At 73.7% G+C, this 56,749-nt stretch carries 45 protein-coding genes (1 of these 45 only partly in view); 22 read left to right on the plus strand and 23 right to left on the minus strand.

What is annotated here, in order from left to right; genetic code table 11:
- A protein-coding gene (locus ACZ49B_RS10375) for a phospholipase D-like domain-containing protein (protein WP_468302949.1) crosses the window boundary here: on the minus strand, window positions 1–1,071 show its 5' portion. It extends 612 nt beyond the left edge of the window; the window shows 1,071 of its 1,683 coding nt (coding positions 1–1,071); the start codon lies at window positions 1,069–1,071; its stop codon lies off the left edge, out of view.
- Between the two features lie 361 nt (window positions 1,072–1,432).
- On the opposite strand from ACZ49B_RS10375, the gene ACZ49B_RS10380 reads away from it, so the two are divergent.
- On the plus strand, window positions 1,433–2,077 hold the full coding sequence (locus tag ACZ49B_RS10380) for an RDD family protein (protein WP_468302953.1): 645 nt from the start codon (window positions 1,433–1,435) through the stop codon (window positions 2,075–2,077).
- Window positions 2,078–2,303: 226 nt separating this feature from the next.
- Here the strand turns inward: ACZ49B_RS10380 and ACZ49B_RS10385 are convergent, their stop codons facing one another.
- The 5 genes from ACZ49B_RS10385 to ACZ49B_RS10405 form a co-directional block, all read right to left on the minus strand.
- Entirely contained in the window at window positions 2,304–4,988 is a 2,685-nt protein-coding gene (locus tag ACZ49B_RS10385; RefSeq protein WP_468302956.1) for a DUF7824 domain-containing protein, read from the minus strand.
- Between the two features lie 434 nt (window positions 4,989–5,422).
- The gene (locus ACZ49B_RS10390; protein ID WP_468302959.1) at window positions 5,423–6,514 is read right to left on the minus strand and encodes a hypothetical protein; all 1,092 of its coding nucleotides are present in this window, start codon (window positions 6,512–6,514) and stop codon (window positions 5,423–5,425) included.
- A gap of 53 nt (window positions 6,515–6,567) precedes the next feature.
- Window positions 6,568–7,644 (minus strand): hypothetical protein, encoded by a 1,077-nt coding sequence (locus ACZ49B_RS10395; protein ID WP_468302962.1) that lies wholly within the window; start codon window positions 7,642–7,644, stop codon window positions 6,568–6,570.
- 509 nt (window positions 7,645–8,153) lie between these two features.
- Window positions 8,154–9,107, minus strand: a complete 954-nt coding sequence (locus ACZ49B_RS10400; protein ID WP_468303390.1) for an MASE1 domain-containing protein — start codon at window positions 9,105–9,107, stop codon at window positions 8,154–8,156.
- A 45-nt stretch (window positions 9,108–9,152) separates the two neighbouring features.
- Window positions 9,153–9,986 carry a PP2C family protein-serine/threonine phosphatase gene (locus tag ACZ49B_RS10405; protein WP_468302966.1) on the minus strand — a complete coding sequence of 278 codons (834 nt, stop codon included), beginning with the start codon at window positions 9,984–9,986 and terminating at the stop codon, window positions 9,153–9,155.
- 230 nt (window positions 9,987–10,216) lie between these two features.
- On the opposite strand from ACZ49B_RS10405, the gene ACZ49B_RS10410 reads away from it, so the two are divergent.
- Together ACZ49B_RS10410 and ACZ49B_RS10415 are read left to right on the plus strand one after the other, a co-directional pair.
- Window positions 10,217–11,137, plus strand: a complete 921-nt coding sequence (locus ACZ49B_RS10410; RefSeq protein WP_468302969.1) for a MurR/RpiR family transcriptional regulator — start codon at window positions 10,217–10,219, stop codon at window positions 11,135–11,137.
- Window positions 11,138–11,452: 315 nt separating this feature from the next.
- Complete coding sequence (locus tag ACZ49B_RS10415) at window positions 11,453–11,824, plus strand: hypothetical protein (RefSeq protein WP_030295755.1); 372 nt, start codon at window positions 11,453–11,455, stop codon at window positions 11,822–11,824.
- A 16-nt stretch (window positions 11,825–11,840) separates the two neighbouring features.
- Here the strand turns inward: ACZ49B_RS10415 and ACZ49B_RS10420 are convergent, their stop codons facing one another.
- The 3 genes from ACZ49B_RS10420 to ACZ49B_RS10430 are packed head-to-tail and all read right to left on the minus strand — an operon-like array spanning window position 11,841 to window position 18,123.
- A complete protein-coding gene (locus ACZ49B_RS10420) occupies window positions 11,841–12,914 on the minus strand; it encodes a trypsin-like serine peptidase (protein WP_468302972.1) in 1,074 nt (357 codons plus the stop codon).
- 1 nt (window position 12,915) lies between these two features.
- On the minus strand, window positions 12,916–14,070 hold the full coding sequence (locus ACZ49B_RS10425) for a trypsin-like peptidase domain-containing protein (RefSeq protein ID WP_468302974.1): 1,155 nt from the start codon (window positions 14,068–14,070) through the stop codon (window positions 12,916–12,918).
- Window positions 14,071–14,076: 6 nt separating this feature from the next.
- A complete protein-coding gene (locus tag ACZ49B_RS10430) occupies window positions 14,077–18,123 on the minus strand; it encodes an AAA family ATPase (RefSeq protein ID WP_468302977.1) in 4,047 nt (1,348 codons plus the stop codon).
- A 296-nt stretch (window positions 18,124–18,419) separates the two neighbouring features.
- Here ACZ49B_RS10430 and ACZ49B_RS10435 point away from each other — a divergent pair, with 296 nt between their 5' ends.
- From ACZ49B_RS10435 to ACZ49B_RS10465, 7 genes are all read left to right on the plus strand, one after another.
- Window positions 18,420–19,220, plus strand: coding sequence for a caspase family protein (locus ACZ49B_RS10435; RefSeq protein ID WP_468302980.1), 801 nt, complete (start codon window positions 18,420–18,422; stop codon window positions 19,218–19,220).
- Window positions 19,221–19,261: 41 nt separating this feature from the next.
- On the plus strand, window positions 19,262–19,804 hold the full coding sequence (locus tag ACZ49B_RS10440; RefSeq protein ID WP_468302983.1) for a winged helix-turn-helix transcriptional regulator: 543 nt from the start codon (window positions 19,262–19,264) through the stop codon (window positions 19,802–19,804).
- Window positions 19,801–20,736 carry a 2-dehydropantoate 2-reductase gene (locus ACZ49B_RS10445; protein WP_468302985.1) on the plus strand — a complete coding sequence of 312 codons (936 nt, stop codon included), beginning with the start codon at window positions 19,801–19,803 and terminating at the stop codon, window positions 20,734–20,736. The genes ACZ49B_RS10440 and ACZ49B_RS10445 overlap by 4 nt, the downstream gene beginning before the upstream one ends.
- Before the next feature lie 457 nt (window positions 20,737–21,193).
- Window positions 21,194–21,385 carry a DUF5302 domain-containing protein gene (locus tag ACZ49B_RS10450; RefSeq protein ID WP_362629783.1) on the plus strand — a complete coding sequence of 64 codons (192 nt, stop codon included), beginning with the start codon at window positions 21,194–21,196 and terminating at the stop codon, window positions 21,383–21,385.
- Between the two features lie 182 nt (window positions 21,386–21,567).
- Complete coding sequence (locus ACZ49B_RS10455) at window positions 21,568–22,107, plus strand: ArsR/SmtB family transcription factor (protein WP_468302988.1); 540 nt, start codon at window positions 21,568–21,570, stop codon at window positions 22,105–22,107.
- Complete coding sequence (locus tag ACZ49B_RS10460) at window positions 22,104–23,390, plus strand: MFS transporter (RefSeq protein ID WP_468302991.1); 1,287 nt, start codon at window positions 22,104–22,106, stop codon at window positions 23,388–23,390. Before ACZ49B_RS10455 ends, ACZ49B_RS10460 begins: the two co-directional genes overlap by 4 nt.
- Window positions 23,391–23,621: 231 nt before the next feature.
- Window positions 23,622–24,539: a glycoside hydrolase family 19 protein gene (locus ACZ49B_RS10465; RefSeq protein ID WP_468302994.1), complete on the plus strand. Its 918-nt coding sequence runs from the start codon at window positions 23,622–23,624 to the stop codon at window positions 24,537–24,539.
- Window positions 24,540–24,566: 27 nt separating this feature from the next.
- On the opposite strand, the gene ACZ49B_RS10470 is transcribed toward ACZ49B_RS10465, so the two are convergent.
- From ACZ49B_RS10470 to ACZ49B_RS10485, 4 genes are all read right to left on the minus strand, one after another.
- The gene (locus ACZ49B_RS10470) at window positions 24,567–27,338 is read right to left on the minus strand and encodes an AAA family ATPase (protein ID WP_468302997.1); all 2,772 of its coding nucleotides are present in this window, start codon (window positions 27,336–27,338) and stop codon (window positions 24,567–24,569) included.
- 189 nt (window positions 27,339–27,527) lie between these two features.
- A complete protein-coding gene (locus ACZ49B_RS10475) occupies window positions 27,528–29,315 on the minus strand; it encodes a S8 family peptidase (protein ID WP_468303393.1) in 1,788 nt (595 codons plus the stop codon).
- Between the two features lie 749 nt (window positions 29,316–30,064).
- Window positions 30,065–30,421, minus strand: a complete 357-nt coding sequence (locus ACZ49B_RS10480) for a CU044_2847 family protein (RefSeq protein ID WP_468303000.1) — start codon at window positions 30,419–30,421, stop codon at window positions 30,065–30,067.
- Between the two features lie 196 nt (window positions 30,422–30,617).
- Complete coding sequence (locus tag ACZ49B_RS10485) at window positions 30,618–31,364, minus strand: DUF1838 family protein (RefSeq protein ID WP_468303003.1); 747 nt, start codon at window positions 31,362–31,364, stop codon at window positions 30,618–30,620.
- A 111-nt stretch (window positions 31,365–31,475) separates the two neighbouring features.
- Between ACZ49B_RS10485 and ACZ49B_RS10490 the strand changes: the two genes are divergently transcribed.
- The 7 genes from ACZ49B_RS10490 to ACZ49B_RS10520 all read left to right on the plus strand — a co-directional run bounded on the left by ACZ49B_RS10490 (window position 31,476) and on the right by ACZ49B_RS10520 (window position 40,267).
- Entirely contained in the window at window positions 31,476–32,468 is a 993-nt protein-coding gene (locus ACZ49B_RS10490; RefSeq protein ID WP_468303006.1) for a DUF1996 domain-containing protein, read from the plus strand.
- Window positions 32,469–32,581: 113 nt separating this feature from the next.
- A complete protein-coding gene (locus ACZ49B_RS10495; RefSeq protein WP_468303009.1) occupies window positions 32,582–33,178 on the plus strand; it encodes a sigma-70 family RNA polymerase sigma factor in 597 nt (198 codons plus the stop codon).
- Window positions 33,175–33,903 (plus strand): anti-sigma factor family protein, encoded by a 729-nt coding sequence (locus tag ACZ49B_RS10500; RefSeq protein ID WP_468303012.1) that lies wholly within the window; start codon window positions 33,175–33,177, stop codon window positions 33,901–33,903. The genes ACZ49B_RS10495 and ACZ49B_RS10500 overlap by 4 nt, the downstream gene beginning before the upstream one ends.
- 118 nt (window positions 33,904–34,021) lie before the next feature.
- On the plus strand, window positions 34,022–37,393 hold the full coding sequence (locus ACZ49B_RS10505) for a hypothetical protein (protein ID WP_468303016.1): 3,372 nt from the start codon (window positions 34,022–34,024) through the stop codon (window positions 37,391–37,393).
- Between the two features lie 130 nt (window positions 37,394–37,523).
- A complete protein-coding gene (locus tag ACZ49B_RS10510) occupies window positions 37,524–38,501 on the plus strand; it encodes an ATP-grasp domain-containing protein (protein ID WP_468303019.1) in 978 nt (325 codons plus the stop codon).
- A complete protein-coding gene (locus ACZ49B_RS10515) occupies window positions 38,498–39,301 on the plus strand; it encodes an ATP-grasp domain-containing protein (RefSeq protein ID WP_468303022.1) in 804 nt (267 codons plus the stop codon). The genes ACZ49B_RS10510 and ACZ49B_RS10515 overlap by 4 nt, the downstream gene beginning before the upstream one ends.
- Window positions 39,302–39,412: 111 nt before the next feature.
- Entirely contained in the window at window positions 39,413–40,267 is an 855-nt protein-coding gene (locus ACZ49B_RS10520; protein ID WP_468303025.1) for a DMT family transporter, read from the plus strand.
- Window positions 40,268–40,411: 144 nt separating this feature from the next.
- On the opposite strand, the gene ACZ49B_RS10525 is transcribed toward ACZ49B_RS10520, so the two are convergent.
- From ACZ49B_RS10525 to ACZ49B_RS10540, 4 genes are read right to left on the minus strand one after another with little or no spacing between them, the layout of a single operon-like run.
- Window positions 40,412–40,822, minus strand: coding sequence for a hypothetical protein (locus ACZ49B_RS10525; protein WP_468303028.1), 411 nt, complete (start codon window positions 40,820–40,822; stop codon window positions 40,412–40,414).
- 12 nt (window positions 40,823–40,834) lie between these two features.
- Complete coding sequence (locus tag ACZ49B_RS10530) at window positions 40,835–41,668, minus strand: PaaX family transcriptional regulator (RefSeq protein ID WP_468303031.1); 834 nt, start codon at window positions 41,666–41,668, stop codon at window positions 40,835–40,837.
- A gap of 60 nt (window positions 41,669–41,728) precedes the next feature.
- On the minus strand, window positions 41,729–42,517 hold the full coding sequence (locus ACZ49B_RS10535) for a maleate cis-trans isomerase family protein (RefSeq protein ID WP_468303034.1): 789 nt from the start codon (window positions 42,515–42,517) through the stop codon (window positions 41,729–41,731).
- A gap of 34 nt (window positions 42,518–42,551) precedes the next feature.
- Window positions 42,552–43,277, minus strand: a complete 726-nt coding sequence (locus ACZ49B_RS10540; RefSeq protein ID WP_468303037.1) for an ATP-binding protein — start codon at window positions 43,275–43,277, stop codon at window positions 42,552–42,554.
- Window positions 43,278–43,523: 246 nt separating this feature from the next.
- On the opposite strand from ACZ49B_RS10540, the gene ACZ49B_RS10545 reads away from it, so the two are divergent.
- Together ACZ49B_RS10545 and ACZ49B_RS10550 are read left to right on the plus strand one after the other, a co-directional pair.
- Window positions 43,524–44,486 (plus strand): alpha/beta hydrolase fold domain-containing protein, encoded by a 963-nt coding sequence (locus tag ACZ49B_RS10545; protein ID WP_468303039.1) that lies wholly within the window; start codon window positions 43,524–43,526, stop codon window positions 44,484–44,486.
- A gap of 147 nt (window positions 44,487–44,633) precedes the next feature.
- On the plus strand, window positions 44,634–45,338 hold the full coding sequence (locus ACZ49B_RS10550; RefSeq protein WP_468303042.1) for a phosphatase PAP2 family protein: 705 nt from the start codon (window positions 44,634–44,636) through the stop codon (window positions 45,336–45,338).
- 185 nt (window positions 45,339–45,523) lie between these two features.
- On the opposite strand, the gene ACZ49B_RS10555 is transcribed toward ACZ49B_RS10550, so the two are convergent.
- From ACZ49B_RS10555 to ACZ49B_RS10570, 4 genes are all read right to left on the minus strand, one after another.
- Window positions 45,524–46,003: a hypothetical protein gene (locus tag ACZ49B_RS10555; RefSeq protein WP_468303045.1), complete on the minus strand. Its 480-nt coding sequence runs from the start codon at window positions 46,001–46,003 to the stop codon at window positions 45,524–45,526.
- Window positions 46,004–46,196: 193 nt separating this feature from the next.
- Complete coding sequence (locus tag ACZ49B_RS10560; RefSeq protein ID WP_468303047.1) at window positions 46,197–47,222, minus strand: LacI family DNA-binding transcriptional regulator; 1,026 nt, start codon at window positions 47,220–47,222, stop codon at window positions 46,197–46,199.
- Between the two features lie 58 nt (window positions 47,223–47,280).
- On the minus strand, window positions 47,281–48,855 hold the full coding sequence (locus ACZ49B_RS10565) for a carboxylesterase/lipase family protein (protein WP_468303050.1): 1,575 nt from the start codon (window positions 48,853–48,855) through the stop codon (window positions 47,281–47,283).
- 126 nt (window positions 48,856–48,981) lie between these two features.
- Complete coding sequence (locus ACZ49B_RS10570) at window positions 48,982–49,713, minus strand: phosphatase PAP2 family protein (RefSeq protein ID WP_468303053.1); 732 nt, start codon at window positions 49,711–49,713, stop codon at window positions 48,982–48,984.
- Window positions 49,714–50,653: 940 nt separating this feature from the next.
- Between ACZ49B_RS10570 and ACZ49B_RS10575 the strand changes: the two genes are divergently transcribed.
- From ACZ49B_RS10575 to ACZ49B_RS10585, 3 genes are all read left to right on the plus strand, one after another.
- Complete coding sequence (locus ACZ49B_RS10575; RefSeq protein WP_468303056.1) at window positions 50,654–51,901, plus strand: MFS transporter; 1,248 nt, start codon at window positions 50,654–50,656, stop codon at window positions 51,899–51,901.
- Between the two features lie 160 nt (window positions 51,902–52,061).
- Window positions 52,062–53,000: a 5'/3'-nucleotidase SurE gene (gene surE / locus ACZ49B_RS10580; protein WP_468303059.1), complete on the plus strand. Its 939-nt coding sequence runs from the start codon at window positions 52,062–52,064 to the stop codon at window positions 52,998–53,000.
- Window positions 52,997–54,607, plus strand: a complete 1,611-nt coding sequence (locus tag ACZ49B_RS10585; protein WP_468303062.1) for a carboxylesterase/lipase family protein — start codon at window positions 52,997–52,999, stop codon at window positions 54,605–54,607. Before surE ends, ACZ49B_RS10585 begins: the two co-directional genes overlap by 4 nt.
- 73 nt (window positions 54,608–54,680) lie before the next feature.
- Here ACZ49B_RS10585 and ACZ49B_RS10590 read toward each other — a convergent pair whose 3' ends face one another.
- A complete protein-coding gene (locus tag ACZ49B_RS10590) occupies window positions 54,681–55,421 on the minus strand; it encodes a class I SAM-dependent methyltransferase (RefSeq protein ID WP_468303065.1) in 741 nt (246 codons plus the stop codon).
- Between the two features lie 145 nt (window positions 55,422–55,566).
- Window positions 55,567–56,637 (minus strand): DUF2330 domain-containing protein, encoded by a 1,071-nt coding sequence (locus ACZ49B_RS10595; RefSeq protein WP_468303067.1) that lies wholly within the window; start codon window positions 56,635–56,637, stop codon window positions 55,567–55,569.
- Window positions 56,638–56,749 lie beyond the last annotated feature (112 nt).

Below are 56,749 nucleotides of genomic sequence, written 5' to 3' on the forward strand. Positions count from 1 at the left end.
GGTGTTGTCGTGCAGGCCGACGGTGCACCGGGTGTCGGGGGCGCTCGGCAGCGTGGGCCGGAAGGCCGAGGACGGATCGTTGCGCTTGATTCCGACGCCGAGGCCGCCGACCGCGATGGCCGGTACGTCGCCCGGGCCCGTCGGGGGCGTGGCCGGGGGCGTGGCCGGGGGCGTGGCCGGACGGGGCGCCGGAGCGGTGTCCTCGGCCAGCTCGGGCATGCACCCGGCGCCGTTGGACGAGGCGAACCAGACGCTGGCGATGTTGCTCTTGTTCCGGCAGGTCCAGGACCACAGCTCGTCCAGGTAGCGGCCTGCGGACGCGGCGGCGGGCCCGCGCAGGGCGAGGTCGACGTCGGCGACCGGATGGGCGGTCTCCAGGTAGTCGCCCTTCCAGCTGTTGATGCCTCCGGTGATCACGGACCGGCCGTCGACCACGAGGAGCTTGGAGTGGTTCCACGAGAACGCCGTCTTCGAGGTCGTCATCGAGGCGATGTTCAGGTCGATGCCGCGGGCGTCCGCGCCGAGTCTGGCGACGAGCTCGTCACGGTACTTCGAGGGCACCACGTTGAGGTGGTAGAGCGGCGCGGCGCCGACCAGGACGCGCACCTTGAGCTTGTTCCCGCGCGCGGCCGAGGACTTGAGGCCCGCGACGATCGCGTCCTGGAAGGCGCCGTCGGGTAACGGTGCGAGAGTCGATATGTCGATGGTCTGCGTCGCCTGGGAGATGTTCTCCGTGATCTTCGAGAGGAGCCGCTCGGTTCCCGGCCGTGCGGCGCAGGTGTCGTCGCCCCAGCAGCCGGGGGTCTGCAGCAGCCAGTCGGCAGCGCCGGGAGTCGAGGCGTCGAGGGTGTTGCCGCCGGTGCGTTCCCACACCCGGCCTTCGAGGCCGGGGGAAACCTGGCGGAGCGTCTGCTCCACCGCGTCGAGGTGGGGCGCCGGGGTGGCGGCGGCGCCGGAGCCGGTCGCCGCGGCGGCCGAGGCCGGGACGGCGGTGAACAGGGCCAACAGGACTGCCGACACCGCTGCGCGGGTGGCGGGAGCGGACGGACGGGGGAGGGAATGGCGGTGCAATGTGACTTCCTTGCAGGAGGGATCGCCGTCGCCGCGTGGGGCGACCGGCCAGATCAACTCGCGGAAGTTACCACCGGGTCGGAAGGGCCCGGAATTCCCGCTCATCGGATTCGGCCACATCGCCACGGCAGGCCGCCGGGGCGCGCGGCAGGACGCGCAGCCGCCTCACGACCGGCTCGCAACCGTCTCGCAACCGACTCACAGCCGGGCCGAACTGGCCGGATTGGACAAGCGGTCGATGGAACGACCACGATGATGCGCACTAGATCGCGGCCGCTCAGGGGGGCAAAACCGCCCACATGGTGATGTTCCTCCGATCGTTGCGCTACGTCCCCGTTTCCGACACCGGAGAGTTTTCGCCATGAGCTTCGGCGACCCGAACAACCCGTACGGCCAGCAGCCCCCGCAGGGTCAGCCCGGCTACCCGCAGCAGGCCCCCCAGGGCGTGCCGCCGCAGTACGGCTACCCGCAGCAGCCTCCGCAGGGCGTCCCCCCGCAGTACGGCTACCCGCAGCAGCAGACCCCGCCGCCTTACGGCGCGTACCCGCCGCCCGGGATGCCGGGCATGCCGGGTTCCGGCATGCCGCCGCTCGCCCACTGGGGCCAGCGCTTCGGCGCGTACCTGCTCGACCTGCTGATCATCGCGGGTCCGATGTACGCGCTGGGGTTCATCGACCTCGCCAGCGCGGAAAACTCGGCCACGGCCGAACCCGGCATCTTCTTCACGATCGGCGTGCTGTACGCGATCGGCATGGCCGTCTTCCAGCTGTACAAGGAGGGCGCCACCGGCCAGACGATCGGCAAGAAGGTCCTCGGCATCAGCGTGCGCCGGGAGGCCGACGGCAACACGCTCGGCTTCGGCATGGCGTTCGTCCGCAAGCTGGCCCACGCCCTCGACAGCCTCGCCTGCTACGTCGGCTGGCTGTGGCCGCTGTGGGACGAGAAGAAGCAGACCTTCGCCGACAAGGTGTGCAACACCGTCGTCATCACGGTCCCCAAGGGCTGAGGCCGCCCCTCTCCCCTCCTCCCACCCGGCAGCGGAGCTCCTCCGCTGCCGGGTGGGCGCGTCCACGGCACCTGCGCCATGCCGAACTGATGGCCTGTCCAGCCGAGTTGACGCACCAGGCGGCCGTCCGCGACCTCGATGTCGTCGAGACGCGCCCTTCCGAGGCCGAGAAGGTCGAGAAGGTCGAGACCGCCGTGGCGGCGACCGGGGTGTTCCAGCCGACCCGCTACGAAGCCGCCGTCAGGGCCGCCCGCAGCCTCCGGGCCTGCGTGGCCAGTTGCGAGGAGCCGGTCCGCGCAGCCGCCTCGGCCAGCCCCGCCGGGGCGGGACCGTGCGCACCGCAGCGCTCCACACAGTCCGCGGCCACCGCCAGCAGCTCGCCCGTGCCCCGCGCGGCGGCCCCGCCCGCCAGCAGCGGCGGCAGCGCCTCCGCGAGCACCGTCCAGGTCGTGGCGTACGCGCCGGTGGCGGCGGCCGCGCGGGCCGCCTCCGCCAGCCGGCTGGGCTTCACCGTGCCCAGACCGAGCAGTTCGGCCAGATCCCGCCCGACCCTCGGGGCGTCCAGCTCGCCGCGGGCCGCGAGGAGCAGCAGCGCGTCCACCGCCGCGCGGCGGTCCTCGGCATGGCCCGCACCGAGACCGGTGGCCACCGCCAGGTGCAGGGCGGGGCCCGCCGGTCCGCCCAGCTCCGCCAGCCGAGGCAGCGGCGCTCCCGCACCGCGCTCCCTGGCCGTGGCGCCCGCGGTCACCTCGGGCAGCAGCCAGGCCGCCTGCGTCTCGCGGTCCTCGGGCAGGACGGCCTGCTGGACGAGGCCGCCCTCGCACGCGCGGGAGCAGCTGCGGACCGGCTCGGCCAGCGCCAGGGCCAGCCTGCGGAACGCCGCCGGGAACTCCTGCCGGACGACGCACCGTTCCCGGGTCTCGAGCACGATCTGCCGGGGCGCCGCCGGGGGCCGGTCCCACCAGAGGTGGCCGGCCTGCGGGTCCGGCGTCGTGGCCGGGACGGTCACGCGGCGCAGCACCGCGGGCGGTTCGCCCGCACCCGTGAGCCAGGCCGCCAGGCGCTCGCCCTCGGGGGTGCCGAGCGCGGCTGCCGCGGGCGCGGCCCCGGGCTCGCGTCGTACGCGCAGCAGCGCCTGGGCGAAGTCGGCCGGGGCGGGCTCCGCGCCGAGCCGCCGGTACGCGGTGAGCCGTACGACGAGCTCCTCGGGCTCCACGGACCCGGTCTCCCAGGTGGGGGTGGCGAGCAGGAACGGCAACGGGTCGGTGAGGACGCGGTACGCGGCCTCCGCCACCCGCGAGGCGGTGACGGCGCTCAGCGCCGCGTGGACGCAGTCCGGCCGGCAGCCGTCGCCGCGCAGGGCCCGCTCCGGTCGCAGGTCGTACGCACGGACCCGGCCGAGCACCGCGGCCGCCATCAGCTCCAGCCCGGACAGCCGCTCCGGATCCACCGGCCGGACGCCGTCGGGATGCCACCGGCGGCCGCCGAGGGCCGCGCGCAGGGCTTCGGCCAGGGCGGCACGGTCGTGGTGGGCGTGCCGGACGAGGCCGTCGAGCCCGGACTCGAACACGGCGGTGTTCTGCTCCCCGCACGTGACGGAGGCCGCCACCAGGTCGACGGTGCCGGCGAGCGTGAGGGGTTCGGAGGTGAGGCGGCGGCGTACCGGCGCCGGGGGCAGGATCTCCTCGTACGCCGGCTCCGCGCAGCTGCCGCCCGCGGACCCGAGCAGCTCCGCGGCGGCGCGCCGGTGGGCGGGGCTCAACGCATCGGCGTGGAGGGCGAGTTCCCGGCGCAGCTCCCGGTCGCCGGGCCGCAGGTGCCGGACGAGCAGCCCGAGGGCGCGCTCCTGCAGGGCGGTGTCCTCGTGCCCGAAGGCGCCGGTGACGGTGGGCAGCAGTGCGTGCCGGGAGGCCGGGTCGCGTCGTAAGGCCTGTCCCAGGAGCACCAGTTGGGCGCGTACGAGCTTCTTCTCCGGTCTGCGGAGCACGGCGCGTGACATCTGCGCGAGCTGCTGCGCCGGCAGCTCGCCCGCCTCGGACAGCCGGGCGAGCACCTGCTGGGCGTGTCCGGCGAGTGGCGACGGTCCGTCGGCGGCCATCGCGATCCAGTCGGCCGTCCGCTCCCGTTCCTCGGCCGGGGTGAGTTCGAGGCGTTCCAGCATGGCGAGGAAGAACTTCAGCTGGTTCTGCCGGCCGCCGCGCAGCAGGCGGGCGACGCAGCCGTCGACCAGGACGCGGCGCTCGACGATCCCCTCCTGCGCGAGCGCGGCCAGCTCGGACGGCCAGTGGTTCGGGGCCGTCGGATCGCTGCACCAGTGGAGCGCCTCGGGGGATTCGGCCGTCACGAAGAGCTGGGGCACCAGCTCGCGTGCGTACGGGTCCTGGCGCAGGACGATCGACAGGGGGCTGTGCGTGGAGCGGGCGCGGTCCATCGTGAAGATGGACCGGACCCAGCCGTGCACGAACGCGTCGGTGGTGGGGACGCGACAGTCGGCGATCTTGACCAGCTCCCGGATCAGCGGATAGTCCGCCTCGGCGGTCGCGGGGCGGTCGGCGAGGCGGTGGGCCAGGTCGCCGAGCCAGCCGGGGTCGCGGTCGGCGAGCAGGTCGAGCAGGTCGGGCAGCAGCCCGCCGGGTAACCCCTGCCCGTCGCGCAGATCGGACGCACCGATCCAGGAGGCCGCCGCGGCCGCGCCCGTGTGGCAGCCGACGCCCGCGACGAGCAGGCCGGAGCGGATGCGGTCGCGCTCCTGCCAGTGGTTCCAGTCCCAGCCGCGTATCTCGCGGCGCAGATCGGCGAGTCGGGCGAGCAGCTCCCGGCGCTCGGGGGGCGTGAGCGGCTCGAGGAGGCCGGGGATCAGGTCGGTGCGGCCTTCCCGGACCACCTCGAGTATCGGGTTCATCTGGCTCATCGGGCTCCTCCGGTGACGGGTCCTGGGGTGGCGGCTGCGCTGCCTCACGCTGCGCCGTGCGCGGCTCTGCGCCGTGCGGACGGCCGTGGCGTGTGGGCGTACTTGTGTGCCTGCTGGTGGGCGTGCGTGCTCGTGAGCGTGCACGGGCCTCGCCGGCCACGGTAATCCGGCCCGCCCGCGGCAGGTGCCCGCCCAGGCCCCCGGCTGGCCGATTCCCGGTGCCGGCGTCGGTGGCGTCCGGGGCCGTGGCGGCCACGCCGACGGCCCGGCGTCGGCTGGTACCTGCGGCACGTCGCCCACGTTCGCGCGCGCCGTCGCGGACGCGCTGCCGCCCGCGGAGGCACGGACCTGAGGCTTCCGGTCCGCCGGAATCGACAGGGAGCGGACCCTCCTGATCCAGGAGGGTCCGCTCCGGGGAAGCGAGGTGGGAAGGGCTACCGCTTGTGCCCGTGCTGCACGTCCAGGCACAGCGCCCAGACGTCGGAGTAACTGCCCGGGGAGGGCGAACCCCCGCTGTGGGTCGCTGCCGTCCAGTGCGTCGGGTCGGAGCTCCCGTCGCCGGCCGGGGTGCCGGCAGCGTCGCCGGGGAAGCTGCCGTTGAGGTGGGGGCCGCCCGAAGTCGCCTTGCTGAATTCGGTCGTGGTCACGTTGCCTCCGCTGATGGCGGCGCCCCCGCTGACCAGCTGCCCGTCCTCGCGGGAGCAGCCGGCCGTCGCCGTCTGTCCCGTGGAGGCCGTGTTCGGGCCGCTCACCTCACTGAAGCGGACCGTCGTCGAGACGTGCTTGAGGTCGATGTCGTCCCCGCTGCAGATCGCGTAGGCGTAGGTCATGTTGTCCGCGCCGCGTCCGCCGCCGATGCCGCCGACCGCCGTCCAGGAGTCGGGGTTGCGCTCACCGTCGCCCGCGGCGATCGAGCCGAAGTGGTGCCCGGCGTCGTTGAAGGTGGGGAAGCTCGCGATCGGCTTGAGGCTGCCGACGCCGGCCGGGGTGGTACGGGCTCCGCCGCCGATCAGGACCGTGTTGGCCGGGCAGGTCGCCGTGACGAGCTTGGACGAGAGCCCGCTGGTGGGCCCGGAGGCCTTGTTCATGACCACCTGGGTGTGCCTGATCAGGTTGCTGTGGAGGCAGATCACGTAGGGCGTGGTGGAGAATGCCTCGCTGCTGCGGCTCCCGCTTCCGCCGAACGCCATCCAGTGCGTGGCGTCGCCGCCGACGATCCCGGGCGCGTCTGTGTACTCGGTGGCGCCGTCGGCACTGGGCACCATGCCCATCACGTGGTTGCCGTTGGCCATCTCGTCGGTGCCGATGCCCTGGTCGACCCCGCCGCCGGAGACGAGGCCGTCGGAGCAGTCCGCGTGCGAGGAGACCCCGGTGAAGGGGGTCGCGGGGCCCATGGTGGCCCCGGGGGTGGCGACGGTGACGTCGACGGTCTTGGCGTACGCGGCTCCCGGCACCGCCACGGTCAGCAGGGCGGCCAGGGTCAGGGCCTTGCCCGTGGCGGAGGACCGCCGGAGTGTCGTGCTCATCGGATTCTCTCTCTCGTTCCCTCGTACGTGGACGGTTGTCCGCAACCGCTGCTTCAGACGCCGTCGTCGGCGCACAGCGCCCACGCGTCGGTGTGGGTGCCGGGCGAGGACTGTCCTCCGGTGTGGGCGGCGGCCGTCCAGGACGCCGCCGTGGTGGTCCCGTCGCCGACCGGGCTGCCGCCGGAGGTGCTGGGGAAGCTTCCGTTGAGGTGGTCACCGCCCGAAGCCGGACCGGTGAAGTCGGTGGTCGTCACGCTGCCTCCGCTGATCGCCGCGCCCCCGCTGACCAGAGTCCCGTCACCGCCGCCGCAGCTCACGGTCGCCGTCTGGCCGGTGCTGCCGGAGGTCGGGCCGCTCACCTCGGCGTAGCGGACCTTCACCGTGGCGCCGGTGACGTTGATGCCGCTTCCACTGCATATCGCGTAGGCGTAGGTGAAGTTGGCGCTGTCGGAGCCGCCGGACCAGCCGACGGCCGTCCAGGAGTCGGGGTCGGTCTCCCCGTCCGCCGCGGCCTTCGCGCCGAAGCTGTGGGCGGAGTTGTTGAAGGTGGGGAAGCTCGCGATCGGCTTGAAGTTGCCCGTGTTGCCCGGGGTGGTCCGGGCGCCTCCGCCGAGCAGGCGGGTGTTGGCCGGGCAGGTCGCCGTGACGAGGCCCGTCGTCGCCCCGGTGGTGGGCGCGTTGACCTTGTTCATGACGACCTGGGTGTGGTTGATCAGGCTGCTGGTGAGGCACATCGCGTAGGGGGTGCTGGAGAAGGAGGCGTTCACCTGGCCCCCGCTTCCGCCGATGCCGAGCCAGTGCGTCACGTCGGTGCCGACGACACCGGTGGTGCCGGTGTACTCGGTGGTGCCGTCGGAGCTGGGCGAAGTGCCGTTGACGTGGTTGCCGTTCACGCCCGCGCCGGTGCCGACGGCCTGGTTGATCCCGCCACCGGAGACGAGGCCGCCGGAACAGTCCGCGTGGGTCGACGTCTCGGAGTTGGAGGCGGCGGGTCCGCTGGTGGCACCCGGGGTCTTCACGGTCACGCTCACGGTGTTGGCGTGGGCGGTTCCCGGCACCGCCAGGGCCAGTACGGCACCCAGGAGCACCGTCCTGCCCGCGACTGAGCGGCGTATGCGTGCTGTGTTCATGTGGATCTCCCCATCTGGTGAGCGATGAGCGACAAGTGACGGGCGACAGGCGATGGGCGTCGAGAGCGGCAGGCGCAGTACGGAGCGGTGTCCGGGAGCGGAGCACGGGCGTCATCGGTGCGGAATTGCCACGGCATCACAACGGCTGCGTGCCTCGCGGATGTACGCCGCTCAAGGGGTCAGCCAGGGGTTCGGGCTTGCCATTCGCCACCCTGTCCCGAGTAGCGCATGCGGACTCTAACGGCCTCTCACCGCTGCATCTACCCAGGCATTTTGCAATTTCTGGCAGCAGATACGGAAACACCACGGGTCCGACACCGCCAGGGCCTGTCTTTTGGATCAGGCCGGATCAGGGAGCGGGGCTTGGTGCGTGCGATCGCAAGGCGGAGGAGGGTGTCCACGCGGTGGGGGCACCTCCCAGCGGTAGCCGGGGGACGTTGGCGAGTGACGACAACGCGGCGAGCGCGGTGCCAGGCCCCGCGAGCCCGGCATGATCCGAAAGACAGGCCCTAATCCCCCGGCCTGCGGGGGGTGAGCCGGTCGACGACCTCGGCCAAGTCCTCGCACACCCGCTCGATCTTCAGGCGGATGTTGTTCTGTTCGGTGACCATCGCGGACAGCAGCAGCGCGGTCAGGGCCGCCGAGCCGTTGAGCGCCTGGAGGTTGACCATGATCTCGAAGAGGGTGTGGCCGGCGAAGGGTCCGGCGTGGTCGGTCGCCGCCTCGATCACCACGACGGACATGACCAGGACGCAGGGCGCGCTGCCGGCCAGCTGGAAGCGTACGGCCGACCAGATCAGCAGCGGGAAGACGAGGAAGAGCAGCGACAGGGCGCTCCGGCCGGCCACGTACGAGACGACCCCGGCGGCGACGGTCAGTGCCACCGCCTCGGCGACGCGGTACGCATCAGCCGGCATCCGGACCGTGGGCAGGACGAGCAGCACCGGGGTCACCACGAGCACCCCCATCGCATCGCCGACCCACCACGCCGACCACACCGGCCAGAACCCGCTCGGCGCCAGGTCGCCGGTGGCCACCAGCACCCCGGTGCCGATGGACGCGCTGATCAGCATCGGCACGAGCCCGCCCAGGAAGACCAGGGCCAGGCCGTCCCGCAGCCGGTCCAGCTCGGTGCGGAAGCCCACGCGGCGCAACAGCAGGTACGCGCACACCGGCGCGAGGGTGTTGCCCAGGACGATCCCGAGGTCCGCGATCTGGAAACTGCTGAGGTGTTCGATGGCGAGGACCGTGCCGAGGGCGATCCCCGGCCAGATCCTCAGGCCGAACCACAGCAGGGCGGCGACCGCGATGCCCGTGGGCAGCCACAGGGGCGTGACCTCGGCACCGTCGACGACCACGCGCAGCAGGAGGCCGATCCGTCCTGTGGCGTAGTAGGCGGCGGCGACGCCGAGGATCCCGAGAAGGGTTCCTGCAGGACGTCGCCATTCCTCGGTGCGCACCACAGCATCAGACAACAGCCGCCGCCTCCGGGCGGAGCATGACACGCACTACCAGCGCGGGGGGCCTGCCGCGTCATGGCTGAGGACGAGTACCGCCGCGTCGTCGGCATGACCGGTGGAGTCGGCCACCTTCATGATCTCGGCGGCGATCTCGTCGGGATCGGCGCCGGCCGCCTCCCGGACCACCCGGGCCACGCGGGCCAGTCCGACGTCGATCGGGAACGACGGCCCTTCGACGACGCCGTCGGTGAGCAGGACGATGGAGCCCGCCTGGTCCAGCCGGCGCCGGGTCACGGCGTATCCCGCGCCGGGCTCCACCCCCAGCGGCAGGCCGCCCTCGTCGTCGGTGATGCCGTACCGGCCGTCGACCGTGGCCCATACGGAGGGCACGTGGCCGGCCCGGGCGCTCTCGAGCTCCCAGGTCTCGGGGTCGAAGCGGAGCAGGGTGCAGGTCGCGAAGAGTTCGCAGTCCAGCGACAGCAGTACGTCGTTGGCCCGGCTCAGCACCTCCCCCGGGTCCTCGACGACGGCGGACACCGCGCGCAGGCCGACGCGGACCTGCCCCATGAAGGCGGCGGCCTCGACGTCGTGGCCCTGTACGTCGCCGATGGAGAAGGCGAGGGCACCTTCGGGCAGCGGGAAGCCGTCGTACCAGTCGCCGCCGATGTCCAGGCCGTGCCGGGCGGGCACGTAGCGGGCCGCGCTGCGCAGGCCGGGGAGGGCGGGCAGCGAGGCCGGCAGCATCTCGCGCTGCAGGGCCTCGGCGAGTTCCACCCGGGCCTGCTGCATCTCCGCCCCGGCGCGCACCCTGTCGGTAAGCCGGCCCAGCGTGGTCAGCAGGTCGTCGGCGCTCACCGACTTCGGGGGACGGCGCCTGGTCATGGACCGCTCCCGGGTGCATCCATACGTGCCGTCCCTGCTCTCGGCTCTCGGCTCCCGCCACGTGCGGTGCGCACGCGGCGCCGAAGATCCGAGCACATCATATTTCCGGCCTCCGGGAGTCGCGACAGATACGGCCGCACCCCGGCAGCGGGCCCCGGCGGCTGAAGGTCGGCCGACCACAGGGCGTGAGCTATGTTTGAAGACGAGTGACATGAGAGGGAGGCCCATCGGTGTCATCGGGGCAGCAGGCACGCGCACAGGCGGCTGCGATCACGCCGAGTGGGCAGGCGCCGCCGGTCCATGAGCGCGCTCCCGGCGACCGGGTACGGGCCCTGTTCGACGGCCATCGCCTGTCCCCCGGGCAGCGGCGGATCGCCCAGTACCTGGTCGACCACCTGACCGAGGCGGCGTTCCTGTCGATCACCGAGCTCGCGGAGCGGGTGGGCGTCAGCCAGCCGTCGGTGACACGTTTCGCCACCTCCCTCGGGTTCAGCGGCTACCCGGCCCTGCGCGACGCCCTGCAGCCGATGGCGCTGAGCGCCGTCGCGGGCTCCCCGGAGACCCGCGAGCAGTTCCGCCGCAACGAGCTCCAGGCGGCCGTGGACGCCGAGATCCTGAACCTGGAGAACGTACGGCGACTGCTCGCCGACACCGACCAGGTGCTCGACATCGGCCGCGAGCTGGCCCGCTCGGTGCCGTTGACGGTGCTGGGCCTGCGGATCTCGGTCTCGCTCGCGGAGTACTTCGCCTACGCGGCACGGCGCATCCACCCCGATGTCCGGCTGGTGACACGTGGAGGCAGCGTCGCCTACGACGCCCTGCTCCAGTCCCGGGAGGCCGGCGGGACCTGGGCGCTGGCCTTCGCCATGCCCCGGCACGCCAAGGAGACCCTGGCGGCGCTGCGGGCCGCCCGCAGCACGGGGCTGAAGATCGCGCTGATCACCGACACCACCCTGGGCCCCCTGGTGGACGAGGCGGACGTGGCGCTGACCGCCGGGACCGGCGCGCGGCTGGTCTTCGATTCGTATGCGGCACCCGGGATGCTGTCCGCGGCCCTGCTGCAGGCGATGGCCGACGCGGATCCCGAGCGGACGCAGGCGCGCCTCGAAGGGTACGAGCAGGTCGCCGACCAGCACGGATTCTTCCTGTAAGGCCGATTTTCAACCGGTACGAGGCAGTCCACTTTCACGCCGTCCGCGCGTATGTAATTTTTCATTCTCTTGTTTACTCGACGGTATATATGTTTACTAAGCAGCGCGCCGGATCCACCAGACGCCAAGGAGGGCGACCCCACGCCCTCCCAGAACGGGCACCCGCGCGGGACGCTCCTCCTCACGTTCCGCCTCGGTGCCGGTTCCCGGCACTGGGATCCACCAGAGCGCTTGTGGCGGCCTCGGTCAACCCCTGGGCCGAGGCCGCCCACCGACATCTCGATCAGAGTTCGACACCATTCGGAAGCGACGAGAATGCGCCAGACGGCCTCCACCACGCTCAGCCCGGACTGGCCTTGTCAGGTCAAGGCCCCCGGCACCCACGACTGGGAACGCACGGCCATGCGCTGGCTGCGGGATCTGCTCCCGGCCCGCTACGGCAGCTACTCGACACTGACCCGCAGCCCCGTCCTCCTCACCCGGCACGCCCAGCTCCAGCTCCAGCACGAGATGCGCGCGGTCCGGGTCGCACTGGAGACCAGCCGCGCCGAACTGCCCTCGATGGGCGTGGCCGAGTCCGTCATCGAGAACTCGATCCGGATGTACGCCGTCGAGCTCCAGCAGCTGGGCCGGCTCTCCCGCGCGGTGCGCCTCGTCGGCGACGCGCTGCGCGTCACCCCGAGTTGACGTACCGCGTGACGCGTCAGACCCAGTTGACCTGCGCACGGCTCAGCAGCGGGTCGTCCACCAGCTCCCACAGCGGGACCGCGTAGTTCCCGAAGCCGTAGCGGCCTCCGTAGTGCAGGCCGAGGACGCGGTGGTCGGCCAGGTCGAAGACCGGCGAGCCGCTGTTGCCGCCCAGCGTGGAGCAGTCGTGCTTCACCGTGAGCTCGCCGGGACCCAGCCCCGTCGTCGTACCGGGCTGGAGGCGCTTCACGTTGTAGACGTCCATGAAGATGCGGCGCATGGCCTCGGGTTCGTTGCGGCGGCCGTCCTCCGCCGGGTAGCCGATCACGTACACCGGCCGGCCGGGCACGTCTGCGGGCGGATCGGCCGCCACCGCCACCGGGGTCGCCGGAGCCCCGCCCCGGGCGGGGTCGATGCGCAGCAGGGCCATGTCGACCTCGGGGTGGATGCCCACCACTTCGGTGACCGCGAACTCCAGCGAGCCGTCGCCGGGCACGGCGGCCAGCTCCTCCGCCAGGTCCAGCCGCGCACTCATGCCCGGCCGGAACGTCCAGCCGGCTCCGTCGCCCGTGGCGAACTCGACGGCCACATGACGGTTCGTCATCACGACGTCGGGGCCGACGAGGAACGCGGTGCCCAGCCAGTCCAGGCTGGTGTGTCCCGTGACCTCCACCCGGCCCACGCGGGCGATGGACTCCCGGATGGCGGCCCGATGGTCCTCGAGCACCACCCAGTCGCCCTGCTGGGAGGGGAAGTCCTGGCCCTGGATCAGCAGGGCCGGCCGGCCTTCGAGGAGGACGATCGCCTCGATGCCGAAGTACTCCTCGTCGTCGACCTCGTCCTCCCGCCTGTCGGCGAGTTTCTCCAGGCCCCTGGCGCCCGCGGTCAGCACCCTCGCCCGCTCCTGGCGGGCGAACTCGCCGATCTGCCCGGCCGGGGCCCGGTCCGCCGGGAGGCTCTCCGAGGACTCGGGGATCTCCGCGTCCGCGTCCGCCTTCAGTCCCTGGCGCACCCGTTCGGCGACCGCGCGCAGGTCCCGGAAGACCTGCTCGGGACCGGTCGCCACCGGTGAGCTGCCGTTGCCGCCCATCTCATGCCTCCTCAGGCCGGCCCTGCTGCGCCGGCGCCGACTGCGCCGCCGTGATCTCGGCGTGGACCTCGGGGCTGTGCTCCCGCAGGTGCCGCATGACGCTGCTCATCTGGGTGCCGACGTTGACGAACGCGGTGGTCTTGCCCTGGAAGTTGACGTCCTCGACGCGCCGCGTCCCGCGGTGGAGCGCGACCACCTGCCAGTCGTCGGTGAAGACGGGCGATCCGGAGGACCCGCCCCGGGTGTCGGTGAAGTAGCGCACGTCGTTCTCGTTCGCCTCGTAGACGAGGTTGTTGCGCAGGGCGACCCGCTTGGGCTGGCCGCCCGGGTGCTGGATGATGTTGACCGCGACCGGCTCCCCGTCGACCGTCAGCGGTTCGGTCGCCACCCGCAGAGCGGCCCGCGGCGGCTGGCCGGTCAGCCGCAGGATCGCGTAGTCGAGGGCCTCGTCCCAGGCGACCAGGCCGCTGGCGGCCACCTCCTCGGTCTCCGTGTCGTCCGCGCCGTAGTCGAAGCGCGAGCGGGAGTTCTGCGCCTGCAGCTGGAGGTCCGCCGGATCCACGATGCCGCGTTCGGTGGCACTGCGGGTCCGGGCACTCACCACGTGGTGGTTGGTGACGAGCAGGTCCGGGGCGATGAGCCAGCCCGTCCCCGAGTGCGGGAAACCGTTCGGCTTGAGCGGGGCGCCGGCCTGGTACGGCAGGACCTTGATCCGGGCGACCGCGCGGCCCGCCTCCTCGCCGCCGCGCAGGAACTCGAAGGGCACCGTGTCGTCCAGGTGGATGATCTCTTCCTTCGTCTCGCCCGCGGGCAGCCCGGCCGGTACGTCGGGCTCGCCGGCGGCGTCGCGCGCCACCTCGTCCAGGGCCCGCTGGAACACGGCGAGCGGGCCGGCCTCCACGGTCTGGGCGACGGCGTTGCGCAGCCAGATCTCCAGCGGCACCGAGCCGTCGACCAGCCGCTCCACGCGGTTCATCTCGTTCAGGTCCGAGTGCACCTGCATGCCGGGGGCTGCCATCAGCGGCAGCGTGCCCCGGTACTTGGGCATGATGCCGTCGAGGAGCAGCCGCCGTACCGACGGATCGGCCAGCCCGGCCTCCAGCGAGGCGTCGACCAGCCGGACGATTTCCTCGGAGGGGAGATACGCGTCGCTCATACGGGTTCAGGCCGCTCGCGGGCCGTTCCTTTCGGCTGTTTCGGCTGTGCGGACAGGCGCCGCCGGGCCGGGGGTACCCGCACCCATGGCGGCCGCCACACCGGAGACCAGGGCGCCGCTGTGGTCGTGCAGCACGAGGAGCCGCCGGGCGAGCGCGTCGAGGGTGCCCCGGTCGCGGGCGTCGCGGAGCACGTCGGCCACGGAGGGCGGTGGCGGGGGCGCGGGCAGCTGCTGCTGTGCGGGCCGGGCCGGCGGTACGGGGCCGGCGGCGTTCTCGAGGATCTTCGCCACGGCGAGCCCCAGCTCGGGCTGCTCCGCCAGCACGCGGACGATCGTGTCCGCGAGCGCGTCCAGGGCCTCGTCGTCGGTGTCCGGCAGTCCCACGACGTCCAGGGTGTGGCCGAGTGCGGCCGGATCATGCCGGGACACCTCGGCCGCCACGGCCCGGACCAGGACCGGCTGCTCGGCCAGCGCCTCGTCGGGCAGCTGCCGCAGCTGCCGGGCGAGGCGACGGTCGACGTCCGAGTCGCCTGCGCGCGGGGCGGCCAGCCGGGCCCGGGCCAGCGTGGCTCCCAGGGCATCGAAGTCGCGGCCGAGGCCGGTCGCGAGGTCCTCCGCCTCGGCGAGGTCGCGTTCGGCCTCCTGCACCTCGCCGTCCTCCTCCGCGAGCCGCGCGGAGAGCAGCAGCAGCTCCAACTGCGCATCGACGTCGCCCGCCCCCTCCGCGCGGGCGACGGCCTGCTGCGCCGTGTTCCTGGCCTCCGTACGCCGTCCGCTGCGGGCCAGGGTCTCGACGAGCAGCGGGTCGAGGGGGCTGCCCGGTGTCCAGGGTCGGCGTTCGGCGAGCCGGGCCGCGGCCTCGTCGGTGTAGCCCTGCGCGAGCAGGTCCTCGACGTCGCGTGCGGTGTTCCGCTCCCAGTCCTCCTGGTCGGCGTCGTGCAGTGCCTCGTCGGGGATGTGCCCGCCGAGGCGGCCGGTCAGGAAGGCGGCCGACCGGGACGCCATGTCCCGGTCCGCGCCGTCGAGGTGGCGCTCGACGCCGGGCTCCCAGCGCTGCTCCACGGAGCGGGGGTTCTCGTTCAGGCGCAGCCGGTGGTAGATCTCCTCGGCGCGGGCCTCCGGCCCCTCGCGGGCCGCGTAGTACTCCGCCGCGCGCTGCGCGACCGTACGCATCAGGTCGGTGCGTGCGGTGTCCGACAGGCGCAGCATGATGGCCCGCAGGTCGGATCGGTGTCGCAGGGCGCCCGGACCGGCCGGTTCCATCAGGTCGAGCCGGGCCAGCCGTCCGAAGAGGCGGCGCGCCTGCTCCGGGGAGTCCACGTGCAGTCCGCACGCCGGGGCGAGGACGTCCGCGATCAGCTCGGGGGTGATGGTGCGCAGCGCCAGTCCCGCCTGGGCGAGGGCGCGGGCCTCCGCATCGGCGATGTGCTTGAGGATGCGGTCGTACAGGATCCCCTGCACGAGCATCTGGTCGACCTTGCGGTAGAAGTACCGGCGCCGGGCGGGGAGGCTCTCGACCAGCTCGCCGAGCGAGCCGGCCTCCTGGCAGGCGAGCACGGCCGCGTGAGCGGCCAGCTTCAGGCTGAGCGGGTGGCCGCCGACCCGCTCGGCCAGGGCCCGGGCCACGCCCTCGTCCTCGATCCCGCTGGACATGAGGAGGTCCACGGCGGCGTCCGGTTCGAGGTCGCCGAGCGCGATCGTCTTCGGCTCCGCGACCTGCGCCGGGTGGTGGACGCCGGCCCGCCCGGCGACGATGAACCGCAGCCGCGGATACCCCTCGTGGAGGACCGACCAGATGGCCCACATGCGGCCGAGCACGGGGTTCGCGCGGTACTGGGCCTCCTCGAAGGAGTCGATCACGATCACCAGCGGCGGCGGGCCGCCCTCCGCACCTCCGCCCGCGCCCGCCACCGCCCGGACGAGGCATTCACCGACCCGGCGGACCAGGTCCGTCTCGCGGGCCCGCGCCCGGCTTTGGGACTGTTGGGCGGCTCCGCGCCCGGCTCCCGAGCGGGTGGTGGAGAGCCGGTACAGCTCGTCGACGATGTTCTGCTCCTCCCGCTGGATGCGGGCGGTCTCCTCGCACTCCCCGGCCAGTGCGTCGAACGCGGCACGGTGCCGGGGGTACTGGATGCCGAGCTGCCGGGCGATGTCGGCGACGAGGGTGATCGGCTCGTGGACCGAGAGCGTGGGCCGCTCGAAGTCGACGTAGGCGAAGGGGAAACCTGCGGGGAGGTCGAGCAGGAACCTGGCGAGCAGGGTGCTCTTCCCCGTGCCGCCCAGCCCGTGGATGAGCAAGGGGGGTGCCTTGACGGAGCCGCCGCCGAGGGGGCCCTCGGCGGCCGGGGGCAGCCCGGCGTACGCCCGCAGCTGTTCCAGCTCGGCGGCGCGCCCGCAGAACCTGCCCCTGACCAGGCGTTCGAGCGGCTGGCGCAGTCTGGCGCGCTCCAGCAGCTGCTGGACGTGCTCGGGGTCCGGTATCCCGGTCGTGTGCGGGATCTGGACGAGCCACAGCACCGCCTGGAGGATGTCGGCGAGCCCGTCGACATCCTGCTCCCCCAGGTCCGGCGGTGTGCCGGAGAGGTAGGCGAGCGCGAACCGCTCCGGGCCGGGGCCCTCGGGGACCTGGCCCAGGTTGGCCTCCAGGCCGAGGCGCGCTGCCTCCGGGCCGGCCAGGCTGCGCAGAACCTCGTCGCGGACCTCCTGCTTGAGGACCCACCTGATGCGGGGCTGCAATCCGATGGTCGCGCAGTCGTGGACGAGTTCCAGCGGCGCCCGACCGGTGCTCTCCCCCTCACCGGGCAGCCGCAGCTGCGTGGGATCGAACCCGGAGAGCAGGCTCGCGGCCTCCCGGTACGCCCTGCGGCTGTCCGGAACGGCGGGCTGGGGCGCGGCCTCCGCGGCGAGCAGCTCCCTGGGCAGCCGGGCCGCGAAGTCCTCGTCGTGCGGCAGCGATCGGTAGAGGCGTACGGTCCGTTCGGCCGCCGTGCAGATCTTGCGCATGTAGCTGTCGTCCCCAGGTCGCTGCGCCGCTTCGAGGATCGTCGTGACGGCCACTTCGGTCAGTGCCTCGATCCCGGCCGGGTCCCCCGATTCGGGCGTCTGGGCGAAGAAGGTCCGGAAGAAGGCGTGGAGATCGTCCGGGCCGGCGACCCGCGCCGTGTCCCGGCACACGTTGTTGCGGAGGTCGTGCGGCAGCTGGCGCATCGTCGGCCCGTAGCCCAGCAGGACGAGCCGGGGCACGGTCTCCTCCTGAACCGGGGTGTAGTCGTAGAGGGCCTGCGCCAGCTGGCCGATGCAGTCCCAGACGTCGGAATTGGCGTCGACCTTGTCGCACTCGTCCAGGACGAGCCAGAACCGCTCCTCCGCGGCCGTGGCCCGGCTGACGATCCGGTGGACGGCGTCATCGACCCACGGCAGTGGATCGTTCAACTGTGTCGCGTTCAACGGTGAGATGTCGATGTCCCGCTCTCCGATGAACTCCGCCAGCCGCCGGATCACCTGGGCGGCGGTCGAGGTGCGCTGCAGCGTCACCCGCACCGGGCGGAATCCGCAGTGCTGGCCGAGGTACCGGATCAGGTTGTACGTGTAGGAGCGCCCGCTGTCGGCCTCGCCGTCGACCACCAGCACGGTCATCTCGGGGTCGGCGAGGAATTGCCGCAGGCGCGCCCGCAGGTCGGCGCGGTCGATGAACACCTCGGCGCCGTTCTTGAGTACGCCGGCGAGGAAGTGGTCCGTGGCCGAGGAGTCCACCCTCGCGTCCTCGATCAGCCTGGCTCGGAACCTCTCGGCCTCCGTGCCGGCCGGCAGGGAACTCAGCTGGTCGAGACTGACCAGGACATCGAGCAGGCGCAGCTGCGCCGCGATGTCCTTGCGCGAGGCGCGCACCAGCGTGGCGGCGTTCTCCCCGCTCTTGTGGGTCAGCGCGAGGTCGCCGATGAACTCCGGGGGGAACGCGTACTGGGCGAGCCTGTCCTGCGGGTCCGGGGTGTCGAGGAAGTAGTCACGCACCCAGGTCGTGACGAGGCCCCATTCCGTTGTGGTGAGCGGCATACCGCACCTGCCTGGCCACCCTTGACGGGCAACAGACGGATTGATTGCTATCTGTCATGGTTTCATCCGGTCTGTTCGGTGGCAAGGCGGCCGGTCACGGAGTGGCCGCCGGTCGGTCGCGGGCATCGCGGCCTTCCGCCCGTTGCTCCGGCCGCCGCGTCCGTTGCTCCGGCCGCCGCGCCCGATCGGGCGTCGCTGCGCGCCGCGCGGTTCGGCGGGGCCCCTGCCGCGGAACCCTTGCCCGAGGTGTCGCCCCATCCGGCGCCACCGTGCCCACCGCATCCGAGGAGGACCTCATGCCCGCAGGCGTGTCCATCCACGTAGGACTCAACAACGTCGACCCCAGCAAGTACGGCGGCTGGGACGGACAGCTCATGGCGTGCGAGAACGACGCCCGCGACATGGCCGAAGTGGCCCGCGGCGCCGGGTTCGACGACACCGTGATCCTGACGAAGGACGCCACCGTCGACACCATCACGGCCGCGCTGCGCAAGGCGGCCGGGAAGCTCGGGGGCGGGGACATCCTGCTCCTCACCTACTCGGGCCACGGCGGCCAGATGCCGGACAGCGAGGGCGACGAGCCGGACGAGCTCGACGAGACACTCGTGTTCTTCGACCGCCAGTTCCTCGACGACGAGCTGCACCGGGAGTTCCAGCGGTTCGACAAGGACGTCCGGATCATCACCTTCCTCGACTGCTGCCACAGCGGGACCGCCACCGAACTGATCGACGCCCCCGCCCAGGGGGACGCGGTACGCCTCATGCCCGTGCTGAAGCAGCAGCAGATCTTCGAGCGGGACAAGGCGTTCTTCCAGGAGCTCCAGCGCGAGCTGAGGAGTACGAACGGCAACGGCGGGGAACCCGGCGTCGTGCTCATCTCCGCCTGCCAGGACGATCAGGTCGCCCTGGACGGCAGCGTCAACGGCAAGTTCACCGAGACCCTGCTCAAGGTCTGGAACGGCGGGGAGTTCAGCGGCGACTACGAGGCCTTCCACCGCGACATCAAGAAGCGCATGCCCCGCACGCAGATCCCGAACTTCTTCACGACGGGCAGCCCCGACACGCAGTTCCTCGGCCAGAAGCCCTTCACGATCTGAGCGTCAGTTCGGTCACCGAACTGATTTGCTACGGTGGGCTCATGACGCTCCCTCGCGACTACCGCGGCCAGTCGTGCTCGCTCTCCCGCGCCATGGAGGTCGTCGGCGAGCGCTGGACCCTGCTGATCGTGCGGGACGCCTTCTTCGGAGTCCGGCGGTTCGGGGACTTCGCCGCCCACCTGGGCATCCCGCGCGCGGTCCTCACCGACCGGCTCGCCGGTCTCACTGCGGCCGGGGTGCTGGCCCGCGTACCCGGGGACGGCCGGCGCGAGGTGTACGCCCTCACGGACAAGGGGGTCCGCCTCTGGCCGGCCGTCCGCGCGCTGTCCCTCTGGGGCGAGGAGCACCGGCCCGCGCCCGGCGGGCCGCGCCGGGTCTTCCTGCACGCCGTCGACGACGCCGCGGTCGCCGTCGACGGGCGCTGCACCGACTGCCGTGCACCCGTCGGGGTCGAAGAACTCCTGGTGGCACCCGGGCCCGGGCTGCCGCCGCCGTCCGTCGACGACGATCCCGTCACCGCGGCCCTGCACCGACCGCACCGGCTCCTGCAGCCGCTGCCCCTCACGAAAGGCTCTCCCGCATGAGAATCCTGACAGTCGGAGCCGGCGCCGCAGGCGGCTGGTTCGGCGCCCGCCTCGCCCACGCCGGGCAGGACGTCACCTTCCTGGTCCGCCCGGAGCGGGCCGCGACCCTGCGCGAGCGGGGGCTGCGGGTGACGGGCCTCGGCGAAGACCTCGCCCTCACCCCGCAGTTGGTGACCGCCGACGCACTGTCGCACCCGTACGACCTCGTCCTGCTGTCGGTGAAATCCACGGCGCTCGACCGCGCCGCGAAGGACCTGGCCCCGGCGGTCGGCCCGCGGACCGCGATCGTGCCACTGCTCAACGGCATGGCCCACCTCGACCACCTCATAGGCCACTTCGGCGGCGCGCCGGTCCTCGGTGGCGTGGCCAAGGTCGTGACCACCCTGAACGAGCACGGCGACATCGTGCGCATGGCCCCGCCGTCCACCCTGCTCACCGGTGAACTGGACGGCCGGGCCTCCGCCCGCGTGGACGCCGTACGCGCCCTGCTGACCGGGGCGGGCATCGACAGCCCCGAGACCCCGGACGTCGTCGCCTCGATGTGGCACAAGTGGGTCTTCATCACCACCCTGGCGGCCGTCACCTGCCTGGCGCGCGGCTCCGTCGGCGAGGTCGGCGCCGTTCCCGGCGGCTCCGGTCTCGGGCCGGCCGTACTCGCGGAGGCGGCGGCCGTCTCGGCCGCCGCGGGCCATCCCGTACCGGAGGCCGAACTCGCCTTCACCACCCGGACGGTGACCACGCCCGGCTCCCCGCTCACCCCGTCGATGTACCGGGACCTGATCGCCGGGCGTCCCACGGAGGTCGAGCACGTCTTCGGCGACCTGGTGGCCCGGGCCCGCGCGCTCGCCGTGCCCACCCCGCTGCTGGACCTCGCCACCCTGCAACTGCGGGTGCACCAGCGGCGCGCGGTACGGGCCCAGGACGGCGGGTGACCTTTGGGGCGTTGCGTCGTTGAACACGGCGGTCAAGCGAAGTGCACCAGCGAAGTCCCGGGTCTCCCCGCGAGGCCCGGGACTTCGTGTGCCGCCCCCTCCCGGCGATCCGGGTCACATGAGGCCGGCCTGGGTGCGGTCGCGCAGGCCCAGCGGGCTCAGGACACGGCAGATGCGGACCGGGAGCCCGTCCACCAGGTCGGCGACGACCGTCCGGCCGAACACCGCGCCCGGCGCGATGCGCCGCCCCCGCCACCGCCGTCGCTCGCGCCGGTCCAGGTCGATCCGCCGCGTGGTGCGGTTCGGCCGGCGGCCCGAGCCCGTCCGACCACCCGTCCGACCACCCGTTCGACACCCGCACCGGCGGCCCGACTCGCCCCTCGGCACCGAACGCGCTGGTCAGGGGGGACGGAGGGTGACAGACTGAAACGGCTTCAGGTCGATCCAGGAGGACAACATGGCAGAAGAGTCGGACACCCCGCAGGGCGAATCGGCGGCCGAAGAGGCCAAGCGCAAGTTCCGGGAGGCCCTCGAGCGCAACGCCCGCAGCGCCCATGCGCAGCAGGCTCACCAGAGCCGGGCGAAGATCCAGGGCGCCAGCGGCGGCGCGGGCGGCAAGAACAAGAAGACCCGTCGCAAGACGGGCTGACCTGCCGCGGTCTCCACGGCGATGCCCTGAAGATGTCGGACAAGGGGGCCGCCTCCTGCTCACAGAGCAGGAGGCGGCCCCTTTTGTGCGGGGCCACTCGACTGACGCGCTGAACAGCCGGTTCCGGATGTCCTGACGAAATTCCCTTGCCCAATGGTCAAGAAACGTTGACCATTGGGGGCATGCCTACCGATGATCTTCCCGAGACGTTCCACGTCACCACTGACGAGCAGCTGCGCGCCGTTTCCAATCTCACGCGTCACCGCATCATGGCCGTGCTCCGCTTCGAGCCCGCGACGATCACGCAGATCGCCGAGCGGGTGGGCCTCGCGAAGGGGAGTTCCAGCTACCACGTGCGGCTGCTCGAGCGGGCCGGCCTGGTGAAGGTGGTACGGACGCGGAAGGTCCGGGGGGTCACCGAGCGCTACTACGCCATGGCCGCGCGGGCGATCGTGCTGCCCGATCCGGGCCAGGGAGGCCCGGATGTGCTGATGCGGCATGCGGTGGCGGACCTGGAGGCGGCGCCGGCGGACGGCGAGCGGCACGTGCGGATGGCGCATCTGCGGCTCACCGAGGAGCAGTTCGCGGAGCTGGGGGGGCGGTTGGAGGCACTGGCGGACGAGTACCGGGAGCTGTCCGATCCGTCGCTGCCGGACGCGTCGCTCGTCTTCGCACTGTTCCACCCGGCACCGCGCCGGCAGGCCGAGGGGGACGCCAAGTGACCTCGGACGTTCGGAAGTTGCCGACCGGGTTCGGACGGCTGTGGACCGCGCAGACGGTGTCCTCGCTCGGTGACGGGGTGTCGCACGCCGCGCTGCCGCTGCTCGCGTTGACGTTGACGCGGGATCCGATGGCGCTCGCCGTCGTCACGGCCGCCGGAACGCTGCCGTGGCTGCTCTTCGGGGTGCTCGGCGGTGCGCTGGTGGACCGCTGGGACCGTCGGCGCACGATGTGGGTCACGGACGCGGCGCGTGCGGTGCTGCTCGCGATACCGGCGGTGGCGGCCGCGCTCGACGTGCTGAGCATTCCGCTGCTCGCGGCCCTCGCCTTCCTCCTCGGCCTCGGCGGACTCTTCTTCGACACGGCCGCCACGGCCTATCTGCCGGATCTGCTCGGCCGCGACCCCGCGCTCCTGGAGCGCGCCAACTCCCGCCTGCGCGGCACCCAGACCGCGGCGTCCGGCTTCGCCGGGCCGCCCGCGGGCAGTGCCCTGCTCGCACTCGGGCGGGCGGTTCCACTGCTCGCCGACGCGGTCTCGTTCGCGCTCTCCGCACTGCTCGTACGGTCACTGCCTGCCGCACCCCGGCCCGTACCGCAGGCCCGCGAGTCGCTGCTGCGGCAGGCGCGGGCCGGCGCCTCGTACGTATTCCGTGATCGGTTGCTGCTCGGGCTCGCGCTGCGTCCGGCGGTCGGGAACATCGCCTTCTGCGCCGTGGAGACCGTACTCGCCCTCTTCGCGCACGATCGTCTCGGCATCGACACCTTCGGCTTCGGCCTGCTCCTCACGGCGGAGGCCACCGGCGGTCTGCTCGGCGCGGGCATCGCCTCCTTCCTCGGCCGACGACTCGGCACGGGCACCGCGCTGACCTGCACGGCCGCGGTCGAAGGGCTCGCCGTCCTGGGCCTTGCCGCCGCCCCGAACCCGTACGTCGCCGGCCTCGCGCTCGCCGTCTGCGGAGCGGGCATGGGCGCCACGATGGTGCTCGCCCCCTCCCTCCGACAGGCGATCGTCCCCGCCCACCTGATGGGCCGGGTCGCCTCCACCTCCCGCATGCTCGCCATGTGCGCCGCCCCGTTCGGCGCCTTCCTCGGCGGCTGGCTGGCCACCGCCTACGACGTACGCACCCCGCTCTACACCGCCGCCGGCCTCCTCCTCACCATGACCGCCGTCACGTCGACCATGACCGGCAACCGCCGGGTCGAGGGGGCGCTGCGCGCCGCCGCTCCGGCCGATGACCCGGATCGCCCGGACCACGCGGCTCCCGTTCAGGAGCATGCCCTCTAGGGCTCCGCGAGGCCGTTGAGCCAGTGCCGAGCCCAGCTCGGCGTCCCCCGCCTCGGCCCCGGCGCGCGGGGCGCCCGGCCTTCACCGTGCGCCCCCGGCCGTGCGCCCGGCGCTGCCCGTTTACCCGAACGCGACAAAAGTTGGTCTAGACCTTGACAGGTCCAGACCAGTTTCGCTTCAGTGGCGGTACTTGCCCCCCACGGCAACTCCCCCCACTGAAGGAGCAGTTACGTGAAACGTGCGCTTCGCCGCCGCGTCCTCGCCCTGGCCGCCGCCGCGGCCGCCACCTTCGGCCTCGCGGTCGCCCTCCCCGCCTCCCCCGCCTCCGCCGCCGCGGCCTGCGTCACCCCGTGGGCCTCGTCCGCCGTCTACACGGGCGGCATGAGCGCCTCGTACAGCGGGCACAACTGGCAGGCCAAGTGGTGGACCCAGGGCGAGACGCCCGGTACCACCGGGCAGTGGGGCGTCTGGTCCGACCTCGGCGCCTGCGGCGGGGGCGGCGGCCAGGACCCGAACCCCGGCAACCCCTCCGGGTTCGTCGTCTCCGAGGCCCAGTTCAACCAGATGTTCCCGAACCGGAACTCCTTCTACACGTACAACGGCCTGGTCTCGGCTCTGTCTGCGTACCCCGCCTTCGCCAACACCGGGGACGACACCGTCAAGCGGCGCGAGGCGGCCGCGTTCCTGGCGAACGTCTCGCACGAGACGGGCGGGCTCGTGTACATCGTCGAGCAGAACACCGCCAACTACCCCCACTACTGCGACGCGAGCCAGCCGTACGGCTGTCCCGCCGGGCAGGCCGCCTACTACGGCCGCGGCCCGATCCAGCTCAGCTGGAACTTCAACTACAAGGCGGCCGGCGACGCGCTCGGCATCAACCTGCTCGCCAACCCGTACCTCGTGGAGCAGGATCCGGCCGTCGCCATGAAGACGGCCCTGTGGTACTGGAACACCCAGAACGGTCCGGGCACGATGACCGCCCACGCCGCCATGGTCAACGGAGCCGGCTTCGGCGAGACGATCCGCTCCATCAACGGCTCCCTGGAGTGCAACGGCGGCAACCCCGCCCAGGTCCAGAGCCGGATCAACGCCTACCAGAGCTTCACGCAGATCCTGGGCGTGACACCGGGCGGCAACCTCGGCTGCTGACCGGTCCGGCCACCGCTCCGCACTCCCTCAGCGGGTGCGCAGGGCGGTGGCCAGCTGGGCCCGCGAGCGCACGTCGAGCTTCTGGTAGATCCGGGTGAGCCGGGCCTCGACCGTCTTGACGCTGACGAAGAGCTTCGCGGCCGCCTCCTGGTTGCTGGCGCCCTCGGCGACGAGCAGGGCGAGACGGGTCTCCCCCTCCGTCAGGGCGGCCAGGGCCACGGGCGTGCCGCCCTCGGCCGGCGCCGGTTCCCGGTGCTCGGCGGCCAGCTCCGCCCAGGGTTTCGCGCCGGCCGCGGCGAACACCTCGGCCGCCGCCCGCAGCGCAGCGCGGGCGGGTGCGCGCCGCCGGCGGCGCCGTTCCACCCGGGCCAGGGCGAGCAGCGTTCGGCCGCGCTCCACCGGGAGCTGGAGCGCACCGAACCGGTCCGCCGTGGCCTGCAGCAGGTGTACGGCGGCTTCGGCGTCGCCGTGCGCGGACAGGCACAGCCCGCGGGCCCGGTCGAGTGCGGCCACCACCGCGGTGCGCCCCAGTCCGAGGGCGACCTTACGGACGGCGTCGAGCAGTTCCGCGGCCTCGTCGGGCGCGTCCGCGGCCACCAGGGCCTCGGCCAGCTCTCCGTGCCAGCGCAGGATCGAGGGGTCGACGACCTGCTGGGCCTCCTCCAGTTCGGCCACCCGGCGCAGCGTGGCCACGGCCTTCGCGGCCTCCCCCGTGGCCAGCTCGGTCAGGCCGAGTGCGTAGAGGCTGCGCGAGAGGAACACCTGGTCGTGCTCCTCCTCGGAGGCCTGGATGCCGCGCCGGGCATAGGCGGCGGCGCGCGCGAAGGTACCGCCCATGGCCTCGGCCATCGCGGCGGCGTACCAGGCGGGGCCCGGCGAGAGGCCCGCCTCGATGGTCAGCTCCAGGGCGTGGCGGGCGTGCGCGGAGGCGAGCGCGCACCGGCCGCGCCGCAGTTCCACCTCGGTGAGGCTGCGCAGCACCTCGAAGACGTCCTCCGCGGATCCGGTGCGCCGGACGGCGGGCAGCAGGACGAGCAGTTGGCGCCGGGCATCGGCGAGCCGGTCGTCGAAGAGGGCGTGCCGGACGGCGAGGTACTGCGGCGCGTTGCGCATGCCGAGCGGCACCTCGGGGGCGGGCAGGGCCAGTGCCTCGGCCAGGATGTCCTCGGCGTCCGGGTCACCGAGGATGCGGCCCATGCGGGCCCGTACGGTCAGCGCCATGGCCTCGGCGACCTGGTCGCCGCCCCGGGCGGCGAGCCTGCCGGCCTCGGCCGCGGCGTCGCGGGAGCGGACGGGGTCGCCGTCGCTGAGGTTGTACTTCGTGGCGATCCGCAGCTGCACGGCCGCCTGGAGGGCGGGGTCGCCGGCTGCGTCGTCCATGGCGTACGCGAAGGTCTCGTCGAGGGCGGCGAGGGCCTGCCCCGCGGCGTCGATCACGGCGAGCCGGGCCCGTACCCGGTCGGCGGGCGAGGCGTCGCGGGCCAGCACGGCACGGGTGGCGCGGCGTGCGAGGTCGGCGCGGCCGGCCCAGCCGGCGTCCTCGGCTGCGGCGACGAGGCGGGCCAGTTCGTCCCCGGGCCGGTTGGTCGGCGTACGTTCGGCCGCGAGCAGGCCGAGTTCGGCGGCCAGGGCGCGCTGGCCGCGCCTGCGGCAGGCCGCGGCGGCCTCGGTGATCTCGGCGGCGAGCCACTCGTCGGGGGTGTCCACGGCCAGCGCGCGGTGGCGCACGGCCTGGACGGGGTCGTCGACGGCGGCGGCGAGCGCGGCGTGTCCGGCGGCGCGTTCGGGCCAGCCGGCGTCGGCGGCCAGGGCCATGGGCAGGGCGCCGGCGGTGAACGTGACGGCGCCGTCCTCCCCGACGGTGACCAGCGCGGCCCGCTCCGCCTCGGCGAGTTCGGCCTCGGCGTCGGGCCGGCCGGCCCGGCGCAACAGGGCGGTCGTCGGGCGGGCCGCGAGGGCGGCGAGCAGCAGGGTGCGGCGGGCCCGGGCCGGGGCTTCGGCGAGGAGCCGGCGGGCGACCTCGCGGGCCTGGCCGGACAGCGGCAGGGGGTCGGCGTGGTGGGCGCTGGCGTCGCGGGCCTCGGCGGCTTCGGCGAGGGAGTGGCCGAGGGCGAGGGCGAGGCGGGGGTTTCCGCCGCTGGCCTGGTGGATGCGGCCGGCGAGGCGGGCGGGCAGGCCGTGGCGGGCGAGGAGCTCGGCCACCTCGTCGGCGCCGAGCGGGGGGACCCGGATCTCGGGGGTGCCGGGGCCGCACAGGGGGCCGCCGACGGGGGCGCCGCCCTGGACGCATTCGGCCACGAGGACCCGTACGCGGGGCGGGGTCAGGCGCAGGGCGAAACGGAGCAGATCGGTGCTTTCCGCGTCCAGCCACTGGGCGTTGTCGAGGACGAGCAGGACGGGGGTGCGGGCGGCGAGGGTGCGGAGCACTTCGACGACGGCGAGGCGCAGCGCGACGTGGTCGCGGCCGGCCCGGGGCGCGTCGGCCTCGCGGCGCAGGAGGGCGATGGCCGTGCGCTGGGGTCCGGAGAGGCGTTCCAGTGCGGCGCAGGGCACGGAGGCGAGGAGTGCGGCGGCGGAGGCCTCCGGTATCCACTGGTCCGCGGCCTCGGGGGCGAGGCGGAGCACGGTCTCGTGGCGGGTCGCGGCCGCGGCCGCGACCGCGCCGACCGCCTCGGTCTTGCCCGCGCCGGCGGGTCCGGTGAGGAGCGCCCGCCCGTGCGCGGTCAGCGCGCGTTCGACCGCCTTGATCAGTTCACCGTGTCCGACGGTCGTGTCAGCGTTCCCCGTCGCCGCCACCACGCACAGCCACCAGCCTCTCGGTCCCCACTCTGTGCCTCTCCTGTGAGACGCGACAATACGAGGTCGGATGCCGGGTGGACACGGATTGTGACGCAGAATTCAGTCAGCTGTCAGGAAACGGCTGCGGACCTGCCGATACGAGATGTATCAGCAGGTCCGCGGGGCTCAATGGTCCGTACTATCGGGCCTTCAGAAGCCGAGGCTCCAGCTGTCGATGAAGCCGGTGTCGCCGCCCGCGTTGTCGTTGACGCGGAGCTTCCAGGTGCCGTTGGCGACCTCCGAGGAGGCGTTCACGGTGTACTGCTGGTTGATGTTGTCGGTGCTGCCGCCGGCCCGGTTGTGCAGCGTGTAGACGCTGCCGTCCGGGGCCACCAGGTCGACCTTCAGGTCGCCGATGTAGGTGTGCACGATGTTCACGTCGACCTTGAGGGCGGCCGGGGCGTTGCCCGCCACGCCGGTGACCGTGATCGGGCTCTCCACGGTCGTGTTGTCGCCGATGTTCACGTTCGTGGTGTTCTCGAAGGCCGGGGTGGTCGTCGAGGTCACGGCAGTGACGGTGGCGGCCGCGTCGGCGAGACCGGCGCCGCAGCCGCCGGTGCAGGTGCCGGCGAGCGGGCGGGCGTTGGTCTTGATGGCCGACTCGACCTGCGCCGGGGTCAGCGAGGGCTTGGCGGCGACGACGAGCGCGGCGAGGCCCGCGATGTGCGGGGCGGCCATGCTGGTGCCCTGGTACGGCTTGTAGATCTCGGAGCCCGGGGTGGTGGCGCCGCTGTTCAGGGTGGAGAGGATGCCGTTCTCGGGGGTGGTGACGGTGCCGGGCGTGTCGGTGGCGCGGCGGGTCTCACCGCCCGGCGCGGCGATGTCGACCTTGGCACCGTAGTTCGAGTAGAACGAGCGGTCGCCGGTGCGGTTGGTGGCGGCCACGGAGACCACGTTGTTGCAGCTGGCGGGCGAGAAGCCGGCCGCGTCCGCGTTGCTGTTGCCGGCGGCGACCACGACCGTGGTGCCGCGGGCGACGGCCGCGTTGATCGCGTTCTGGTAGGACGCGGTGCAGGCGCCGGAGCCGCCGAGGCTCATGTTGATGACCTTGGCGGGGGTGGCGTTCGCCGGGACGCCCGCGACGGAGCCGCCGGACGCCCAGGTGATGGCGTCGACGATGTCGGAGGTCGCGCCGCCGCACTTGCCGAGCACGCGGACGGGCTGGATCTTCGCGTTGTACGCGATGCCCGCGACGCCCTTGGCGTTGTTGGTGGCGGCGGCGATGGTGCCCGCGACGTGGGTGCCGTGCCAGGAGGAGCCGCTGGCCGCGGAGCCGGTGCCGCACTCGTTCGCCGCGCTCCAGTCGCCCTGGTCGGCCGGGTTGCTGTCGCGGCCGTTGCCGTCGCGGGCGCCGGTGGAGTCGCTGATGAAGTCGTAGCCGGCGACGATGTTCGCAGCCACGTCCGAGTGGGCCACGTAGCCGGTGTCGATCACGGCGACGGTGACGCCGGAGCCGGTGCTCTTGTCCCAGGCTGCCGGAACGTTCATGCCGGCGGTGGGCTCGAAGAGGTCCCACTGCTTGGCGTACTCGGTGTCGTTCGGGGTGGCCATCGCGTAGGCGCGGGAGTCCGTCTCCACGTACGCGACGTCCGGGTCGGCACGGAACTGGGCCATCACGTCGGCGGCCTCGGCAGGGGCGACGGAGCCGCCGAGGTTGACGAGGGCGGCACCTGTGCCGAGACGGCGGTCGAACGTCGCCTTCTTGTTGCCGGCCTTCTTGCCCTTGGCGGTGGCGTCGTCGGCCGCGGCCTTGTTGGAACTGGCCTCGGTGGCCGAGGACTTGTAGCCGACGATCAGGTTCTGTACCGGCGCGGCGGCGGAGGAGGCGGGCGCACCCGCGGCCGGGAGGGTGGAGGCGGCGGCCGGGGCCGGCGCGGGCTCCGCACCGGTCAGAGCCACGGAAGCGGTGGCGGAGCCGGCGAGCAGGGTGACGGACATCGCCACCACGGATATGAGCCTGCGTCTCGTTGCGTGCACGGTGTTCCCTTTCGCGGGCCGTTTCCGGGCAAGCCGGAGCCGGCGGTTGGAGCTGTGTGGGAGGTGAACCGGCGGCTACGGAGGCCGGGGACGGGTTGGTCATGCCCGTCCCGGCCACCGCTGCTCGCCGCGTTGCCCCGGCCGCTTCGGCGGGGCAGGGGCAACGGCGGTGCGGGCGATCGCTCCGGCCGTACGGCTTCACACCATGTGGGGTTGGCGCGGGGTCCGTTCGGGGTCGGAAGGATCGCCGGTGGGCAGACAGTAGGCAACGCGGGGATGAACCCGATACCGGGGAAACCCTTGTCCACCCCCCGGGCGCCCCCCTATACCTCCGCGGGACCCCACGTTCCGCCCCCGCGACCCTCCCCCCGGGGGCGCCCCGTACAGTGCGGCCGGATCACACGTCGAAGCAGCCTCCAGCAGCAGCCGTGGAGCGGGCCGCGGGCGAAGCGGGACGTGTCACCCGAACTCGGGCGAGACCCCGGCGCACAGCGCAGCACGGCCTGTCCCGGGCCACGGGTCAGGCCGTGCAGGGCTGCGTTCGCTCAGGGTCCTGTGCGCAGCGGCGCGGCATCAGCGGGTCGGGCAGAAGCTGCCGACCGACTTGCGTTCGTCCTCGGTGAGGTCTGGTTCTCGGTGAGGTCCTGGTTGACGGACCGGCTCCCGGGGTGTGGTTGCGCTCCGGACCCCCGGCGGCGCCGTCCGCCGGGTCAGCCCGCGCTGCCGTCCGGAACCGGGCGGGCGGCGCCGGACGCCTTCCACGCCACGGTCACGTTCAAGTGGCAGCCGGCGCCGGTCTTCGCGATCACGGCCCCGGCCTCGAACGCGAGGTCGACGCCGAATGCGACGACGATCTCGTCGGGCCGCGCCTTGCGCAGTTGCTCCAGGGTGGCGCGGACGGCCTCCGTGACCGGAACCAGAGCCTCTTGCAGCGTCTCGGGCAGGTCGTGGATGGCCTCGCTGAGGCGGCCGGCCTTCACCGGCCCCTCCAACGCCGTCAGCCCGGCCGGGGCTTCGATCAGAAGGCCGCCGCCACCGTCCAGGGGAATCCGAGCCAGAGGTGCCACAACTCCTCCTCCACCCGAGCTGTTGGGCCGAGGCCGCTCATGGCCGCGAACGGGGCGGCGAGGGCGTCGGGGGTCGGCGGCACGGGCGATCGACGATCCACGCGCACGTACGAGCCCGCTGCCGGGTCCTGACCATCATCGTCAGGACCCGGCACGTGCCGCATCCCGGGCTACGCCGTACGGGGCCGAAGACCGGTCAGGGCCGCGGCTGCGGTTCGTGGTGCCTGCGGAAGTAGGTCCAGCTCGTCTCGTTGGGTTCGGTCCACTTCTCCGGGGCGTGCGCGTACTCGGGGTGGTGGGCGGCCACGTAGGCACGGGTGCGTTCCGGGACCTCGGCGTAGGAGCCGAGCTTGCGGCCCCGGCAGTGGAAGGTGAGGCCGCCCGGGCGCTGGCCCTGCTCCATCCACGGGAGCCACGGGGACATCCGCATCCAGGACATGGTGCACGGGACGCCGGGCTCGTCGGTGGTGAGTACCGAGCGCGGCGCGAAGAACTGGAAGAGCTCCAAGGCCTTGTACGTGTCGTCGGCGGAGTTCAGCGGGTACTCGGCGACCGGCAGCGGCGAGGGGTAGGCGAGCGGGATCTCCAGACTGAAGCAGACCTGGTCCCCGAGCTCGGTCAGCGGGACCGGGAACGGCCGCAGCCTCAGGTTGGCCGGATCGTTCCAGATGTGGATCACCGGCTTGCCCTCCCAGGTGTCCAGGATCTCCCGGGTCTGCGGATCCAGGTAGAACGCGGCTTCCCTGGTGAGCAGTTGGAAGCCGCCCGTCTCCGGGTCCTCGACGAGGCGGGCGACGTTGAGGCCCTCGAAGCCGAAGAGGCGCCGGTACGGCTGGTCGGGCGCCCAGGAGTGGACGTCCCCGGACCACCAGAAGGTCACCTCGGCGCCGTCGAGCGAGGCGCGGGTGCGGGCGAACGCGTGCAGCAGCTCAGCGGGTGTCATGCCGGGTACTGTGCGCGGTCGCCCGCCGGCTCGGCAAGCTCGCCGGCGGGGGCCTGGCCGACATGCGGATGCAGGTTGACGCTGCGGCGCTCAGCGGCGACCGTGACCCGCATGCGGAACGAACGCCGACTGCTCACACTGCTCGTCTGCCTGGTGCTCGGCATCGGGCTGACCGCCGCAGTGCTGGGCGCTGCCCGGGTGGCGAGCCCCGACGGGACGCCGCATTCCGGGATGAACTCCCGTGACTACGTGGACATCCAGGACGTACCGACCGGACCCCGCGATCCGTCGGCCGGGCCCGACGCCTCGACGGGCAGCGTGACGGTGGACTGCGGGCGCAACGAGGAGCGGCACTACAACGAGGACAACCTGGTGGTGTCGCCGGGACTGCGCTCGGGCGCCCACCACACCCACGCGTACGTCGGGAACCTGTCCACGGACGCGATGTCGACCGACGCCTCGCTGGCCGCCGCCGCGACCAGCTGCCGCGGCGGCGACCGGTCCACGTACTACTGGCCCGTCCTGCGCCGTCTCGACCGGGCGGGCAGCCACCCCCACGAGAGCTCCGCAGGCCACGGCAACGCGGGGGAGATCCTGCCCGAGGCGGCGGTCTCCGTGGAGTTCCGCGGCAGTCCGGTGGGCAAGGTCGTGCCGATGCCGCGCTTCCTGCGCGCGATGACCGGCGACGCGGTGGCCTACACCGCCCCGAGCGATGCCGACGTCCGCGCCCGCTGGGGCTGTTCCGGATCCCCCGACCGGTTCACCACCCGCTACCCGCGCTGCCCCGCCGGCGAACGCCTCACCCGTACGCTCGTCTTCCCCAGCTGCTGGAACGGACTGGACACCGAGAGCCCGGGCCACCGCTCGCACCTGGGCTTCCCCGCTGCCAACGGCGTCTGCCCGCAGGGCACCTTCGCCGTGCCGCAGCTGCGGATCTCCCTCGCGTACGAGGTGCCGCCGGGCGTGCCGGTCGCCGTCGACTCCTTCCCCGAGCAGCGGCACAGCCCGAAGACGGACCACGCGATGTTCGTGGACGCCATGACGGACGCACAGATGGCCTCGGTCGTCGCATGCCTCAACGAGGGGCTCGGCTGCCGCACCTGAGGGCCGCCCTCGAAGTGCCGCCCCACACGAGTGATGCGGGTCACATGAACCGGATCCCGTCGGGAGGCGTGTTCTGTCCGCACCAGATGGGCGAGGAAGACGGAGAGGGTGAGATGGCCGGACCACTGTGGCCCCGCACGCGGCGGGGCTCGACCGACGAGGCATTGATCAGGTCGGTCTACGAGGAGCACGGCCACGCCCTGCTCGCCTACGCCACCCGGCTGACCGGGGACCGGGCCACGGCCGAGGACGTCGTCCAGGAGACCCTCATCCGGGCCTGGCGGCATTCCGAGGTCCTCGTCAACGGAAAGGGCTCGGTGCGCGGCTGGCTGCTGACGGTGGCCCGCAACATCATCACCGACCGCTACCGGGCCAAGGCCGCCCGCCCCGCGGAGGTTTCCGGGGCCGCGGCCGCTCCCCCGGTGGAACTGGACCACGCCGACTCCGTGGTCGACACGATGACCGTGCTGGGGGCGCTCGACCAGCTGTCCCCGGAGCACCGGGACGTGCTGAAGGAGTTGTACTACCGCCAGCTCAGCGTGGCCGAGGCGGCCGACAGCCTGGGCATCCCGGCGGGCACGGTCAAATCACGCGCGCACTACGCCCTCAAGGCGCTGCGCGAGGTGTTCAGACAAGGCAGTACCAAGGAGGGCAATCGAATGGGCAGGCCGCCCCAGCAGCCCGCCGGACTGCGTGAGGTGGTGGCATGAACCGGCAGCAGCACGAGGAGGAACTGCTCGGCCCGTACGTTCTCGGCGTCCTGGAGGCGGAGGACGTCCGCCGGGTCGAGGAGCACATGAGCGGCTGCGTGCAGTGCCGTGAGGAGGTGGCCGCGTTGCGCGAGATGGAAGCGGCATTGGGCGAGGTGCCTGCCGAGGCCTTCCTCGACGGACCGCCGCACGGCGGTGATCTGCTGCTCCAGCGCACCCTGCGGCAGATGCGCAACGAGGCGTCGGGCGAGCGGCGCCGACGATGGAGCGTCGCGGGACTGGCCGCGGCGGCCTCGCTGGCCGCCGTGTTCTGGGCCGGGGCGCAGCTGGGCTCCGCGGACGGCGGGCCGGTCGCCCAGCCGCTGCCGCCGACGCCGACGGTCACGGCGCAGCCGTCACCCCCGGTGGCGGGCACCAAGGTGGCCTCGGCGACCGACGCGGCCACCCACGCGCGGATGACCGTGCAGGTCACCCCCGCCGCGAAGTGGGTACGGGTGCACGCGGCCGTGGCGGGGATCCCCCCGGGCGAGCGCTGCCTGCTGATCGTCGTCGGGAAGGACGGCAAGCGCACCTCCGCGGGCAGCTGGGTCGTCGGCAGCCAGAACGGCGAGGGCAAGGGCGCGTCGCTGGACGGCTCGGCGGCGGTGGACCCGGCCAACGTCAAGGAGGTCGTGGTCGAGAACGAATCGGGCAAGCGGTTCGTGTCCGTGCCCATGCCGGTGTAATCCGGCGCGGCGCGACTTGGGAGCCCGGGCGGCCGAGTACGGCCGCCCGGGCTCCTCGCCGTACGCGGCCGCCGGAAACCGTTTCTCCCGGTCAGCCCCGGTGTGCACACTGAACCCCATGTCACGCTCAGTCGAACGCCTGCTCGCCGACCTCGATCCGCTCCCGTACGCCCACCGGCTCCGGCTGCTCGCCACCACCGCCCGCGACCTCGCCCCCAGTGGTGAACTGCCCGGCGTGCTGGCCGAGCTGGCCGGCCGGGGCCGCTACGAGCGGCGGCTGGCCGCGCTGGCGGCCTCGGCGGGGCGGCAGACCGAGTACCTGGCGCAGCGGCTGGCCGACCCGGACCCGGTGGTGCGGTCCTTCGCCCTGCGGGCCGTGCGCACGCTGCCCGTGCCGGACGAGGCGATCGAGGCGGCGTACGACGACGCCTCCGCCGAGATCCGCCGGGAGCTGACGGGGGCCGTGTTCCGGGGCTCACGCCGGGCGCTCGCGCAGCGGCTGACGCCCGTCGTCCGCGCCCAGTGGGGCGACGGGGAGGCCGCGTCCCTGCTCCCGGCCTGCGGGCCGGAGTTCGTTTCCGCCCGGCTGCCGGAGCTGGCCCACGCAGTCACGCACTGGAGCCGGCTGGGCCGCTGCCATCCCGGCCCGGTGCTGGACCAGGCGGCGGCCGAACTGGCAGAGCTGCCGGAGAACCTGCGCGCCGGCTGGTGGCACCGTCAGGCGCCGGGCGTGGCCGCGGCCCTGCCCGCCGTACCGGAGCGCGTGCTCGACCTGCTGGAGCGGTACGGACCGGGCCGGCTGCCCCGGCCCCTGGAGGGCGGGGTCGGCCATCTGATCGCCGCCGACGCGGAGCGGTTCGTACGCTGGCTGGCCTCCCCCGACCGGGCGGACGGGTACCAGGAGTACTTCCTTCCGCCGTCGCGGCTGCGTCAGCTCGTCCGGGCCGATCCGCCGTCCCTGCCCGCCCTCGGCCGCCGCTGGGCGGGGCGTCCCGAGTACCTGGCCGCGCTGCTCAAGGCGCTGCCTCCGGGCCGGCGTACCGCGTTCCACGACGCGGCCTCCGAGCACCTCCCCGCCCCCGACGGGACGGTCCCCGACGACGTCCTGGCCGTGCTCCCGCACGAGCGCCGCCATGCCGTGGCACGGCGGCGCGCGGACCGCGCCCGCCGGGAGGCGTGGGCGATCGACCGGCTCCTCGAAGCGGTCGCGCACCTTCCGGTCGCCGAGGCGCGGCCGGAACTCCTCGCCGGGACGCGGAGCTCCGACGCCGACACCCGCCGGGTGTCCTGGGTCCGGCTCGTCGAGAACGCGGTGCACGCGCGCGACGCCGAAGCGCTGGGCGAGGTGCTCGAACTGATGACGCAGCGGCTGCGCAACGACCGCGACCCCGTGCGCTCGGCCGCCCTGGCGGCGCTGGCCGGGGTGCCGGCGGCGCTGCTGGCAGCCGAGGCGTCGGTCGCCTGCCTGGACCGGATCGCCGTGGACGCCGTCGAGGCCCGCGACCACTCCGACGACACGCGCCGGGCCCTGGAGCGCCTGGTGTTCGCGGTGCTGGAGGAACCGGCTCCGTCCTCCGTGCTGCTCGACTGGGCGCTGCGCACCCTCCGCGAGCGGACCGTCCGCACCGGGCGCCTCGTGCACGGCGGATACGGGGGCGTGCTGCCGCACGGCCGGGAGCTGCGGATCTTCGAAGTCCTGCGCCCCTGGCTCGACGGCCGCGCGGCCAAGGGCGAGTACGAGCCGCTGCTCACGCTCGCGTCCTACCTCGGGGACCGCTGCCGCCGCATGCCGGAACTCCAGCGGATGCTCGAGGAGGCCCTGGAGCGGTGCACCGACGGAGTGTTCCCACGGCTCGCCGAGGTCTGGCTGTCGGACCCGGCGACGCGCGGCGAGCGGGTGGCCGCGCTGCTGGAGCAGGAGCCGTCGGCGCTCGCGCTGGCGCCCGTATTGGACGTGCTGTCGGCGCACCGCACCGATCTGCTGGACTCCGCGCTCGCCGCGCGCCCGCCGTACGGCCGGTTCCTGCGCGAGGGCTCCGTACAGCCGCTCCCCCGGCTCGACCTGGCGGACCGGTGGGTGCCGCGCCAGCAGGAGGAGGCGGCCTGGCTCGCCGAGGTCGCCGTCGGCGACGAATCCAGGACGGTGTACGAGCGGGCGGAAGCCCTGCGCTCCGCGGCGCGGATCCCCGACCACGGGCTGGAGCTCGTACGAAAGCACGCGCGCTCGGCGGACACACGGCTCGCGGAGACCGCCCTGGCCGCCGCTGCCTGGACGGTGGAGCCTGCGGTGGTCCTGCCCGAACTGCTCGCGCACGCGGGCGACGACCACGCCCGCGTCGCGGTGTACGCCGCCGGGCGGGCCGCGGCGGGGACCGCGCCGACCCGGCTCGCGGAGCTGCTGGACGGGCTGTTGGCCGCGCCGTCGGGGGTCAAGGTGACCAGCCGCAAGGAGGCGCTCCGCCTGACCGCGCGGTTCCTGCCGCCCCGCCGGGCCGCGGCGCTGCTGGCGCGCATCTCCGGCGACGCCGACAGCCACCCCGACGTGGTGACCGCCGCCGTGGGCCTGGCGATCGGGCTCCTGGGGACCGGAGAGGTCTGGGACCTGCTGGAGACGGCCGCGACGAGCGGTACCCGGGAGGCCGGGGCCGTGATCGCGCACACCCGTGTGCTCTCGGTGGCGCCGCCGCACCGGCCGCGCTACGCCCGGCTGGTGGCGCTCCTCGCCGCGTCGCCCCACCGGTCCGTGGCCGGTCAGGCGGTCGCGGCGCTGCCGGACTGGGTCGCCTACGCGCCGGACGCCGCGGACCCCGTACGGCGGGCGGTCTGCGACCTGGCACCGAACTCCGGCTGGCAGGCCGCGGCGACGGCGCTGGAGAAGATCGCCGGCTCGGAACTCCCGCACCCCGTCGGCGGCGGCGCGCCCGGGAGCCAGTTCCACCGTGCCGTGGCCGAGCTGTTGGCCGTCGTACGCTCCGGTGACGACGCGGAGGCCGAGGCCGAGCGCGATCTGCCGGCCCTCCAGCGCGTGCGGTTCCTGAGCCGGATCGTCCCGGCGGAACACGGGGAGCTGCGCGCGGCGCTGGTGCGACAGCTCGCCGGTGAACCCGCCCTGGCCACGACACGCGTGGCGCTGCTGCGGCGTTCGGTCGACCTGCGTGCGGACCTGCCGGAGCTGCGGGCGACGCTCGCCGCCCTCGTGGCGGCCCACGAGGGCCGGCCCGGGCTGGCCGCGTCGACGGCGCTCTCGCTGCGCGACGGGAACGTGCACGGCGACCGGGTCGGCGAGCCCGCCGTGGTGCTGGAGGCCGTACGGGCTCTCGCGGAGGACGGAGCCCCGGTTCCGGGGATGTTCGCCGTCGCGCTCACCTCGGTGATGGGCAGGCGTTGCGACTGGCCTGCCGAGTGGCGTGAGCTGCTGCGGGAGCTGAGGCGGCACGCGGAGCTGGAGGTGCGGGACGCGGCACTGCTGGCCACCACGCACCACGAGTGAGCGGCGGCCGGAGACCGGAAGGCCCGCGCCTCCATCCGGACCGATCATCACATTGCGGTCCATGACATCCTGTGACGTCACAACTCGCCGGACGGGATCGGCGGACGTCCGGGGAATATGGGGAAGGTCGATGAGGCTCTGCTTCCTGGTGGAGGAGCACTACCGCCACGACGGCATGCCGAACGAGGTGATCCGGCAACTCACCGCATGGGGCCACCAGGTGGACGTGGTGCGGCCGGGCGGCTCGTTGCTGCGGATGACCGAGGTCGTGGTGTCGGGCACGCACGAGGCCTGGGTGCTCAAGACGGTGTCGGGCGGGCCCGGGCTGACCCTGCTCGAGGCCGCGGCCGCGGCCGGAATGACCACGGTCAACGACGCCCGCTCGATCCGGGGCGTACGGGACAAGGCGCTGGCCGCCGCCATCGGCCGGACCCGGGGGCTTCCGATGCCCGCGACGTACGCCGTGGCGCAGCCGGAACTGCTGCGGGAGATACCGGCGGCGGAGTACCCGCTCGTCGTCAAGCCCGCGGACGGCAGCTCCGGGCGGGCCGTGCACCTGGTGTCGTCGCCCGCGGAGCTCGAGGCGGTCCTCCCCGGGCTGGCGGGCGAGCACATGCTCATCGCGCAGCCGTACGTGCCCAACTCGGGCACCGACATCAAGGTGTACGCGGTCGGCGGGGAGCTGTTCGCCACCGAGCGCTGCTCGCCCCTGCACCCGGATCCGGCGGTACGGGAGCGGCGCGTGCCGCTGTCCGCCGAGGTGGCGGCGATCGCCGCGCAGGTGGGGGTCGTCTACGGGCTCGACCTGTACGGGGTCGACGTGCTGCTGGGTCCGGACGGGCCCGTGGTGGTGGACGTGAACGACTTCCCGAGTTTCCGTCAGGTCCCGGACGCGGCGGCCCGGGTGGCCCGGGCCGTGCTGGGGCTGGCGCGGACGGGCAGCCCGGCGGCAGCGGCGGCAGCCGTGTGCCGGACGCGGGCGCCGCAGGGACTGCCCGTGTCGATCCCGGCGCAGGGATCGCCCGTGCCGGCGTCCGCGGTACCGGGGCCTGCGGTGCAGACGTCGCCCGTGCAGGCGTCCGCGCGGGCCGGCGAGGCCGCCCTGTGAGGGTCTGCCTGGTCACGCCGGAGCCCGGCCATCCGCTGCTGGCCGCCGCGACGGCGCTGCTCGAAGCCGCCGGGCACCGGGTGGAGTCGCTGGATCCGGGTGCGGTGGCGCAAGCCCCTGACGACCTGGCCGACGTGTACCTGCTGAAGTCGCGCACGCCACGGGCGCTGGACCTCGCCCGGGAGCTGGAGCGGCGCGGGGCCCCGGTGCTGAACTCGGCGGCGGCGACCACGCTCTGCCAGGACCGCACGGACATGGCGGAGCTGGCCCTGCAGGGCGGTCTGCCGTTCGCGGCCACCCGTACGTACGGCTCCCTCGCGGCCTGGGCGGCGGGTGAACCGCTCGGCGCCTCGCCCCTGGTGGTCAAGAGCCGGCACAGCCGCAGGCACGACCTGGTCGCCCGGGTCGACGACCGCGCCCGGCTGAGCGAGCTGGCGGACGCCTGGCCGCAGGAGCCGGTCGTGGTCCAGGAGTTCGCCCCCAACAGCGGCTGGGACCACAAGCTGTGGGCCATCGGGGACCGGGTCTTCGCCGCCCTGCGGCGCTCCGAGCTCGCACCGGAGGGCCGGGGTCCGACCCGGCCGCTGGCCCTGACCGATCTGCCGCCCGGCTGGGCGGACGTGGTCCGCCGGACAGGCGAGGTGTTCGCGCTCGACGTCTACGGCGTCGACCTCATCGACACCGGAGACGGCACCCCGCTGATCGTGGACGTCAACGCCTTCCCCGGCATCCGGGGCCAGGCCGGCGCACCGCAGGCCCTGGCGGCGCTGGCCCTGTCCCGGGCCGAGGCCGGCCGCTGACCGGCCGCTGACCCCTCCGCCCGCCGTCGCCGGAGGACCGGACAGGGGCAATCCGCCCGTCGGGGCGTGTCGGCGGCCCGGGGGTGCGGCGGGGGCCCTGAGGATCGGCGGATGGGCGTCGTCCTGCCGGTCTTCTTCGCGCTGTTCGCGGCGCTCAGCAATGCGCTGGCCACCGTGCTCCAGCGGCGGGCCGCGCTGACCGTGCCGCAGAGCAAGGGCTTCCGGTTCGGCCTGATCCTCGACCTGCTGAAGCGGCCCGTGTGGATCGCCGGGATCCTGGCCGTGATCGCGGCCGGGGTGGGGCAGGCCGCGGCGCTGGCCACCGGTGCGCTGGTCCTCGTACAGCCGCTGTTCGTGCTGGAGCTCCCGCTCGCGCTGCTCATCGCCTCGCTGGTGGCCCGGCGGCGGCTGCCGGGGGCGCTGTGGCTGGCCGTTGCGGGGGTGGTGGCCGGGCTGGGGGTGGCGCTGGCCGCGGCCTCCCCCGCCGGCAACCGGACGCACGTGCCGGCCGACCGGTGGATCCCGGCCCTCGTCGTGTGCGCGGCCGTCGTCGCGGCCCTGGCGGTGGCCGGGCTGCGCAGGCCGCCGGGGCGCGCCCGGGCCGGCTGCCTCGGCGCGGCCACCGCCGTCTGCTACGCGCTGACGGCCGCCCTGATGAAGCACTCCGTGTACGTCCTGACCGAGGGCGGTATCGGCGCGTTCCTGACCACGTGGCAGACGTACGCCTTCGGGGCGACCGGCATCTGCGCGCTCCTGCTGCTCGAGCACGCCATGCAGGGCGGGCCGTTGGTCGCCTCGCAGCCCGCGCTGACCTTGGGCGATGCGGCCATCAGCGTCGCGCTCGGCGTGGTCCTGTACGAGGAGCACCTGCGGGCGGGGTGGTGGGTGCTGCCCCAACTGCTGGGCGTGGCACTGATCTGTGCGGGCGTCGTCGCCCTCGCGCGCGCCGGTACGGGCGCTCCCTGACGCCGACGGGCGCGGGGTCGTGCGGGGCGGTCCGCCGGACGCGGGGCACCGTCATCCTGCCGGGAGCATCCGCGCAGGTCTGAGCTACGATCACCGCGCACTGACCAGATCGTGTTCCAGGAGGTGGCCGGTGGGCGTCAGCCCTCACGGCAGAGTGCCGACATCCATGACCGCGCTGTTGGCGGGCGGCCTGCTGCTCGGCGGTTGTTCCGGCGGCGCGTCCCCGGCGACGGAGAAGTCCGGTTCGCCGACGCCGAGCGCGAGCGCGAGCCCGTCGTCCACGGCCTCGCCCTCGTCCTCGTCCTCGCCGACCACTGCGGCGCCGACGCCCACGCCCGCCGCCGCCGCCTCCGCGGAGCCGGACGAGACCCCGGACCCGACGGACACCCCCGGCGCCCGACCGAAGGCCTCGACCCCGCCGCGCACCTCGTCGGTCCCGCAGAACCCGAACCGCGGCCCCCACCCGCCGCCGGCGCCGCCCCGGCCCACCCTGACGCCCAATTGGACGCCGTGGAAGCCCGACCTGAACGACCCGTCGATCCCGACGTACACCATCCCGTCGCTACCCTAAGAGGTCTCCTCCTCCAGGCCCGTGACCTCCCGGACGTGGCGCAGGCTCGACTCCAGCAGGACCGCGTGGAGCTGCTGGAAGAGCTGGCGGGCGGCCACCGCGTTCCAGTCGGCCGGCAGGAGTTCGGTCGGCAGGCCCGGGTCGAGGTACGGCAGGCGGCGCCACTGCGTGAGCAGCGGCACGTAGTGGCGGAACGCCTCGGCCGGGCCGGGCTCCCCCTCCGCCGCAAGGCGCTCGGCGACGGGGGCGTAGGTGTCGGTGAAGGCCGCGTACTGCGTCTGGATCGCCGGGAAGTCCCACCACTCGCTGACGGTCTGCGCCAGGTCGCTGAAGGCGGCGTAGTCGGCGGCGAACAGGTGCACGTACTCGCTGAGGCCGAGCCGCACGAGCATGCCGCGGGCGTCTTCGAGCAGCCGCCCCGGGGCCAGCCACACGCCCGGGGCGATGTTCCCGAAGCCGAGCCAGGTGAGCCGGGTGCGCAGCTGGTAGCGGTGGGAGCGCTCGGACTCCGGTACGGAGAACACCGCCATGGCCCAGCCGTCGGCCAGGTCGGCGGGCTCGAGGCTGGCGAAGATGCGGCGGTCGCCCTCGTCGAAGACGGGGTGCGCGGCCGGGCTGAGCCGGTAGCCGGTGGCACCCCGGCGCTCCGGTTCGAGGACGCCGCGCTTCTTGAGCCGCGAGATCGCCGACCGCACCGCCGGGCCGTCGACGTCCAACTCGCCCATCAGCGTGATCAGGTCCGCGATGGAGATCCAGCCGCCGAGGCGGCGCAGGAACGCTCCGTAGACCGTGTTGATCAACGAGCTGGGCCTGAGGGGGCTGTCCGACATGATCGCCTTCCGTTGTACGCGGTCGCGATCATATCGAGCCCGCCCCGAGCCGGGCGGAGACTACTGCGGCAGCGGGGCCTGCGCACACACGCCGGAGAGCAGGTGTCCCGCCCCCGGGGCCGGCGCCGGCTGGTCGAGGGCGCGCAGCATCTGGTGGGCGGTGCGGACGGCCGCCGACACCACCGGCTCGCCCAGGAGCTGTTCGGCCTTCTCGATGGCGCCCGGCGAGGGCATCTGCACGCAGGCGGAGAGCACGACCGCGTCGGCGTCCGCGTACTCCGGCGCGCGGGCGAGGCCGGGCAGCTCGGCCGGGTCGTGGGCGGCCGCGTCGAGGTTGTCCGGGATGCCGGGACTTCGAGGGCCTCGTCGCCGAGGACCTCGATGCCCTCGTGGGTGAGGTGGTCCACGACGGTCCGCGTGAGCGGGCGCAGGTACGGGGCGAGCAGGGCGATCTTGCGGGCGCCGATGGTGTGCAGTCCGTGGACGAGGGCGCCCGCGCTGGCGACGACGGGTGCGGGGCGCGCCGTGCTCGACCGTACGGGTGTGCAGCCGCTGCTCCGAGGTGCGGTGGTAGCCGAGGCCCATGCTCGTGATCGCCACCAGGCAGGCGTGGCCGAGCACATCGACGCGGGCGTCGGACAGTTCCACGGCGCACCGGTCGGAGTCGGCGTCCACGGCCTTGAGCTGTTGCGGCGTCACACGGGTCATGCGCATCCGGCTGGAGTGGAAGGTGAACCTCTCGTCGGGCACGACCGCCTGGCGGGCGCGCAAGATGGCGGGGACCTCTGTCTCCATGGTCACGTTCGAGCTCGGCACGATCCGGCCGATGCGGTAGGTGCGGGGCGGCACGGGTATTCCTCGGTGCTTGCTCGCCGTACGGGGATCAGCGGGCGTCGACGACGGGGGTGGCCAGGGTGCCGATGCGCTCGACGGTCGCCTCGACCGTGTCACCGGGACCGGGAACTCCGGCGGCACCACGCCGGCGCCGACGCGGCAGGGCGATCCCGTGGCGATGACGTCGCCGGGCCGGCGCGACCGGCAGGTACACCCGCACGGATGTGCCGAACTCGCCTGCGACGACCGAGAGTCCGCCGCCCGCCTCGGTCACGAGCAGCTGGACGATCAGCAGCCCGCGGCCGCTTTCGGCATCCGGGTCGATCTCGGCGGCGGGATGGGGCAGCCGGGGCAGCCGGGGCCCCTGGTCGGCGACCTCCAGCCGCAGCCATCCCCCGCCGAAGGCCACCCCGACCCGCATGCGCCCGGTGGCAGCGGCGGCGTGCCGGACGACGTTCCCGGCGAGTTCGCTGACGGCCAGCAGCAGGACGTCCGCCGCCTCGGCTGCGATGCGCCAGCCCTCCAGCACGGCCCGGACGCGGGCCCGCACCAGCGGGACGGCGACGGCGGTGGGCTCGACCGCCCAGTGGGCGAAGCCGCGGACCCGGGCGGGGGCCGGGGTCGGGGCTGAGACCGGGGCCGGGGTCGAGGCCGCGGCCGGGGCCGGGGCCGCGGCCGGGGTCGAGGCCGCGGCCGGGGCCGAGGCGTCGGCGGGCTGGGCGGGGACCGCGGCGACCGGGGCGGCCTCGGCAGGAAGGGCGGCGGTGGTGAACATGACGTGCTCCCGGAGGGGGAATGCGACGCCACCCGATGAGTGTCTCGTGTAACTACCCGGGAACTCGGGTGCCCAGTGGGCTTGTGGTCAGCGGAAACGCGTCGCTAGAGTCGTGATTACACGTGTAACACGTTAAGCCTCCCCGGTGCCCCGCGCAAGCATTTCGGACAAACGTTACGAAGCTTGGGCCGCCCGCACCGGACCCGCCGGCCTCCGAGGCCGCACACCGAATGGGATGAGCCGTAGATGACGCAGTCTCCCCCGGCCGAGTTCGACATGACCGACATGACCTGGCCACCCCCGCCGTTCCAGCAGCCCGTACCGCCCGTGACCGGCGCGGACGGCATACGCCGCTTCGACGGGATCACGTACGCGACCACCCCCGGCTACCGCCCCCGCCTCCTCGACGTACAGCTCCCCGCGGGCGAAGGCCCCTTCCCGGCGGTCGTCTGGATCCACGGCGGCGGCTGGCTGGACGGCGACCGCCGCTACCCGCCGCCGACCGTGCCCGCCGCGCTGCTGCACGGTGCGGTCCTCGGCGCCGGGCTCGCGCTCGTCTCCATCGACTACCGGCACAGCCTCGAGGCCCCCTTCCCCGCCCAGCTGCACGACGTCAAGGCCGCGATCCGCTACGTGCGGCAGTTCGCCCCCTCGCTCGGCATCGACCCGGACCGGATCGGCGTCTGGGGCGAGTCGGCCGGCGGCCACCTGGCCGCGCTCGCCGGCCTCGTCCGCCCCGGCAGCACGGACGCCGAGACCCTGGCGGCACTGGAGGGCGCCCACGGCGTCGGCTCCGGCGACACCGGCGTCCTGGCCGTCGTCGACTGGTACGGGGTCCACGACCTGCCCGCCCTGGCCGCGCACCCGCTGCCGATGCCGACCGGCGCCGAGTTCCCCAACCCGTACGACGCCCTGCTGGGCGTTCCCGTGGCCGAGCAGGCGGAGCCGGCCCGGGTCGCGAGCCCGGTCACGTACGCCGTCCCGGGCTCGAACCCGCCGCCGTTCCTGCTGGTGCACGGGACCGCGGACGGGCTCGTCCCGTACAGCCAGAGCGAGGCCCTGGCCGAGGCGCTGACGGGCGCGGGAGGCGAGGTGGCGCTGCAGCCCGTGGTGGGCGCCGACCACATCTTCCTCGGCTCCCCCGACATCCCCGCGATCGTCGCGGAGAGCGTCGCGTTCCTGGCCCGGCACCTGGGCGCAGGGGCCTGAACCCGGCCCCTTTCCGGACACACCGCTTCACAGACCCCGTCCCACCGTGGGGGCGCGGCCCCGGGCCGTGCCTTGCGGATCACGCCGGGCCCGCAACGCCCGGCACCGCGCCCCGCCGCGCCCCCACGCGTACGTCGAAAGGCAGTCATGTCGCGGCACACACTCACTCCGGCCCGCCCCACCGCGGCCCGGCCGGAGGCGGCGGACCCGCGCCGCCGCCCCGGCACCCTGCTCCTGGCCGTACTGCTGCTCGGACTGGCCGCAGCGCTGGCCCTCACCGTCCGTACGGACGTCGCGAACCCCCCGTTCCAGGGCGCGGACGACCGGTGGCTGCGCTGGATGGGCGGGCCGCACGACGGGCTCCCCGCAGCCCCCGCGGCCGTCCTCAACTGGTTCGGCGGCCCGCTGGGCGTCGTCGTGCCGCTCGGGATCCTGGTCTTCCTGCTCGTCCGCAGACGCTGGACCTCGGCGGGCTTCCTGCTCGGGGTCTACCTCGTGGGCAGCATGCTGGTGGTGCAGGGGCTCAAGCACCTGGTGGACCGCCCGCGCCCGGCGCACCCGCTGGTCCGCGTCGACCACGGCTCGTTCCCGTCGGGGCATGCGGCGGGGGCGGCGCTGCTCGTCGTACTGATCGGCGTCCTGCTGGTCCCGGAGGCCCGGCGGCGGGCCTGGTGGGCCGGTGGGGCGGTGTTCACGCTGGCGATGATGTGGAGCCGCACCTGGCTCCACGCCCACTGGCTCACCGACACGGTGGCCGGCGCAGCGGCCGGCGCCGGAACGGCACTGCTGGCGTGGTGGGCCTTCGCCCCCGCCCTCGGCCGTGAGCACGCCCGACGGCCGCGATCGGCCTAGGCCTGTCTTTGGGATCAGGCCGGATCAGGGAGCGAAGCCTGGTGCGTGCGATCGCAAGGCGCAGGAGGGAGTCAACGCGGTGGGGGCACCTCCCAGCGGTAGCTGGGGGACGTCGGCGAGTGACGACAACGCGGCGAGCGCGCGTGCCAGGCCCCGCGAGCCCGGCATGATCCGAAAGACGGGCCCTAGTCGGCGGCGCGGCCCTCTCCCGCCATGAAGCGCCAGACCAGCGCATGACCCAGGACGATCAGTCCGATCAGGATCAGGGCTTCGGCCTGGATGGGGATCAGGCCGATGTGGCCGGCGAGTTCGGGGAAGGCGCCGACGACGGCGATGAGGACGTACAGCAGTACGGACCCGGCCTGCTGCCAGGTGACGAAGTGGTCGCCCCGGGTGCGGGCCAGCAGCCGCAGGGTGCAGGCGCAGCCGACCACGGCGAGGGCGATGAAGGCCGCCCGCCAGATCTGGGGCTGCTCGGCGCCCCCGATCTGCGCGAAGAGGCCCATCAGGGCGGGCAGGAGGAAGGACAGGTAGATCCCGCCGACGACGCGCCGCACGGCGGGGTCACGCATCCAGTCCGCATGGCTCTGGACGACGTTCCACCACAGGCCGACCAGGGTGAAGCAGGTGGCGGAGAAGAGGGCGTAGAAGGTGCTGACATCCATGGACGACGAGGGTGGCAGCGAGTCCGGGCGCGGCGCTCACCCCACGCCCTGATGCCGGGCCGCCCCGCCGGGACGGCGTAAACGACCCCGCGCGGTCCGCCCCGTCGCTACTGCGCCGGGGGCGGGGCCGGTCGCGCCGGCCCACGTGCACGGGCACGCCGGGGAAGCGGCGCGGCGCCGGCCGACGGGCCCGTCAGGACGTGGCGCGGTGGATGAGGCGGGCCTCTATCGCGGGGACCGGGGGCGTCTTCCCCGTCTCGATCAGCTCGTGGAGGGCGTCGGCGACGCGGGCTGCCGACGGCAGGTCCAGGCGGACCGTCGTGAGGGGCGGTTGCTGGAGAGAGGCGAGGACCAGGTCGTCGGAACCGACGATGGCGACCTCGTCCGGTACGGCGATCCCCTCGGCCTGGAGGGCGTGCAGGAGCAGCGCCGCGTACTCGTCGTTGTACGCGAACACGGCGTCCAGGCCCAGGCTCGGCCAGCGCCGGGCGAGGGCGGTCGCGGACTCCCTGGTGTAGGCGAGCTCGACCGGGGTCACCGTGGCCATGTGCCGGGCGGCGACCGACTCGGCCCCGGCGAGGCGCGGGCCGGCGAGGGTGCCGAGGCCGCGTTCCTGGGGCATGACCACACCGATCCGGCTCCGGCCCCGGGCGATGAGGTGCTCGGCCGCGGTGGCGCCGATCTCCGCGTGGTCGAAGCCGATGGTGTGGACGCCCTCCACCGGGCGGGCGGCGAAGGCCAGCAGGCCGCGCACGCCGGCGCGGCTCAGCAGCTCGGCGGCCTGGGCGGTGAAGCGGTCGCCGTCGAGGGCGATGACGGCCGCCGGGCGCAGTTCGGCCCAGGCCCGGGCCGCGTCGAGGGGGTCGGCGAAGCGGCCCGCGTGCAGGACGGCCGTGTAGCCGTGGCGGTCGAGCTCGCTGTGCAGGTCGTCGACCCAGTCGCTGACGAGCCGGCCGATCGCGGAGATCGAGGCGGGCATCAGGACGAGGTTGCTGCGCCCGGCCCGCAGGGACCGGGCCGCGGCGTGCGGTACGTAGCCGAGCTGCCGGGCGGCGTCGAGCACCCGCGTGCGGGTGCCCGCGCTGACGCGGTGGCCGGGGGTGTCGTTCAGGACGAACGACACCGTTGCGCGTGACACCCCGGCCAGCCGGGCCACGTCGGCGCTGGTGATCGACACGGGCGACGCGGGGGTGCTCGTCTCCCTGGGCTCCCTGGGCATGGTTCTCGGTGCTCCTTGGGTCGACCGACACCTCTCCTCCCAGGTTACACGAGTTAGATCACCGGCCCCCGCGGAGTTCGTGCAGGCGGCGCGAGGGCCCTGCGAGATCGTCGAAGGCGGTGACGACCGAGTCGAAGCGCATCGTGGTCCGCGTCTGCGCGCCGTACGGGTGCCACTGCGGCATGCCGGGGTGGTTCGGGTCGCCGGTGCGGACGAAGGCGATCCAGGCCCGGTGCATGGTCTGCGCGAGGCCGTCGCGGACGGCGGGGGCGAGCCCGGCGAGGAAGGGGGCGTGCGACCACTGCGCGAAGTTGTCGAAGACGAAGGGGAGTTCCAGGCAGTGCGCGGCGCCGAGCCGGCCTTCGTACGCGGGCGTGGGGAGGTCGAACTGGTAGGCCCAGACGGGATGCTCCGAACCGGCCCTGGCCTCGGCCAGCCCGACGGAGGGGACCCGGAAGAGCTCGTCCGTGATCAGGTCCATGAGGACGCCGGCCGGACCGGCGCCGGGGCGGGCCGCCTCGTAAGCGGCATAGACCTCGGGGGCGGCCTCGGCCCCGAAGGTCTCCGCGATCCGGTCGGTCACCTGCTCCCGGGTGGCGGCCGCGTACCCCTCGTCGAGGCCGAAGCCGAAGTTGGCCTCCTCGCGGGTCCACCCGATCATGACGTCGACGCCGGCCGCGGCCCCGTGCAGCAGGGCCTGCGCCGGATGGCGCTGGAGGGTGGCCCCGTCGATGACGGGCAGGAACGGCGTCGGCCAGTGGCCCCACCGCATCGTGCGGGCGAACAGGCCGCCGGCCGCGCCGATCAGGGCCGGCCAGGGCAGCGCCCGCAGCTCCTGCGCGCTCTTGGCGCCGGTCAGCTCCCGGTAGGCCGCGGTGCGCTCCCGGTACGCCTCGGGGTCGGGCAGGTCGAGCCCGAACGGCGGGCTCTGCAGGATCACCCGGCGGATCAGGCCCGCGGCCTGCGGGTGCCCGGCGAGGGCCGCGGTGGAGACGGCGCCGCCGGACTGGCCGGCGACGGTGACGCGGTCGGGGTCGCCGCCGAAGGAGGAGATGTTCTCCTTCACCCAGTGCAGGGCGGCGAGCTGGTCGGAGAGCCAGGGGTTGGCCACCTCGTCGCCCTCGTCCCCGCCCTCGCCCTCGCCCTCGCCCTCGCCCTCGCCCTCCGGGGGGAGGTAACCGAGCGGCCCGATGCGGTAGTTGATGCCGACGAACACGAGGTCGCCGTCCCGCGCGAAGGTCTCGCCGCCGTATCCGGGCAGCGAGCCCGAACCGGAGACGAAGCCGCCGCCGTGGATCCACACCAGTACCGGACGGCGGGCGCCGTCGGCCGCGGGCGTCCAGACGTTGAGGGTGAGGCAGTCCTCGTCGAAGGGGGGTGACCCGTGGCCGCCGAGGACCGGGTCGCCGCCCTCCACGTACATCTGCGGGGCGCTGGGGCCGTCGGTGCTCGCGTCGCGGGTGCCGCTCCAGCCGGGATGCGGCCGGGCGGGTCGCCAGCGGTCGTCGCCGACGGGGGGTGCGGCGTACGGGACCGCCCGGAAGACGGAGAGTCCGTCTTCGATCGCGCCGCGCAGTCGGCCTGCGGGGAGGTCGACCACGGGCGGCGGGGTGCGGTTCTCGGTGTGTGCCATGGGGGGCCCTTCCTTCGTCGCTCCGGGGCCGGCGGTGCAGCGGACGCGCACCGGCCCCGGTCACGAGGGTATGGCGATTCTTAGACGACCGTCAATGATTCTCGATATACCGTTGGCCCGTGACGCTCACAGCCACAGACTGTCGGACGCGACCCGCTCGGCCTCGATCCGCAGCAGCGGCGCGAACGCCCTCCACAGCAGCATGCAGCTGCCGGCGCCGGCCAGCGCCCCGGCGACGGTGTCGCTGAGCCACTGGGCGTGCAGCCAGGTCCGGCTGCCCATCATGGCGACGACGTACAGCGCCGCGAAGAGCCACCACCAGCGGCGCGCCCGCGGGGGGAACACCAGGACGGCGGCCACGAACATCAGCGTCACGGCACTGAACACCTGGCCCGAGGGGAACGAGCCGTCGTTGACCAGGACCCACGGATGCGGCGGGCGGGGACGGTCGACGAGCTGCTTGAGCGGGAGCACCAGGAGGACGTTCGCCACGACGCCGGCGGCGAGCGCGAACAGCCCGGACCGCCAGCGCCCGTAGACGCAGAGGCAGCCGATCAGACCGAGCGGCAGGATCATGCCGAGCGGGCCGCCGAGCCGGTCGAAGACGGTGGCGAAGCCGGTGAGGGCGTCGGCGCGCGAGCCGTCCATCGAGGCGGCCCAGCTGTCGTCGAGCCCCTGGAATACGGGGCGTTCACCGATCGAGACCAGGAGGCCGATCAGCAGCGACCCGAGCAGGAGGACGGCCCCGACGGCGACCGCATGGCGGGGCGGGGCCGCCGGAAGGTGGTGCCGGGGAGCGGGGATCAGAGGCGGGGACGCGCGGTGCCCGGACCGGGGCAGGGCGGAGGGACGGGGCATGGCAGGCCTTTCACGGGTGGCCTCCCCAGGCGGTTGGGGGCACGCGGAGAGCAGGCACAGGCGGTGGAGGACTTCACGGGGACAGGCGGTCGGGTGGCCGGAGGCCGGGTGGCCGGGTGGCCGGGTGGCCGGAGGCCGGGTGGCGGAGGCCGCGGGACAGGAGGCCGGGTGGCCGGAGGCCGGGTGGCCGGGTGGCCGGGTGGCCGGGTGGCCGGAGGCCGGGTGGCCGGAGGCCGCGGGACAGGAGGCCGGGTGGCCGGAGGCCGCGGGACAGGAGGCCGGGTGGCCGGAGGCCGGGTGGCCGGGAGGCCGGGAGGCCGGGAGGCCGGGAGGCCCGGTGGCCGGGAGGCCCGGTGGCCGGGAGGCCCGGTGGCCGGAGGCCGCGGGATAGGAGGCCCGGTGGCCGGAGGCCGGGTGGCCGGAGGCCGGGTGGCCGGAGGCCGGGTGGCCGGAGGCCGCGGGACAGGAGGCCCGGTGGCCGGAGGCCGGGGGTGGGGGCCTGGGACCGGTGGACCCGGGACCCGGGACGCCGCCCGCGGGGTCCTGCGGTGAGCGGCGGCGGGAGTCGTCGATGCGGCTCGGAGTATTGCGGATTCGTGACCGCCGCCACAAGCGCAAGAGGGATTCCGGACACAACAGCCCTGCTCAGTGGCCTTGAAGTGGCGGTTACACGTACTCGCACGGCTACCCCCCGGTCGGTCACGATCCGTACATCGCCGCGTCGCAGCCTCTAGCAACACTCCGAAATGGGTGCTACACAGTGTCCAAGCGCCGAAGGTGACACGTGTAACAACCTCACGTGGACCACAGCCGCCCGCCGAGCCTTCCCCAGGCGGCAGCACCTCGCCGCAGCCCCCCGCACGGTGCACCCCTCTCCGCCACGGGCCCCCCGCGCCGAGCCTCCGCACCCCCTTCTCGCCCCGTCCCCCGAGGAGTCGTCATGGCCCAGAACGAACTGATCGATTCGCCCGCCCCGGCGGATCCCGAACCTCCCCGCCAGCGCGCGCTCCTGCCCCTGCTGCTGGTCGCGAACTCCGCCCTGCTGGCGGTCTACATGGGCGTCGGATCGATCCTGCTGCCCACTCAGGTCGCAGAGATCGACCCCGCCCACAAGGTCGCCGTACTCGGCGTCATCGGCGGGATCAGCGCGGTCTTCGCGACCGCCTTCAACCCGATCGCCGGCGCCCTCTCCGACCGCAGCGGCCGTCGCAACCCGTGGATCCTCGGCGGCGCCTTCGCCTCGCTCGCCGCACTGGCCTTCGTCGGTTACGCGACGACCGCGCTGCTCGTCGGCATCGGCTGGTGCCTCGTACAGGCCACCATGAACGTCTACCAGGCCGCGGTCACCGCGATCGTCCCCGACCGGGTACCCGTCGCACGGCGCGGCACCGCGTCCGCGCTGGTCGGGCTGGGCCTGCCGATCGGCGGCACGGTCGGGGTGCTGATCGCCTCCAAGACCGCGGACCACCTGCAGACCGGGTACCTGGTCTTCGGCGCGATCGTCGCCGCCTCCGCGCTGCTGCTCACCCTCCTGTGCCGGGACGTCCCGCGCACCGCTCCCGCCCCGGCCGCCGCCCCGAAGCGGGCCCAACTGGCGGCCTTTCTCTCGGCGTTGGCGAACCACGACTTCCGGTGGGCGTTCATCGGCCGGGCCCTGATGGTCCTCGGCTACTTCTCCGTCGTCGGCTACCAGCTGTACATCCTGGACGACCACATCAGCCTGCCCGACGGGCTGACCCCGCCCGCCGCGATGGCGGTCCTGACGCCCGTGTCGATGGTCGCGATGGCCCTCTCGACCGTGGTGGGCGGCATGCTGTCCGACCGGTGGGACCGCCGCAAGGTGTTCGTCGGCGTCTCGGCCGCGCTCGCCGGGCTCGTCATGGTGGTCCCCGTCATCAGCCCCACCTGGACCGGCATGCTGGTCTTCAGCGCGCTCAACGGGCTCGCGTTCGGCTGCTTCATGGCCGTCGACACCGCGCTCGTCACCCTGGTCCTGCCCCGGGCCGAAGACGCCGCCCGCGACATGGGCGTCCTCAACATCGCCAACGCCGGGCCGCAGATCATCGCCCCGTTCGTCGCCTCGGCCGTGGTGACCGCGCTCGGCGGATACACCCCGCTCTTCCTCGTCGGCGGGGCCCTCTCGCTGATCGGCGCACTCGCCATCCTCCCGATCCGCAGCGTGCGCTGACCGGCGCCGGGCCGCCGTTGCCGCATCGCGGCGGCCCGGCTCGAACTCCGGCGGGCGCATGCCGAGGGTCGTGCGCCCGCCGGTCCTGCCCCACACACCCTCCTCGCACCACCCGTACCGCACCCTCGCCTTCCCTCCCTCCCCTTCCAAGGAGTTCTCTGTGAGACGCAAGCGAGTTCTGCCGCCGGCCGTGTTCCTCGTGTGCACCGCAGCCCTCGCGGGTACGGCGCCCGCGGTCGCCTCGCCGCAGACCGCGCCCGCAGCGACTACGGCGGCGCCGGCAACGGTGCCCGCGGCCCCGCTGCGGATCCTGCTCACGAACGACGACGGCTACAACGCGCCCGGCATCCGCAAGGCGTTCGAGCGGCTGACCGCCGCCGGGCACGACGTCACGATCGTCGCCCCGCTCACCAACCAGAGCGGCACCGGCACGAAGATGATGAGCGCCCCCGCCCTCGCGGTGAAGCACCCCGAGCCGAAGGTGTGGGCCGTGGACGGCACGCCCGGCGACTCCGTCGCCTTCGGCCTCTCCGAGGTCTTCGCGGGACACGCCCCCGACCTGGTGGTCTCCGGCACCAACTTCGGCCCGAACGTGGCCGGTCTCGCCACCCACTCCGGTACGGTCGGCGGCGCCGTCGCCGCCCTCGAGAGCGGCGTCCCGGCGATCGCGCTGAGCACCGGCGGCCTGGCCGTGCCCGATCCCACCGCCACGGTCAACGCGATGGGTCCCACCATGGACTTCGCTGTGAAGCTGATCGACCGGCTGCGCAGCCGGGCGAGGTCCGGCCCGCTGCTGCCGAAGGGCGTCGGCCTGAACATCAACCACCCCGTCGTCGGCGCGGACGGCAAGGGCACCGCGGCCGGCGTGGCGGCGACCTTCCAGGACCCGCAGGCCCCGCTCCAGGCGGACTTCACCGACTCCGGGGACGGCACCTGGAAGGTGAACGTGCAGGTCCGCCCGCAGCCGGCCGCCAAGGGCGGTGACGTGGAGGCGGTGAGCGCCGGCAAGATCGCCGTCAGCCCGATGAACGCCGACTGGAACACAGGGCCGGCCGACTTCGCGGTCACCTCGGCCCTCATCGGCGGGCTCCGCCCATGAGGCGGCTCACGAGGCGGCCGCGTACGGCGCGGTCGGTGCTCGCCGCCGCCTGTGCGCTGGCGGCCCTGCTCACCCCGGCGCTCCCGGCAGCGGCGGCCACGGCGGCCCCGTCCGGCGGGGCCGCGCGCCCGCAGGCCACCGTCGCGCAGGGCGTGCTGCGCGGGCAGAATCACGACGGCGCCCAGGAGTTCCTCGGCGTCCCCTACGCCGCTCCCCCGGTCGGGGACGCACGGCTGCGCGCGCCGCAGCCGCCGCGCCGCTGGACCGGGGTCCGGGAGGCGGTCCGACAGGCCCCGGCGTGCCTGCAGTTCTCGCCGTTCGGGCTGCGCGATCCGCAGGCGGTCAGCGAGGACTGCCTGTACCTCGACGTGTACCGGCCCCGGACGGCCCGGCCCGGAGCCCGGCTGCCGGTGATCGTGTGGCTGCACGGGGGTGCGTACAGCCAGGGCACGGGCACGCAGTTCGGCGGCCGCACCATGGCCGATCTCACCGGCAGTGTCGTGGTCAGCATCAACTACCGGCTGGGCCAGCTCGGCTATCTGGGACTGCCCGAGCTGGCCGGGGAGAATGCCCAGCGCTCCGGCTCCTTCGGGCTGATGGACCAGATGGCGGCGCTGCGCTGGACCCGGGCGAACATCGCCGCGTTCGGTGGGAACCCCGGGAACGTCACGGTCTCCGGGCAGTCGGCGGGCAGCGGTTCCGTCTGTGCGCTGCTGGCCGCGCCCTCGGCGGCCGGGCTCTTCCACCGGGCGGTGCTGCAGAGCGGGCCGTGCACGCTGCTGCGTCCGCCGGACGGCGCGCGGGCCGAGTCGCAGGCGCGGGCCTTCGCCTCGGCCGCGGGCTGTACGGATCCGGCGGCGCTGGCCGTATGCCTGCGGGCCGCTTCCGGGGCGGCGCTGGTCGAGGCGGCCCGTACGGTGCCCACCTCGGGTCCGGCGTCCGGCGACGGGCTGCTGCCGGTCGATCCGGCGACGGCCATCGGGAGCGGGCACTGGAACAAGGTGCCGGTGCTGATCGGGAGCACCCGGTCCGAGGCGCGCCTGTTCGTCGCGCTGACCCAGCCGTACCTGACGCAGGAGCAGTACACGGCGCAGGTCCTGGCGGGATACGGGGCCGCCGGGCCCGAGGTGCTCGCCCGCTATCCGGTGTCGGCGTACGGGTCGCCGTACCTGGCGCTGTCGGCTGTGATGACGGACTCGACGTTCGCCTGCCAGACGGCGTGGACGGCGCAGCTGTTCGCCTCCCAAGTTCCCACGTACTTCTATGAGTTCGACGATCCGGACTCGCCGACGCTGGCCGGGGCGCAGGTGCCCGGTCTCGACGAGTCGAATGCCCACAGTGCGGAGCTGGCCTATGTGCACGACTTCACCATGGGCGACCGGCCGCTGACCGCGGAGCAGGTCGCGCTCGCGACTCGGATGAAGCGCTACTGGGGTGCGTTCGCGCGCCACGGAACTCCGGCAGTGCCGGGGCAGACGGCGTGGCCGCCGACCGGGTCCGGGGCCACGGTCCTCATCTTGAACCCCACGGCGACGCGGACGGGCACCTCGTTCGGGGCTGACCACCAGTGTGCGTTCTGGCGGACGCAGCCGCCCCGGCCGGTCTGACCGGCCGAGCGCGGCCGCGGCCCGGGATCCTGACGATCCCGGGCCGCGGTCGCGATGCCGTCCTGGCGCGTCGTCAGGCGCGGCAGCGCAGCATCTCCAGCGGCGGGTACGCGAGGAGGTCCGCCCAGAACTCCTTGCCGAACTCACGGATGCCGGCGTCGGACACCTCCAGCGGGACCCAGGCGATCTCGCTGAATCCGGCGGCCCCCAGGCACGCTTCGTAGGCCTCGCGGCGCGGGGCCGAGGAGACGATGGTGATCGGCTGCGGGTCGAGGAGGGCAGTGACCCGCACGCGCGTACCCGTCTCGATCTCGCCGGCCGGCTCGCAGCGGAACCCGTACGTCTCCAGGGACGGACAGTCGAACCGGTAGTCGGGGTTCTGCGCGAGCACGAAGAACTCCCCGCCCGGCACCAGGTTCCGGTGGATGTTGCGGCACATCCGCTCCATCGTGGCGACGTCCTCGGCGTAGTTGAGGCACTGCACTCCCAACGCGATGTCGAAGCGCGGGTCGAGGGGCGACAGTTCGGCCACGTCACCGACCTCGTAGCGCACACCCAGCGGGCTGCGCTGCTCGATCTCCCGCGCGGCGGCGATCATCTCGACGGAGATGTCGACGCCGAAGACGTCCGCGGCTCCGCGCCGCTTGAACTCCCTGCTGTAGAAACCGGTGCCGCACGCCAGGTCGAGGACCGACTTTCCGCTCACGTCCCCGACCAGGCCCAGGAAGCTCGGCACCTCCCCGTACCGCATCATCGGCAGGGACTTGAACCCCTCGAACGCCTCGCCGATCTCGTCGTACTGCTGTCCGTTCATCGTGCTGTCCTCCCCGTGGTCCGTCATGCCTTCGGCAACGGCCGTCCCGTTCCCGGGACACGCCGTTGCCTCTGGCCGGCAGTCTCACCGAACCGCGGGAGACGTCCGTATGGGCAGAACCCACAAAGATCCAGCTGTCGTCCCGTCAGGCGCTCCGGGTACGGGCCCTGCGGCGGCGCAGGGTGAACGCGCCCGCCACGAGGGCGACGAGGACGGCCCCGACGGTCAGGAGCCAGGCCGGGACCCCGCCGACGGTGAGCAGTTCGCCGGTGTAGATCACCTTGCGGTACGGGGTGTCGGCGGCGGTGGCGCGCAGTTCGTGGTCGCCGTTGATGCGACCCGGCTCGGGGAACTCCTGGTCGATCGCCGTCAGGAACGCCGGCTTGCCGCCGGTGAGCGTGGCGAGGCCGTCCTCGGGGGTGACCGTGCCGGCGAAGGTGATCTTCGGCTTGGCGCCGCCGATCGGGGAGGCGGGCTCCATGCGGTGGTCGGCCAGGATGTACAGCCCGAGGGACTGCGGGGTCTTGGCCAGCCGGGACAGCCGCATCGGGTAGACCAGCCGGTTGCTGTCGAAGCGTATCTTCAGCGGGTCGAGGGTGCCCTGCAGGGTCTTGCCCTGCTGCCGGGGGGCGAGGCGTACGGCGACGTACTCCCACTTCTGGTCGACGTACGGCTTCAGCTCGGCGGAGAGTCCGTCGGGCAGCTTGAAGCCGTTGGTTTCCAGCCAGTTGCGCAGTGCGTCGGGGTCGGTCGCCGTGAGGCGTGCGACGTCGAAGTCGCCGAGCTGTTCGCGGCCGACGACGCCGACCGAAGGGGCGGCCGCGCCGGGCGGCGCGGCTCCCACGGAGTCACCCGTGGTGGAGGAGAACGGCCAGTCCCGGTCGCGCGGCCAGAAGTAGCTGCGGGTCTTGAACTCGGGCCGGGTCAGCCGGTCCAGCTCCCGGAACATGTCCCCGTCGCCCAGCTCCACCGTGGCCCGCCCGGGAACCGGCATGATCCAGGCCGCCCGCGGGGCGTCCCCGCGGACGACGAACCGCATCACGATCTGCTCCGTACGGCCGTCGAAGCGCACGACGGAGGTCTCCCGTTCGACGCCGATCCGGGCGTAGCCCTCGGGGATCATCGCCCCGCAGCCGCAGGCGTAGGCCGGGCTGATCAGGGATCCCAGCTGCGTCGCGAGGAGGGCCAGCAGCAGGGTGGCAATTCTTCGTTTCATCCACACGGGGTCTCAGACGTGGGCGCCCGTGATCCGGTTCCGGCCATGATCCAGGTGTCACTCCGGGCCCCGTTCCGGGCGCTGGTCACGGGGTCGTTCCGACTCGCGGAAC

This window comes from Streptomyces sp. NPDC031132, from assembly GCF_055570595.1.

Coding starts and splice junctions, on each gene's coding strand:
- ACZ49B_RS10380 (WP_468302953.1), top strand. CDS start 1,433: ATGAGCTTCGGCGACCCGAACAACCCGTACGGCCAGCAGCCCCCGCAG.
- ACZ49B_RS10385 (WP_468302956.1), bottom strand. CDS start 4,988: ATGAGCCAGATGAACCCGATACTCGAGGTGGTCCGGGAAGGCCGCACC.
- ACZ49B_RS10390 (WP_468302959.1), bottom strand. CDS start 6,514: ATGAGCACGACACTCCGGCGGTCCTCCGCCACGGGCAAGGCCCTGACC.
- ACZ49B_RS10395 (WP_468302962.1), bottom strand. CDS start 7,644: ATGAACACAGCACGCATACGCCGCTCAGTCGCGGGCAGGACGGTGCTC.
- ACZ49B_RS10405 (WP_468302966.1), bottom strand. CDS start 9,986: ATGACCAGGCGCCGTCCCCCGAAGTCGGTGAGCGCCGACGACCTGCTG.
- ACZ49B_RS10415 (WP_030295755.1), top strand. CDS start 11,453: ATGCGCCAGACGGCCTCCACCACGCTCAGCCCGGACTGGCCTTGTCAG.
- ACZ49B_RS10420 (WP_468302972.1), bottom strand. CDS start 12,914: ATGGGCGGCAACGGCAGCTCACCGGTGGCGACCGGTCCCGAGCAGGTC.
- ACZ49B_RS10425 (WP_468302974.1), bottom strand. CDS start 14,070: ATGAGCGACGCGTATCTCCCCTCCGAGGAAATCGTCCGGCTGGTCGAC.
- ACZ49B_RS10430 (WP_468302977.1), bottom strand. CDS start 18,123: ATGCCGCTCACCACAACGGAATGGGGCCTCGTCACGACCTGGGTGCGT.
- ACZ49B_RS10435 (WP_468302980.1), top strand. CDS start 18,420: ATGCCCGCAGGCGTGTCCATCCACGTAGGACTCAACAACGTCGACCCC.
- ACZ49B_RS10440 (WP_468302983.1), top strand. CDS start 19,262: ATGACGCTCCCTCGCGACTACCGCGGCCAGTCGTGCTCGCTCTCCCGC.
- ACZ49B_RS10445 (WP_468302985.1), top strand. CDS start 19,801: ATGAGAATCCTGACAGTCGGAGCCGGCGCCGCAGGCGGCTGGTTCGGC.
- ACZ49B_RS10450 (WP_362629783.1), top strand. CDS start 21,194: ATGGCAGAAGAGTCGGACACCCCGCAGGGCGAATCGGCGGCCGAAGAG.
- ACZ49B_RS10455 (WP_468302988.1), top strand. CDS start 21,568: ATGCCTACCGATGATCTTCCCGAGACGTTCCACGTCACCACTGACGAG.
- ACZ49B_RS10475 (WP_468303393.1), bottom strand. CDS start 29,315: ATGTCCGTCACCCTGCTCGCCGGCTCCGCCACCGCTTCCGTGGCTCTG.
- ACZ49B_RS10485 (WP_468303003.1), bottom strand. CDS start 31,364: ATGACACCCGCTGAGCTGCTGCACGCGTTCGCCCGCACCCGCGCCTCG.
- ACZ49B_RS10490 (WP_468303006.1), top strand. CDS start 31,476: ATGCGGAACGAACGCCGACTGCTCACACTGCTCGTCTGCCTGGTGCTC.
- ACZ49B_RS10495 (WP_468303009.1), top strand. CDS start 32,582: ATGGCCGGACCACTGTGGCCCCGCACGCGGCGGGGCTCGACCGACGAG.
- ACZ49B_RS10500 (WP_468303012.1), top strand. CDS start 33,175: ATGAACCGGCAGCAGCACGAGGAGGAACTGCTCGGCCCGTACGTTCTC.
- ACZ49B_RS10505 (WP_468303016.1), top strand. CDS start 34,022: ATGTCACGCTCAGTCGAACGCCTGCTCGCCGACCTCGATCCGCTCCCG.
- ACZ49B_RS10510 (WP_468303019.1), top strand. CDS start 37,524: ATGAGGCTCTGCTTCCTGGTGGAGGAGCACTACCGCCACGACGGCATG.
- ACZ49B_RS10520 (WP_468303025.1), top strand. CDS start 39,413: ATGGGCGTCGTCCTGCCGGTCTTCTTCGCGCTGTTCGCGGCGCTCAGC.
- ACZ49B_RS10525 (WP_468303028.1), bottom strand. CDS start 40,822: ATGGTGTACGTCGGGATCGACGGGTCGTTCAGGTCGGGCTTCCACGGC.
- ACZ49B_RS10530 (WP_468303031.1), bottom strand. CDS start 41,668: ATGTCGGACAGCCCCCTCAGGCCCAGCTCGTTGATCAACACGGTCTAC.
- ACZ49B_RS10540 (WP_468303037.1), bottom strand. CDS start 43,277: ATGTTCACCACCGCCGCCCTTCCTGCCGAGGCCGCCCCGGTCGCCGCG.
- ACZ49B_RS10545 (WP_468303039.1), top strand. CDS start 43,524: ATGACGCAGTCTCCCCCGGCCGAGTTCGACATGACCGACATGACCTGG.
- ACZ49B_RS10550 (WP_468303042.1), top strand. CDS start 44,634: ATGTCGCGGCACACACTCACTCCGGCCCGCCCCACCGCGGCCCGGCCG.
- ACZ49B_RS10555 (WP_468303045.1), bottom strand. CDS start 46,003: ATGGATGTCAGCACCTTCTACGCCCTCTTCTCCGCCACCTGCTTCACC.
- ACZ49B_RS10560 (WP_468303047.1), bottom strand. CDS start 47,222: ATGCCCAGGGAGCCCAGGGAGACGAGCACCCCCGCGTCGCCCGTGTCG.
- ACZ49B_RS10565 (WP_468303050.1), bottom strand. CDS start 48,855: ATGGCACACACCGAGAACCGCACCCCGCCGCCCGTGGTCGACCTCCCC.
- ACZ49B_RS10570 (WP_468303053.1), bottom strand. CDS start 49,713: ATGCCCCGTCCCTCCGCCCTGCCCCGGTCCGGGCACCGCGCGTCCCCG.
- ACZ49B_RS10575 (WP_468303056.1), top strand. CDS start 50,654: ATGGCCCAGAACGAACTGATCGATTCGCCCGCCCCGGCGGATCCCGAA.
- ACZ49B_RS10585 (WP_468303062.1), top strand. CDS start 52,997: ATGAGGCGGCTCACGAGGCGGCCGCGTACGGCGCGGTCGGTGCTCGCC.
- ACZ49B_RS10590 (WP_468303065.1), bottom strand. CDS start 55,421: ATGAACGGACAGCAGTACGACGAGATCGGCGAGGCGTTCGAGGGGTTC.
- ACZ49B_RS10595 (WP_468303067.1), bottom strand. CDS start 56,637: ATGAAACGAAGAATTGCCACCCTGCTGCTGGCCCTCCTCGCGACGCAG.